Origin of the sequence: Comamonas aquatica NBRC 14918 (assembly GCF_000739875.1) — a bacterium.
GTDB classification, from domain to species: domain Bacteria; phylum Pseudomonadota; class Gammaproteobacteria; order Burkholderiales; family Burkholderiaceae_C; genus Comamonas; species Comamonas aquatica.
Genome location: NZ_BBJR01000052.1, coordinates 1 through 56,061, shown reverse-complemented (window position 1 = coordinate 56,061; position 56,061 = coordinate 1). Strand labels below are relative to the sequence as shown.

52 protein-coding genes and 1 pseudogene are annotated in these 56,061 nt (G+C 67.5%); 28 read left to right on the top strand and 25 right to left on the bottom strand.

All coding sequences use genetic code 11. The features are described 5' to 3' along the window. Both CA2_RS18295 and CA2_RS12645 read left to right on the top strand, forming a co-directional pair. A partial coding sequence (locus CA2_RS18295) for a L,D-transpeptidase Cds6 family protein (RefSeq protein ID WP_042417713.1) occupies positions 1-465 on the top strand: 465 nt, incomplete at its 5' end. Beyond that, positions 465-1,739, top strand: coding sequence for a L,D-transpeptidase family protein (locus CA2_RS12645; RefSeq protein WP_156106046.1), 1,275 nt, complete (start codon positions 465-467; stop codon positions 1,737-1,739). The genes CA2_RS18295 and CA2_RS12645, both read left to right, overlap by 1 nt. Before the next feature lie 91 nt (positions 1,740-1,830). On the opposite strand, the gene CA2_RS12640 is transcribed toward CA2_RS12645, so the two are convergent. Then, positions 1,831-3,309, bottom strand: a complete 1,479-nt coding sequence (locus CA2_RS12640) for a SulP family inorganic anion transporter (protein WP_081888991.1) — start codon at positions 3,307-3,309, stop codon at positions 1,831-1,833. A gap of 196 nt (positions 3,310-3,505) precedes the next feature. Beyond that, the gene (locus CA2_RS12635) at positions 3,506-4,327 is read right to left on the bottom strand and encodes a YecA/YgfB family protein (protein WP_042417707.1); all 822 of its coding nucleotides are present in this window, start codon (positions 4,325-4,327) and stop codon (positions 3,506-3,508) included. A gap of 240 nt (positions 4,328-4,567) precedes the next feature. On the opposite strand from CA2_RS12635, the gene CA2_RS12630 reads away from it, so the two are divergent. From CA2_RS12630 to CA2_RS12620, 3 genes are all read left to right on the top strand, one after another. Continuing rightward, positions 4,568-5,380, top strand: a complete 813-nt coding sequence (locus CA2_RS12630; RefSeq protein ID WP_042417705.1) for a BUD32 family EKC/KEOPS complex subunit — start codon at positions 4,568-4,570, stop codon at positions 5,378-5,380. Between the two features lie 247 nt (positions 5,381-5,627). After that, complete coding sequence (locus tag CA2_RS12625) at positions 5,628-6,449, top strand: hypothetical protein (protein WP_042417702.1); 822 nt, start codon at positions 5,628-5,630, stop codon at positions 6,447-6,449. Between the two features lie 27 nt (positions 6,450-6,476). Beyond that, entirely contained in the window at positions 6,477-7,421 is a 945-nt protein-coding gene (locus tag CA2_RS12620) for a GGDEF domain-containing protein (protein ID WP_439708936.1), read from the top strand. A 144-nt stretch (positions 7,422-7,565) separates the two neighbouring features. On the opposite strand, the gene CA2_RS12615 is transcribed toward CA2_RS12620, so the two are convergent. Further along, positions 7,566-8,888: a dicarboxylate/amino acid:cation symporter gene (locus tag CA2_RS12615; RefSeq protein WP_042417696.1), complete on the bottom strand. Its 1,323-nt coding sequence runs from the start codon at positions 8,886-8,888 to the stop codon at positions 7,566-7,568. Positions 8,889-9,102: 214 nt separating this feature from the next. Between CA2_RS12615 and CA2_RS12610 the strand changes: the two genes are divergently transcribed. Beyond that, complete coding sequence (locus tag CA2_RS12610) at positions 9,103-11,751, top strand: hybrid sensor histidine kinase/response regulator (RefSeq protein ID WP_042417693.1); 2,649 nt, start codon at positions 9,103-9,105, stop codon at positions 11,749-11,751. 190 nt (positions 11,752-11,941) lie between these two features. After that, entirely contained in the window at positions 11,942-12,343 is a 402-nt protein-coding gene (locus CA2_RS12605; protein ID WP_042417691.1) for a YkvA family protein, read from the top strand. Positions 12,344-12,347: 4 nt separating this feature from the next. Here CA2_RS12605 and CA2_RS12600 read toward each other — a convergent pair whose 3' ends face one another. Then, complete coding sequence (locus CA2_RS12600; RefSeq protein ID WP_042417688.1) at positions 12,348-12,623, bottom strand: metal/formaldehyde-sensitive transcriptional repressor; 276 nt, start codon at positions 12,621-12,623, stop codon at positions 12,348-12,350. 45 nt (positions 12,624-12,668) lie between these two features. Between CA2_RS12600 and dmeF the strand changes: the two genes are divergently transcribed. Then, entirely contained in the window at positions 12,669-13,715 is a 1,047-nt protein-coding gene (gene dmeF, locus CA2_RS12595; RefSeq protein ID WP_042417686.1) for a CDF family Co(II)/Ni(II) efflux transporter DmeF, read from the top strand. A 78-nt stretch (positions 13,716-13,793) separates the two neighbouring features. Here the strand turns inward: dmeF and CA2_RS12590 are convergent, their stop codons facing one another. Further along, a complete protein-coding gene (locus CA2_RS12590; protein WP_042417683.1) occupies positions 13,794-14,222 on the bottom strand; it encodes a VOC family protein in 429 nt (142 codons plus the stop codon). A gap of 186 nt (positions 14,223-14,408) precedes the next feature. Between CA2_RS12590 and CA2_RS12585 the strand changes: the two genes are divergently transcribed. Then, entirely contained in the window at positions 14,409-15,500 is a 1,092-nt protein-coding gene (locus CA2_RS12585) for an acyltransferase family protein (protein ID WP_245620955.1), read from the top strand. Between the two features lie 19 nt (positions 15,501-15,519). Here CA2_RS12585 and CA2_RS12580 read toward each other — a convergent pair whose 3' ends face one another. Further along, positions 15,520-16,458, bottom strand: coding sequence for a LysR family transcriptional regulator (locus CA2_RS12580; protein ID WP_042417736.1), 939 nt, complete (start codon positions 16,456-16,458; stop codon positions 15,520-15,522). Between the two features lie 133 nt (positions 16,459-16,591). Here CA2_RS12580 and CA2_RS12575 point away from each other — a divergent pair, with 133 nt between their 5' ends. Then, positions 16,592-17,011: a RidA family protein gene (locus CA2_RS12575; RefSeq protein ID WP_042417676.1), complete on the top strand. Its 420-nt coding sequence runs from the start codon at positions 16,592-16,594 to the stop codon at positions 17,009-17,011. A 70-nt stretch (positions 17,012-17,081) separates the two neighbouring features. On the opposite strand, the gene CA2_RS12570 is transcribed toward CA2_RS12575, so the two are convergent. Next, on the bottom strand, positions 17,082-17,720 hold the full coding sequence (locus tag CA2_RS12570; RefSeq protein ID WP_042417672.1) for a response regulator: 639 nt from the start codon (positions 17,718-17,720) through the stop codon (positions 17,082-17,084). Positions 17,721-18,250: 530 nt separating this feature from the next. Here CA2_RS12570 and CA2_RS12565 point away from each other — a divergent pair. Then, a pseudogene (locus tag CA2_RS12565) lies at positions 18,251-18,558 on the top strand (heavy metal-binding domain-containing protein). A gap of 105 nt (positions 18,559-18,663) precedes the next feature. On the opposite strand, the gene CA2_RS12560 reads toward CA2_RS12565, so the two are convergent. The 3 genes from CA2_RS12560 to CA2_RS12550 form a co-directional block, all read right to left on the bottom strand. Beyond that, complete coding sequence (locus tag CA2_RS12560) at positions 18,664-18,984, bottom strand: DMT family transporter (RefSeq protein ID WP_042417669.1); 321 nt, start codon at positions 18,982-18,984, stop codon at positions 18,664-18,666. Between the two features lie 216 nt (positions 18,985-19,200). Beyond that, a complete protein-coding gene (locus CA2_RS12555) occupies positions 19,201-19,725 on the bottom strand; it encodes a nucleoside deaminase (RefSeq protein WP_042417665.1) in 525 nt (174 codons plus the stop codon). Further along, positions 19,722-20,756 carry an ABC transporter substrate-binding protein gene (locus CA2_RS12550; protein WP_042417662.1) on the bottom strand — a complete coding sequence of 345 codons (1,035 nt, stop codon included), beginning with the start codon at positions 20,754-20,756 and terminating at the stop codon, positions 19,722-19,724. The genes CA2_RS12555 and CA2_RS12550 overlap by 4 nt, the downstream gene beginning before the upstream one ends. 428 nt (positions 20,757-21,184) lie before the next feature. On the opposite strand from CA2_RS12550, the gene CA2_RS12545 reads away from it, so the two are divergent. After that, positions 21,185-22,189 carry an isopenicillin N synthase family dioxygenase gene (locus CA2_RS12545; RefSeq protein ID WP_042417658.1) on the top strand — a complete coding sequence of 335 codons (1,005 nt, stop codon included), beginning with the start codon at positions 21,185-21,187 and terminating at the stop codon, positions 22,187-22,189. 161 nt (positions 22,190-22,350) lie between these two features. Here the strand turns inward: CA2_RS12545 and CA2_RS12540 are convergent, their stop codons facing one another. Together CA2_RS12540 and CA2_RS12535 are read right to left on the bottom strand one after the other, a co-directional pair. Then, the gene (locus tag CA2_RS12540; protein WP_042417655.1) at positions 22,351-23,457 is read right to left on the bottom strand and encodes a 3-deoxy-7-phosphoheptulonate synthase; all 1,107 of its coding nucleotides are present in this window, start codon (positions 23,455-23,457) and stop codon (positions 22,351-22,353) included. A 132-nt stretch (positions 23,458-23,589) separates the two neighbouring features. After that, positions 23,590-24,291: a Crp/Fnr family transcriptional regulator gene (locus CA2_RS12535; protein WP_042417652.1), complete on the bottom strand. Its 702-nt coding sequence runs from the start codon at positions 24,289-24,291 to the stop codon at positions 23,590-23,592. On the opposite strand from CA2_RS12535, the gene CA2_RS12530 reads away from it, so the two are divergent. The 3 genes from CA2_RS12530 to CA2_RS17245 all read left to right on the top strand — a co-directional run bounded on the left by CA2_RS12530 (position 24,290) and on the right by CA2_RS17245 (position 28,921). Next, positions 24,290-26,617 carry a TonB-dependent receptor gene (locus tag CA2_RS12530; RefSeq protein WP_081888990.1) on the top strand — a complete coding sequence of 776 codons (2,328 nt, stop codon included), beginning with the start codon at positions 24,290-24,292 and terminating at the stop codon, positions 26,615-26,617. The genes CA2_RS12535 and CA2_RS12530 overlap by 2 nt on opposite strands. A gap of 17 nt (positions 26,618-26,634) precedes the next feature. Beyond that, a complete protein-coding gene (locus CA2_RS12525; RefSeq protein ID WP_042417649.1) occupies positions 26,635-27,870 on the top strand; it encodes an MFS transporter in 1,236 nt (411 codons plus the stop codon). Positions 27,871-28,078: 208 nt separating this feature from the next. Then, the gene (locus tag CA2_RS17245; protein ID WP_169741476.1) at positions 28,079-28,921 is read left to right on the top strand and encodes a siderophore-interacting protein; all 843 of its coding nucleotides are present in this window, start codon (positions 28,079-28,081) and stop codon (positions 28,919-28,921) included. Between the two features lie 83 nt (positions 28,922-29,004). Here the strand turns inward: CA2_RS17245 and CA2_RS12515 are convergent, their stop codons facing one another. Both CA2_RS12515 and CA2_RS12510 read right to left on the bottom strand, forming a co-directional pair. Beyond that, positions 29,005-29,508 carry a putative toxin-antitoxin system toxin component, PIN family gene (locus tag CA2_RS12515; protein WP_042417646.1) on the bottom strand — a complete coding sequence of 168 codons (504 nt, stop codon included), beginning with the start codon at positions 29,506-29,508 and terminating at the stop codon, positions 29,005-29,007. Between the two features lie 3 nt (positions 29,509-29,511). Beyond that, positions 29,512-30,795, bottom strand: a complete 1,284-nt coding sequence (locus CA2_RS12510; RefSeq protein ID WP_042417643.1) for a THUMP domain-containing class I SAM-dependent RNA methyltransferase — start codon at positions 30,793-30,795, stop codon at positions 29,512-29,514. Positions 30,796-30,947: 152 nt separating this feature from the next. Between CA2_RS12510 and CA2_RS12505 the strand changes: the two genes are divergently transcribed. Beyond that, on the top strand, positions 30,948-32,774 hold the full coding sequence (locus CA2_RS12505; protein WP_042417641.1) for a methyl-accepting chemotaxis protein: 1,827 nt from the start codon (positions 30,948-30,950) through the stop codon (positions 32,772-32,774). A 191-nt stretch (positions 32,775-32,965) separates the two neighbouring features. On the opposite strand, the gene CA2_RS12500 is transcribed toward CA2_RS12505, so the two are convergent. The 8 genes from CA2_RS12500 to CA2_RS12465 form a co-directional block, all read right to left on the bottom strand. Then, the gene (locus CA2_RS12500) at positions 32,966-34,546 is read right to left on the bottom strand and encodes an RNA polymerase factor sigma-54 (RefSeq protein ID WP_042417640.1); all 1,581 of its coding nucleotides are present in this window, start codon (positions 34,544-34,546) and stop codon (positions 32,966-32,968) included. A gap of 50 nt (positions 34,547-34,596) precedes the next feature. Beyond that, entirely contained in the window at positions 34,597-35,367 is a 771-nt protein-coding gene (lptB, locus tag CA2_RS12495) for an LPS export ABC transporter ATP-binding protein (protein WP_042417637.1), read from the bottom strand. Next, on the bottom strand, positions 35,367-36,005 hold the full coding sequence (gene lptA, locus CA2_RS12490; protein ID WP_042417727.1) for a lipopolysaccharide transport periplasmic protein LptA: 639 nt from the start codon (positions 36,003-36,005) through the stop codon (positions 35,367-35,369). Before lptA ends, lptB begins: the two co-directional genes overlap by 1 nt. A gap of 103 nt (positions 36,006-36,108) precedes the next feature. Next, entirely contained in the window at positions 36,109-36,756 is a 648-nt protein-coding gene (locus CA2_RS12485) for a thiol:disulfide interchange protein DsbA/DsbL (RefSeq protein WP_042417634.1), read from the bottom strand. Between the two features lie 55 nt (positions 36,757-36,811). After that, the gene (locus CA2_RS12480) at positions 36,812-37,462 is read right to left on the bottom strand and encodes an SPOR domain-containing protein (RefSeq protein ID WP_042417631.1); all 651 of its coding nucleotides are present in this window, start codon (positions 37,460-37,462) and stop codon (positions 36,812-36,814) included. 30 nt (positions 37,463-37,492) lie between these two features. Beyond that, positions 37,493-39,202, bottom strand: a complete 1,710-nt coding sequence (gene argS, locus CA2_RS12475) for an arginine--tRNA ligase (RefSeq protein ID WP_042417627.1) — start codon at positions 39,200-39,202, stop codon at positions 37,493-37,495. 65 nt (positions 39,203-39,267) lie between these two features. Further along, the gene (locus CA2_RS12470) at positions 39,268-39,714 is read right to left on the bottom strand and encodes a DUF2214 family protein (RefSeq protein ID WP_042417625.1); all 447 of its coding nucleotides are present in this window, start codon (positions 39,712-39,714) and stop codon (positions 39,268-39,270) included. Continuing rightward, positions 39,711-40,640 (bottom strand): LysR family transcriptional regulator, encoded by a 930-nt coding sequence (locus tag CA2_RS12465; protein WP_042417623.1) that lies wholly within the window; start codon positions 40,638-40,640, stop codon positions 39,711-39,713. The genes CA2_RS12470 and CA2_RS12465 overlap by 4 nt, the downstream gene beginning before the upstream one ends. A gap of 247 nt (positions 40,641-40,887) precedes the next feature. Between CA2_RS12465 and CA2_RS12460 the strand changes: the two genes are divergently transcribed. From CA2_RS12460 to CA2_RS12440, 5 genes are all read left to right on the top strand, one after another. Continuing rightward, positions 40,888-43,083, top strand: a complete 2,196-nt coding sequence (locus CA2_RS12460) for a malate synthase G (protein WP_042417621.1) — start codon at positions 40,888-40,890, stop codon at positions 43,081-43,083. A 138-nt stretch (positions 43,084-43,221) separates the two neighbouring features. Continuing rightward, a complete protein-coding gene (locus CA2_RS12455; RefSeq protein ID WP_245620954.1) occupies positions 43,222-44,856 on the top strand; it encodes a methyl-accepting chemotaxis protein in 1,635 nt (544 codons plus the stop codon). 175 nt (positions 44,857-45,031) lie between these two features. Then, positions 45,032-45,721: a CsgG/HfaB family protein gene (locus CA2_RS12450; RefSeq protein ID WP_042417618.1), complete on the top strand. Its 690-nt coding sequence runs from the start codon at positions 45,032-45,034 to the stop codon at positions 45,719-45,721. A gap of 11 nt (positions 45,722-45,732) precedes the next feature. Continuing rightward, positions 45,733-46,098 carry a DUF4810 domain-containing protein gene (locus CA2_RS12445; protein ID WP_042417718.1) on the top strand — a complete coding sequence of 122 codons (366 nt, stop codon included), beginning with the start codon at positions 45,733-45,735 and terminating at the stop codon, positions 46,096-46,098. A gap of 1 nt (position 46,099) precedes the next feature. Then, positions 46,100-46,771 (top strand): DUF799 domain-containing protein, encoded by a 672-nt coding sequence (locus tag CA2_RS12440; protein ID WP_052369931.1) that lies wholly within the window; start codon positions 46,100-46,102, stop codon positions 46,769-46,771. A 140-nt stretch (positions 46,772-46,911) separates the two neighbouring features. On the opposite strand, the gene CA2_RS12435 is transcribed toward CA2_RS12440, so the two are convergent. Then, on the bottom strand, positions 46,912-47,808 hold the full coding sequence (locus tag CA2_RS12435; RefSeq protein WP_042417616.1) for a LysR family transcriptional regulator: 897 nt from the start codon (positions 47,806-47,808) through the stop codon (positions 46,912-46,914). 80 nt (positions 47,809-47,888) lie between these two features. Here CA2_RS12435 and CA2_RS12430 point away from each other — a divergent pair, with 80 nt between their 5' ends. From CA2_RS12430 to CA2_RS12415, 4 genes are all read left to right on the top strand, one after another. Next, positions 47,889-49,289 (top strand): acyclic terpene utilization AtuA family protein, encoded by a 1,401-nt coding sequence (locus CA2_RS12430; RefSeq protein ID WP_042417613.1) that lies wholly within the window; start codon positions 47,889-47,891, stop codon positions 49,287-49,289. Continuing rightward, complete coding sequence (locus CA2_RS12425) at positions 49,282-49,653, top strand: AtuA-related protein (RefSeq protein WP_042417610.1); 372 nt, start codon at positions 49,282-49,284, stop codon at positions 49,651-49,653. Before CA2_RS12430 ends, CA2_RS12425 begins: the two co-directional genes overlap by 8 nt. 29 nt (positions 49,654-49,682) lie before the next feature. Then, the gene (locus CA2_RS12420) at positions 49,683-50,654 is read left to right on the top strand and encodes a Bug family tripartite tricarboxylate transporter substrate binding protein (protein WP_042417607.1); all 972 of its coding nucleotides are present in this window, start codon (positions 49,683-49,685) and stop codon (positions 50,652-50,654) included. 189 nt (positions 50,655-50,843) lie between these two features. Continuing rightward, a complete protein-coding gene (locus CA2_RS12415) occupies positions 50,844-51,722 on the top strand; it encodes a ChaN family lipoprotein (protein ID WP_245620953.1) in 879 nt (292 codons plus the stop codon). Between the two features lie 176 nt (positions 51,723-51,898). On the opposite strand, the gene CA2_RS12410 is transcribed toward CA2_RS12415, so the two are convergent. Then, positions 51,899-52,786, bottom strand: coding sequence for a LysR family transcriptional regulator (locus CA2_RS12410; protein ID WP_042417601.1), 888 nt, complete (start codon positions 52,784-52,786; stop codon positions 51,899-51,901). A gap of 131 nt (positions 52,787-52,917) precedes the next feature. On the opposite strand from CA2_RS12410, the gene CA2_RS18065 reads away from it, so the two are divergent. From CA2_RS18065 to CA2_RS12405, 3 genes are all read left to right on the top strand, one after another. Continuing rightward, positions 52,918-53,076 (top strand): hypothetical protein, encoded by a 159-nt coding sequence (locus CA2_RS18065; RefSeq protein ID WP_156106044.1) that lies wholly within the window; start codon positions 52,918-52,920, stop codon positions 53,074-53,076. Between the two features lie 20 nt (positions 53,077-53,096). Then, a complete protein-coding gene (locus CA2_RS17610; protein WP_081888988.1) occupies positions 53,097-53,309 on the top strand; it encodes a cysteine-rich CWC family protein in 213 nt (70 codons plus the stop codon). A 331-nt stretch (positions 53,310-53,640) separates the two neighbouring features. Next, positions 53,641-54,426 (top strand): class II glutamine amidotransferase, encoded by a 786-nt coding sequence (locus tag CA2_RS12405; protein ID WP_042417598.1) that lies wholly within the window; start codon positions 53,641-53,643, stop codon positions 54,424-54,426. 657 nt (positions 54,427-55,083) lie between these two features. On the opposite strand, the gene CA2_RS12400 is transcribed toward CA2_RS12405, so the two are convergent. After that, a complete protein-coding gene (locus CA2_RS12400) occupies positions 55,084-55,677 on the bottom strand; it encodes a DUF2059 domain-containing protein (RefSeq protein WP_169741475.1) in 594 nt (197 codons plus the stop codon). Positions 55,678-56,061: the final 384 nt, after the last annotated feature.

The window sequence follows — 56,061 nt, the reverse complement described above, 5'->3', positions numbered from 1 at the left end:
GCCCAGGCCACCCCCGCGAGCCCGGCGCCCGCGGCCACCCCGCCTGCGCCTGCCGCCCCGGCCGCCGCCGTGGTCGAGAAGGCCGACAAGACCGAGAAGGCCAAGGAAGGCCCCTCGGCCCACCAGCAGGCCGTCGACGCGGTGGAAAAGGCCGTGCTGGCCTGGGCCAAGGCCTGGGAGCAGCAGAACATCAACGCCTACTACGCGGCCTACAGCCCCCGCTTCGATCCCCAGGGCGGCACCCTGGCGGCCTGGAAGCAGGAGCGCAAGGACCGCATCGTGGGCCGCGACGCCATCACCGTGGCGGTGCGCAACCTGAAGGTCACGCTGGACGGCGACAAGGCGGCCGCCAGCTTCCAGCAGTACTACGCCTCTGGCAGCTACAAGGCCACCACCCGCAAGACGCTGCGCATGCAGCGCGAGGGCAACCAGTGGCGCATCGTCCGAGAAGAAACAGGCCGCTAATGCTCCGCGATCCGATCCGTAGCCCCTCCTCCACCCTCCGCCCACGCTGGCTGGCCACCTGCTTGGCCGGCACCGCGCTGGCTGCCAGCCTGGGCTGGTCTTCCACCGTCTGGGCCTCCTCGCAGGCCCAGGAGCTGGCGCGTGCCGAGCAGCGCCTGGTCGCCATCCTGACGCAGATCGAGCGCCGCGAAATCAACGCCGCCCTGCGCGCCGTGGCCGAGCTGACCGAGGAGGTGCCCAACTTCCGCGCCGCCCAGTTGCTCTACGCCGACCTGCTGCGCATGCGCACCGGCAGCGGCCCCATGGGCGCCCAGTTGGCCCAGACACAGACCACGCCCAGCACCAGCAACCGCAGCGTGGCCGACCAGAGCATTGCCCCGCCCGAGTTCTTCCAGGGCCTGCAAAGCGAGCTGCAGCGCCGCCGCCAGGCCGCGGTCGACCTGCCGCCACCGGGCATGATCCCCAGCAACTTCCTGCACCTGAGCCCCTCGGTGCGGCATGCGATCGCCGTGGATGCCAGCCGCTCGCGGCTGTACGTGTTCGCCAACGGCCCGCAGGGCATGGAGCTGATCTCCAACTTCTACGTCACCGTGGGCCGCAACGGCGTGCACAAGCGCGCCGAAGGCGACCAGCGCACACCGCTGGGCGTGTACTTCGTCGGCCGCCAGATCCCTGGCGAGAAGCTGCCCGAGCTGTATGGCAAGGGCGCGCTGACGGTCAACTACCCCAACGACTGGGACCGCCTGCAGGGCCGCACCGGCAGCGGCATCTGGCTGCATGGCGTGCCCTCCGACCAGTTCGCGCGCGTGCCCCAGGCCAGCGATGGCTGCGTGGTGCTGTCCAACCCGGACATCAGCTTCCTGATGGAGTCCATCGACCGCCGCACGCCGGTGCTGATCGCGGAAAAGCTGGACTGGGTCACCCCGCAGTGGACCACCCAGCAGCACAAGCAGGACAGCTTCATGCAAGGCCTGGAGCAGTGGCAAACGGCCTGGCGCCAGGGCGATACGCAGCGCCTGTCAGCGCTGTACAGCGCCGAGCTGGCCGGGGCCGAGCCGCTGAGCAAGCGCCGCAGCCGCCTATCCTCGTACGGCCCGCTGGCCAACCTGGCGATCGATGACATGTCGGTCTACAACTGGCGCGAGGCCGCTGGCGAGATCCGCATCGTCAACCTGCATGTGGCCACCAAGGGCGGCAACAGCCCCACCGTGCGCCAGTACTGGCGCAAGCAGGACGGGCGCTGGCAGATCTTTTCGGAAGACGTGCTGAGCTGAGAACCACGCGCCGCGCGACACCACACGCCAAAAAGCCCGCTCGCATCGCGCCAGCGGGCTTTTTGGTGTCTGACCCAGGGCCAGGGGCTGCTCAGGTCCTCATGCGCTGCACCAGGCGCTGGCTCTGGGCGTCCAGGCCCACCAGTTCCACCGTGCAGCCATGCTGCTGCAGGCGCTGCACCACCTTGTCCAGGGCGCCGACGGCGGTGATGTCCCAGAACTGCGCGCCGCTGACGTCGATGCGCACCGGCAGCCCGGCCACGGCGCGCACGTCGAAGCTTTCCACCAGCGCATCGGCCGAGGCAAAAAACACCTGGCCGCTGACCCACCAGGTGCGCGCACCGGTGGCCGGATCATCCGCATGGCGCACCTGCAGCATGTGCGCCACCTTGAAGGTGAAGAACACCCCCGACAGCAGCACCCCGGTGATCACACCCGCCGCCAGGTTGTGCGTGGCGATGGTGATGACCACCGTGGCCAGCATCACGCCGCTGGACAGGCGCGGGTGGCGCACCAGGTTGCCCAGCGACTTCCAGTCGAAGGTGGAGGCTGAGACCATGACCATGATGGCCACCAGGGCCACCACCGGCACCTGCGACACCCAGTCCTTGAGCGCCACCATCAGCACCAGCAGGAACACCCCGGCAAACAGCGTGGACAGGCGCCCGCGCCCGCCGTATTTCACATTGCCCACGGCCTGGCCGATCATGCCGCAGCCGGCAATGCCGCCAAAGACGCTGGAAGCCATGTTGGCCAGGCCCAGGCCCGTGCATTCGCGGTTCTTGTCGCTGGGGGTGTTGGTCATCTCGTCGACCACGGCGGCGGTCAGCACCGACTCCAGCAGGCCGACCATGGCGATGGCCAGCGCCGGCAGCAAGATGATGCGCAGCGTCTCCAGGCTGGCAGGCACCGCGGGCAGGCCGAACTGCGGCAGCGCCTCGGGCAGCCGGCCCAGGTCGGCCACCGTGGCCACGGGCAGGCCCAGCAGCGCCGCCAGCACGGTCAGCACCACCACGCAGATCAGCGGCGAGGGGATCAGGCCGAACAGCGTCAGCCCCAGGCGCTGGCCCAGCCACGGCAAGCCGTAGATCAGCAGCAGGCCCAGCGCCAGCAGGGCCCAGGTGGGCGCATTCGCCCCGTCCAGGTGCGGCAGCTGGGCGGCAAAGATCAGGATGGCCAGCGCATTCACAAAGCCGGTGCGCACCGAGCTGGAGACAAAGCGCATCAGCACGCCCAGCTTGCACAGGCCGAAGACGATCTGCAGGGCACCGGCCAGCAGGCCGGCGGCAAACAGGTAGGGCAGGCCGTGCGCCGCCACCAGCGGTGCCGCCACCAGGGCCACCGAGCCTGCCGCCGCCGACACCATGGCCGGGCGCCCGCCGAAGATGGCGATGACGATGCTGATGACAAACGAGGCGAACAGCCCCACGGACGGATCGACCCCGGCGACGAAGGAGAAGGCGATCACCTCCGGAATCAGGGCGAAGGTGGCGACGGCGCCGGCCAGCAGTTCACGCGGAATGCTGGGCGCCCATTCCGCACGCAGGCGGGCAAGCAGGGGCAAGGACATGGACAGGTGCAACGAGCGGGGGCGGTGGGCGGGGTGAGACCTGGCAGTCACCCACAAAAAAGGAGCTGCCAGCGCTGGATATGTCTGAGTTTCAGAGATAAAACCATCTGAAACCCTTTGCATACCAGCGCCAGCAGCTCCTTTTCAAGAAGCGTGCCGGGACGGATTCCGCCCCGGCGTTCAGGCATTCAGGCGATCAGGCGCCGCAGCACTTCTTGAACTTCTTGCCGCTGCCGCAGCTGCAGGCATCGTTGCGGCCGGGCTGGTCGCCCTTGACCACGGCCTCCACGCGGGGGCCGATGCTGCGCCACAGCTGGCGCAGGTCGTACACGGCCCAGATGGCTTCGCCGAACGCGTCCAGGCGCTCCTGGCTGGTGGAGGCGGGGCCTTCCTCGGCGTACAGGTTCAGCGCAGGCTCGCCGTCGTCGTCCTCGGTCAGGTCGACCACGAACTCCATCGCCGCATCCAGCATCTGCGCGGCTTCCTTGTCGCGCGGGGCGGCCCATTCCTCGGCCCAGTTTTCCACCACGAACATGAAACCCAGGGCCCAGACCTGGGCGAAGGACGGGATCTCCTCATCGGCCAGCTCGGCACGCTCGGCCTCGGGCAGCATCAGCACAGCGCCGCGGGTGTCCATGACTTCGGGCTGGAAGGCGGCCTCGTCCTGCAGGGACTTGATTTCGGTGTCCAGCTGGGTGCGCAGCTCGGCCATGCGCAGCGCGGCCAGTTCCAGGAAACGGGCCTGCTGGGCCGCATCCAGGAAGGCTTCCAGCTTGGGCAGGGGCTGGCCTTCGGCCACGCTCAGCGCCTCGCCGTCACCCAGCAGCATGGGCAGCCATTCGGTCGCGGGGATCTCGCGGCGGGTGCAGACGATGGCCGCCAGGAAGCCGTCGCAGAACTCCCACTGGGGGATTTCCTCGGCGCGCTCGCGCATGGCTTCCAGCATCGCGTCCAGCTCCTCCAGCATCTCGGTGCTCAGGGCGGATTGGGGTTCCAGGGTGTCAGGGGTATCGGTCATGGGACGGTGTCGGTGTGCGGGGGGAGGGGCCGGGGCGATGGCAGGGCCGTCGCGGGGGCCGGAAGGTGGCGGCATGCGCAGGCATGCAGCGCCGTTGCCGCGCAGTGTAGCCCGCAGGCCAAGTCCGCGTCGCGCACCCTGGCGTTGTCGACCCGCGCGCAGCCCCCGGCGAACAAGGCACAATCGTCGCACCGACCACCGGCCTGCCTGCAGGCCCCTGTTTTTCTGGACCGACTGCCTGTGCCTGCTTCCGCGACCGCCCCCGACTACGACGCCTTCCTCCACGCCCATGTGCACAGCCAGCCGCACAGCGTCATGCGCTACGACGTGGACGGGGAGAGCCTGTGGGTCAAGCGGGCCGGCGCCACCGTGCCGGGCTGGCGCCTGCGGGTGCTGGGCGCGGCCGCCAAGGCCTTGCGCATGCCCGTGCTCACCCCCGTGCCCAACCCCGGCGGGCGCGCGGCCATGGCCATCGAGGTGGCGCGCCTGCAGGACCTGCAGCGCCGCGGCCTGCGCGTGCCCACCGTGCTGGCGCACTGCGCCGACGGCTTTGTCATGCGCCACCTGGGCGCCCCCGGCCAGGCAACGCCCAACCTGGGCAATGCGATGGAAGAAGCCATGCCTCGCGGCGCCCACGCCGTGCTGGCACTGTGGAAGCAGGGCCTGCAGGCGATTGCCAAGGTGCACAAGGCCGGCACCTGCCTGAGCCAGGCCTTTGCGCGCAACCTGGTGCGCTGCCCCGATGGCGTGATCGGCTACATCGACTTCGAGGACGACCCCGCCGCCCACCTGCCCCTGGCCGTGTGCCAGGTCCGCGACGCCCTGTGCTATGCACACTCCACGGCCTGGATCCTGGCGCAGGCCGGTGCGCTGGAGCCGGCGCGCGCGCAGTGGAAAGCCTGGGTCAGCACCCTGTCGCCCGACGCGCGCGAGTTGCTGCACGCCTCCATCGCGCGCATGGCCTGGGCCGGCCGCCTGCCCGACAGCCGCCGGCTGGGCCGCGACGCACAGCGCCTGCGCAGCGCGTTCGAGCTGGTGCGCGCCGACCGCTGAGCCCCCGCCGGTCACCGGCCACAGACCGGCCCATGCCGCACGGCACCAGGCGGCGCCAGCATGGCGGAGGCGGCCACGCCACACCGGCGAGCAACTGAACGACCGCTGGTCGGAAAAATAACATAGCACTCAACACAATAGCAATAAGCTATTTTGTGCTTTTTGACCGTTGATCGCCCCCCGTGCGCGATAGCGGCCGTCACCGGGAATCCCTAGGATCGAGCGCTTTGCCGCCCTGCTGGGACCCATGACGCAAGACCACTTCGATCCCCCGCTGCTGATCCGCGAGCTGCAATCGCGCACCGTGAGCCTGGAACTCACCCCGTTCTTCTACAACGCCGGGGGCGAGCCCTGCTACCTGGACCGGCTGCCCCCCGAGGCCACGCTGATCCAGCCCGCGCCCTGCAACCCCCAGGCCCGGGCCGGCCGCCCCTACACCGTGCGCGGTCTGCGCAACACCAAGCTGTCGCCCGGCTTTGGCGTGGAGTACGAGCTGGACCTGGCCGCCGAGGAGGTGGTGTTCGAGCCGCTGTGGGCCACTGCGGAGCATGCCGCCGCCTTCGGCATCACCGTCATCCAGCCCGGCCAGGGGCTGCGCATCGACAGCCGCTTCCCCGAGCTGCAGCACATGCACTTCGAGTACGGCGTGTTTGCCGGCCACTGGTCGCCCTACCAGGGCACGCAAAACCGCCTGTGCACCACCATCTGCACCGACCTGGAACACCACGACTTCCCCCACCTCTTCATCTCCTGCGACCCGGTCAAGCCCCTGGTGCTGAGCGTGGCGCGCTACTGGCCCGCCGAAGGCCGCATCTGCATGGCCGACATGTGGATCCCGCAGGGCTGGAGCGTGTTCCTGCCAGCGCAGCCCGACAACGCCACGGCCCCCTGCGTGGACCTGCACAACAACCGGAACTCGGCACGCGCCTGCTGGGGCGACCTGTTCCAGGACCGCGTGCACACCCAGACCCTGCTGCGCGCGAAGGACGACTCCTTCCGCTGGTACTGGAACCCGCTGCCCACGGTGCACAGCCGCCCGCCCGCGCCGGCGCCGCAGCACAGCGCCTGAGCCCGGAGGTCGCGCCCCATGCCCCAGCTGCCCCCACCCCAGCCCCTCGACCAGGACGATATCTACCGCACGCTGCTGGAGTCCACCCAGGCCATCCCCTGGAAGATCGACTGGGCCAGCCAGCGCTACGTCTACGTCGGCCCCCAGATCGAGGCCTTGCTGGGCTGGCGCACCGAGGACTGGGACACGGTGCAGGACTGGATCGACCGCATCCACCCCGATGAACGCGACCAGGTGGTCCGCCGCTGTGTGGAACTGTCGCAGGCCGGCGTCGACCACGAGGCCGACTACCGCGCGCTGACGGCCGACCAGCGCTACGTCTGGGTGCGCGAGACGGTGCACGTGCTGCGCAATGCACAGGGCGGCACCGAGGCCCTGGTCGGCTTCATCTTCGACATCCACGAACGCAAGCAAACCGAGCAAAGGCTGCTGGCGCTGCAGCGCGAACTGCAGGCCCTGTCCTACCAGGACAGCCTGACCCGCGTGGCCAACCGCCGCCGTTTCGACGAGGCGCTGGAGCAGGCCTGGGCCCAGGCCCAGGCCGCGCAGACGCCGCTGTCGCTGCTGGTTCTGGACATCGACTTCTTCAAACAGCTCAACGACTGCTACGGCCACCAGACCGGCGACCAGGCCCTGGTCCAGGTGGCGCAGGCGCTGGCCCAGGTCTGCGACAAGTGCAACGACCTAGTAGCGCGCTATGGCGGCGAGGAGTTCGTGGTGCTGCTGCCCAAGGTGGGCCTGGACATCGCCCGGCAGGTGGCCGAGCGCTTTCGCCGCCTGCTGCAGGAGCAGGCCATTCCCCATGCCCGCTCGCCCTTCGGCCAGCAGGTCACGGTCAGCATCGGCGCGGGCAGCCTGGTGCCGCAGCCCGGCCAGGATTGCGCCGGCTTCGTGCACGCAGTGGACCAACTGCTGTATGCAGCCAAGAACGCCGGACGCAACCGCGTGGTCGCGCAGGCGGTGCTGCTGTAGGCCGTTAATTCATCGCAAAAGATAGCACTCCGCGCTCACTAGACATGGGCTAGCGGCCGATTAGGTACAGCATCACCCAGCGCCTGGGGGGCATGAAAAAAGCCCCGCTGAGCGGGGCTTCGGGGTCGGGCAGCGCGCTCCGCCTCAGGCCTTGGCGGGCACGGCATCCAGCGCCGGCAGGGGCTTGCCATCCAGCGCAGCGTGCAGGCGTTCCATGTCCACGCCCTTTTCCCAGCGCGACACGACCACGGTGGCCACGGCGTTGCCGATGAAGTTGGTCAGCGAACGGCACTCGGACATGAAGCGGTCCACGCCCAGGATCAGAGCCATGCCGGCCACGGGCACTTCGGGCACCACGGCCAGGGTGGCGGCCAGGGTGATGAAGCCCGCGCCGGTCACGCCGGCCGCGCCCTTGGACGACAGCATGGCGACCAGCAGCAGCGCGATCTGGTGGCCCAGCGTCAGCTCGGTGTTGGTGGCCTGGGCGATGAACAGCGCCGCCAGCGTCATGTAGATGTTGGTGCCGTCCAGGTTGAACGAGTAGCCGGTGGGCACCACCAGGCCAACCACGGACTTCTTGCAGCCGGCCTTTTCCATCTTTTCCATCAGCGAAGGCAGGGCCGATTCGGACGACGAAGTGCCCAGCACCAGCAGCAGCTCTTCCTTCAGGTAGCGGATCAGCTTGATCACCGAGAAGCCGCAGGCACGCGCCACGGCGCCCAGGACCACCAGCACGAAGATGGCCGAGGTGATGTAGAAGGTCAGCACCAGCTCGGCCAGGTTCAGCAGCGAACCCAGGCCGAACTTGCCGATGGTGAAGGCCATGGCACCGAAGGCACCGATGGGGGCGGCCTTCATCACGATGTTCACCAGCTTGAACACGGGCTTGGTCAGGGCTTCGAAGAAGTTCAGCACGGGCTTGCCGGCATCGCCCACCATGGCCAGCGACACGCCGAACAGCACGGCCACCAGCAGCACCTGCAGGATGTTGTCACCCACGAACGGGCTGATCAGGGTCTTGGGGATGATGTCCATCACGAAGCCGACCAGCGTCATGTCGTGCGACTTGGCCACGAAGCCCTGCACGGCCTTCTGGTCCAGGTCGGCGGGGTTGATGTTCATGCCCGCACCGGGCTGGAACACGTTGGCCACCACCAGGCCCACCACCAGCGCCAGCGTGGAGAAGGTCAGGAAGTACGCCATGGCCTTGCCGAACACGCGGCCCACGGTGGACAGCTGGGTCATGCCGGCGATGCCGGTGACGATGGTCAGGAAGATCACCGGCGCGATGATCATCTTGATCAGCTTGATGAAGGCATCGCCCAGCGGCTTCATGGCCTCGCCATAGGCGGGCTCGAAATAGCCCAGCAGCACGCCGATGATGATGGCGGCAACCACTTGGAAATACAGCTGGCGGTAGAACGGCAGCTTCAGGGTGTTCATTGCTTCAGCGGGGACGGCATGCATGCGAGGTGTTCCGGAAGTCCAAAAAAACGCACCCGGGGGTGCAACTGCCGGGGTTGTACTGCTGCGCCGCGCCCACGCCGATAACCTATTGGTATTAGAGGCCCCCTTTTTGCTGCAAGAAAGCCGCTTTTCTACGTAGAAATACGAACGATTTCACCCCCTACCCAGCACCCGCCACGCACGCCCAGACGCCCGAACGGGCACACTGGAGGCCATGTTGTTCCCCCTTCGCCGCCGCACCGTCTGGACCGTCGCCACCTTGCTGCTGGGCATGCTGCTGAGCATGCTGACCGCGGGCTGGCTGACCTGGGAGCGCACCCTGCTGGCCGAGAGTGAGAACTACCTGCGCCAGCTCGCGGTGCGCGCCCAGGGGCTGACCCAGCGCGTGGACCGCTACCGCACCCTGCCCGAGGTGCTGTCCCTGGACAACGAGCTGCGCGCCGCGCTGCAGCACCCGCTGTCGGCCGGGGATGTGAACTACCTGAACCGCAAGCTAGAGCGGGCCAACGGCGCCAGCCAGGCCTCGACCCTGACCCTGATCGACCGCCATGGCATTGCCGTGGCCGCCAGCAACTGGCGCTCGCCGCGCAACAACGTGGGCGAGGACTACAACTTCCGCCCCTACGTGCAGCAGGCCCTGACCACGGGCAGCGGGCACTTCTACGGCATCGGCACCACCACCGGCGAGCCCGGTTACTTTCTGTCGCAGGCCATCTACGACGAGGGGGGCCAGGTGATCGGCCTGGTGGCCATCAAGATCGCCCTGCATGAGCTGGAGCGCCAGTGGCTGCGCACCACCGACGTGGTGGTGGTGGCCGATGAGCACGGCGTGATCTTCCTGACCAGCCGCGAATCCTGGCGCTACCGGCTGCTGCAGCCGCTCTCGCCCGAGGACCTGGCCATGCTGGCCGCCACGCGCCAGTACGAGGGCCAGACCCTGACGCCACTGCACTTCGACGTGCGCAAGCAGCTGGACAACGGCGGCCGGCTGGTGCGCCTGCGCGACAGCGACCTGCCGGGCCGCATGCTGCTGCAGACGCTGGAGCTGCCGCACAGCGGCTGGAAGATGCACCTGCTGCACGACATCCGCACCAGCCTGCAGACCAGCATCTGGGCGGCCGCCGCGGCCGGCGGCCTGTGGCTGGCCAGCGGGCTACTGGTGCTGTTCGTGCGCCAGCGCCAGCGCCTGGCCCGCGTGCGCCAGCGCAGCCGCCAGGAGCTGGAGACCGTGCTGCGCCAGCACGCGCAGGAGCTGCGCACCGCCCAGGACGGCATCGTCCAGGCCGCCAAGCAGGCCGACACCGGCCTGTCGCGCAGCTTGGAGCACCTGCCCCAGGGCGTGGTCATCATCGACGCCGAACTGAACCTGGTGGCGTGGAATTCGCGCTACCTGCAGCTGTTCCGCTACCCGTCCGAGCTGCTGCAGGTGGGCCGACCGATCGAGGACCTGCTGCGCTACAACGCCCGCCGCGGCCTGCTGGGCCCGGCGCCGATGGAAGAGGCCATCCAGCGCCGCCTGCAGCACCTGCGCAGCGGCAAGCCCCACCTGCATGAAAGCGCCAAGGACGACGGCACGGTGCTGGAGATCCGCGGCAACCCGCTGCCGGACGGCGGCTTCGTCACCAGCTACGCCGACATCACCAGCTACAAGAACGCCGCGCGCGAGCTGCGGTCGCTGGCCGATGCGCTGGAGCAGCGCATCGTGGAGCGCACCCGCGACCTGGCCGCCGCCAAGCGCGAGGCCGAAGAGGCCAACCGCTACAAGACCCGCTTCGTCAACGCCGCCGTGCACGACCTGCTGCAGCCGCTGAACGCCGCGCGCATGTTCACCAGCCTGCTGCCGGCCCATGTGCGCGACGAGGCCGGGCGCCACGTGGTCGACAGCATCGAGGCGGCCCTGGCCTCGCAGGACGCCATCCTGACCAGCCTGCTGGACATCGCCCGCATGGAATCGGGCCAGCTGGAGGTGCACGTGCGCGACTTCACGCTGGATGCCCTGCTGCACGTGGTGCACAACAACTTCGCCATGCTGGCGCAAAGCGAAGGCCTGCAACTGCGCACGCGGGCCGGCCACTACGTGGTGCGCAGCGACGAAGCCCTGCTGCGCCGCATCGTGCAGAACTTCGTCTCCAACGCCATCCGCTACTCGCGCCGCGGCCGCATCCTGGTGGGCTGCCGCCGCGAGGGCCAGTTCCTGCGCATCGAGGTGCACGACCAGGGCCCGGGCATACCACTGAGCCTGCAAAAAGAAATCTTCGAGGAGTTCCGCCGGCTGGACGAAGGCCACGCCGACGACCGCGGCACCGGCCTGGGACTGGCCATCGTGGAGCGCCTGGGCCGGCTGCTGGGCCACGAGATCGGCCTGCGCTCCGAGGTCGGCCAGGGCAGCGTGTTCTGGGTCAAGGTGCCGCTGGGCGACCGCGCCGCACTGCAGCCCACGGCCCGCCCCCAGGTCACCGTCCACACCGACGATGCGCCGCTGCAGGGCGGCGTCGCCTGGTACGTGGACGACGACCCAGGCACCTGCAGCGCCACCGGCGCCCTGCTGGAGCGCTGGGGCTGCCATGTGCCGTTCGCCGGCGGCCCGCACGAAGCGCTGGCCCTGGCCAGCCCCGACAGCGTGCCCCAGTTGCTGCTGCTGGACGTGCACCTGGGCGGCGACCTGTACGGCCCCGAGGTCTATGCCCAGCTGTGCGAACGCTGGGGCCAGACCCCACCGGTGATCCTGGTCACGGCCGAGCGCGATGCCTCGCTGCGCCGCCAAGCAGCGGAAAAGGGCTGGGGCTTTCTGGCCAAGCCGGTGCGCCCCCCGGCCCTGCGCGCCCTGATGAGCCAGATGCTGCTGCGCATCCGCGAAGGCTGAGGCCCGGCGCCACGGCGCCGCAGTTGATGCACAGGCTTTCAGGCCTCCAGTGCTGATGCAGCCTGCGCCGGCAGCTCTGTTTTTTGCATGCAAACGCAACAGGGTCCGTGCGACGGACAGGCGCGCGGACCGCAGGACTGTCCCTACAATCCGCGGCATACCGGCCCCCGGCCTTTTCCCCACCTTGCGGATGCAGCTGCTCGACACCCTGAAAGCCTGGGCCCGACGCCTCAAGCGCGATGCCATGAACCTGTGGTTCGCCGCCCGGCACCCGGACACGCCCTGGCATGCCAAGGCCCTGGGCGTGCTGGTCGTGGCCTATGCCCTGAGCCCGATCGACCTGATCCCGGACTTCATCCCGGTGCTGGGCTTTGTCGACGACGTCCTGCTGCTGCCGGGGCTGATCTGGCTGGCCCTGCGGCTGCTGCCGCCGCCCGTGCTGGTGGCCTGCCGCGCCCAGGCCGAGGCCTGGATGCACACCACGGGCCGCAAGCCCCGCAGCACCGCCGGTGCCGTGGCCATCGTGCTGCTGTGGCTGGCCGCCGCCGTGGCGGCCTGGCTGTGGTGGCACGCGCGCGCCAGCGGCGCCTAGCCCCTCACTTCACGTACGAGCGCAGCACCTTCACCACCAGGTCCAGGTCCTGGGCGCGCTGGGCCTCGGGCACGTCCGGCGCGCCCAGGTGTTCGCGCACATGGCCCTCCAGCACCTCCAGCATCAGGCCGTTGACGGCCCCACGGACCGCCGCCAGCTGCTGCAGGATGACCGCGCACTCCTCGGCGTTCTCCAGCGCGCGCTCTAGCGCCTCGGTCTGGCCTTTGATGCGCCGGATACGGGCCAGCAAGGGTTTTCGGTTCTGCAGGGTGTGTGACATGGCCCCTATTCTAGGGGTGACAATATACTGGGGTACAGTATAAAAATGCACACCGAATCCCTGCCCCATAACCCCTTGTCACCCAGCACCCGGGCCCACAGCCACCGCTTCGACACGGGCAACCCTTTGGCGGAAAAGAACACCACGCTGGCGGTCTGGTTGACCCTGAGCATGATGGTGCTGGAGATCGCAGGCGGTTACTACTTCCACTCCATGGCACTGCTGGCCGACGGCTGGCACATGAGTTCGCACGCCCTGGCGCTGGGCCTGTCAGTGGGGGCCTATGTGGCGGCGCGGCGCCTGGCGGGCGACCGCCGTTTCGCCTTCGGCACCTGGAAGCTGGAAGTGCTGGCGGGCTACACCAGCGCCATCCTGCTGCTGTTCGTCGCCGGCTGGATGGCGGTGCAGTCCCTGGACCGGCTGCGCGCGCCCCTGGCCATCGATTACGCCCAGGCCATCGCCCTGGCCGGCCTGGGCCTGGCGGTGAATCTGGCCTGCGCCTGGCTGCTGCGCGGCGGCCACCGCCACCATCATCATCATGGTCACGATCACGGTCATGACCACGGGCACCACCCCGTCGGCCACGCCGATGACCACGCGCCCGAAGACCTGAACCTGCGCGCGGCCTACCTGCACGTGGTCGCAGACGCGGCCACCTCGGTGCTGGCCATCCTGGCCCTGCTGGGCGGCATGCTCTGGGGCGCGGCCTGGCTGGACCCGGCCATGGGCCTGGTCGGTGCGGTGCTGGTGGCCGTCTGGGCCCTGGGCCTGCTGCGCGACAGCAGCCGGGTGCTGCTGGACGCCGAGATGGACGCGCCCGTGGTGCAGGAAATCCGCGACGTCCTGGCGGCCGCGCCGCAGCCGGTGGTGCTGACCGACCTGCATGTCTGGCGCGTGGGCAAGGGCCTGTACGCCTGCATCGTGGCCCTGGAGGCGCGCGACGGCGTGACGCCCGATGCCATCCGCCAGCAGCTCGCCATCCACGAGGAGCTGGTGCACATCACGGTGGAGATCAACCCGGCGCCGCCGGCACCGAGGCCGGTGGAAGCGGAGCGGCCTGCGCAGCCACGGCCCCGCCCCGCAGCGCCCTAAAAAGTAGAGCTGCCCGCGCTGATACCACCTGGGTCCACGGCCTATTTCCTACCGATCTGCGCTGACCCGGCCCGCCGGCTAGAAGCGGATGTGCACCGAGGGTGCGCTGCGTTGGGCCTCGCCGTGGAACACGGCCTCGATGTTGTTGCCATCGGGGTCCAGCACAAAGGCCGCGTAGTAGCCCGGGTGGTAGGCGCGCTCCCCGGGGGCGCCGTGGTCGCGGCCACCGTGGGCCAGCGCGGCCTGGTAGAAGGCATCGACCATGGCCCGGTCCCGGGCCTGGAAGGCCAGGTGGTGGCGCCCGGTCAGCTGGCCCAGCGCGGCCTCGCTGTCGGCACTGGTCACAAACAGCTCGTCCGCCCAGAAGTAGCCCTCCCCCGTGCCGCCCAGGGGCACCTCCAGCGCCGCCAGCACGGCGGTGTAGAAGGCCTGGGTGCGCGGCAGATCGCGCACCACCAGCTGCACATGGTCGATCAGGCGACCCCGGTGGATCTCGTTGATTTGCATACCGTACTCCGGTGAAACAGGGATGGCCCACTGTAGCGCCAGGGCCGCCACGCCTCAAGCCAGCCTGCCCGGCCCATCAGCGCCCCCCGTGCGCCTGCCACCGGGTGCCGCGGGCTGCGCGTGTCAGCCATTCGCCCCCCTGGCGCGTTGAGGGGGGAGAACAACACCTAACAGACCCTCTGGATCGTGACTTCCCGCAATACCGCCCTGGACCACGTCAAGGCCGTGGCCTGCCTGGTCATCGTCTGCCACCACCTGGCTTTCTACGGCCCCATGTCCGACGTGCTGCGCCCGCTGTGGCCCGGCCTGCTGGGCTGGCTGGACGAGTATGGGCGCATGGCCGTGCAGCTGTTCCTGGTGCTGGGGGGCTATTGGGCCGCCGCCGCGCTGGCGCCCCAGGGCCAGGCCCGGCATGCCGACATCGGCCCAGTGCTGGGCAAGCGCTTCGTGCGCCTGTGCCTGCCCTACAGCGCCGCTCTGGCCTGCGCCATCGTGGTCAACGAGGTGGTGCGCAGCTGGGGCTTTGACCACGATTCGGTCTCCGCCACGCCGACCTGGGATGCGGTGCTGGCCCACCTGCTGCTGGTGCAAAGCCTGGGCGATTGGGAAGCCCTGTCGGCCGGCGTCTGGTACGTGGCCATTGACTTCCAGCTCTACGCCCTGTGCCTGGTCTGGCTGTGGTGCAGCCGCCGCCTGCCACGCTGGCCCGCGCTGGGCCAGACCGGCTTGGTGCTGGCCACGGCCGCCTCGCTGTGGGTCTGGAACCTGGACAGCAGCCTGGATGTGTGGGCGCTGTACTTCCTCGGCGCTTACGGCCTGGGCATGATGGCCTGGTGGGCCACGCACACGCCCCACCCCTGGCAGCGCTGGGGCTGGGTGGCACTGATGCTGCTGCTGACCGGCAGCGCCCTGCTGCTGGAGTGGCGCACCCGCATCGCCATCGCCGGCGTCACGGCACTGGCCCTGGTGCTGCAGGGCCTGTGGTTGCCCGCCGGCCGCTGGCCGCAATGGCCGGTGCTGACCTGGATGGGCCAGCGCTCCTACGCCATCTTCCTGATCCACTTCCCCACCAGCCTGCTGGTGAACGCCCTGGTCACCCTGCACTGGCCCCAGAGCGTGACCGCCAATGCCCTGGGCATGCTGGCGGCCGTGCTGCTGTCGGTGGTGGCCGGCGCCCAGCTGTTCCGCTGGACCGAACAGGCCACGCCCACCTGGCAGCTGTGGCGCAACTGGCAGCTCGGCGTGCTGGCCACCGGCTGGGTGGCCGCCACGCTCTGAGCGGCGCTACACCCGCGCCTCAATCCAGCGCGGCGGGCGGTGCATCCTCCGGCCGTGGCACATGCACGGCCATCAGGGCCACCACCCAGTCGATGAAGGCCCGCAAGGCCGCACTCACGTGGCGCTGCGGCGGATAGGCGATCGACAGCGGCATGGCGGGCAGTTGCCAGTCGGCAAACAGCGGCTGCAAGGCCCCGCAGGCCACATGCGGCTGGGCCATGTAGTCGGGCACGCACACCACCCCCAAGCCGGCCAGCCCGGCCGCCAGATAGGCGTTGCCGTCGTCCACCGCGCAGACGTAGCGCGCGGGCAGGGCCACCGACTCCGTGCCCCGCCGCAGCGTGGCCACCCGGGGCTTGCCGGTGCGCGACTGCAGTAGGCCGACCATGTGGTGCCCGTCGCCGGCCAGCTGCTGCGGGTGCGCCGGGGTGCCGTGGCGCTGCAGGTAGGCCGGGGCGGCATACACCCCCAGGCGCAGGCTGCCGACCTGGCGCGCCACCAGGCCGGGGCTGTCGATGCTGCCGCCGCGCAGCACGCAATCCACCCGCTCACGCAGCAGGTCCACATTGCGGTCGCTGACGCCCAGCTCCAGCTGGATCTCCGGATAGCGCGCAAAGAAGTCCGGCAGCGCCGGGATCAGCACCCGCTGCGCCAGCGGACTGGGCACGTCCACACGCAGGCGGCCACGGGTCTGGTGGGCCGCGCTGGAGAGCTGGGACTCGGCCTCCTCCAGCTCGGCCAGCACCCGGCACACCCGGTCGTAGTAGAGGGCGCCCTGCTCCGTCAGGCGCAGCCTGCGCGTGGTGCGGTGCAAGAGCTTGACGCGCAGCCGCGCTTCAAGCTGCTGCACCAGCTGGGTCACGGTGGCGCGGCCCATGTGCAGCGTCTGCGCGGCCTGGGTGAAACTGCCGGCCTCCACCACACGGGCGAAGGCCTGCATGGCATCAAAACGGTCCATGGGCATTCCAGGGGCAAAGAGATTGTTGGGATTTCACGAACAGTGTTGGCACGGGTTGGCCCTCGATCCGCGGGCTCCAGATTCTTACAGTGGCTGCATTGTCCCTGCGGGACGCTATCACCTTGGATCCCCCATGCACTCCCCCCTGCGCGATGCTGTTTTTCCACCCGGGCGCCACGCCCTGTACGAGCGCCACCGCTACTCCCCGGCGGTGCGCAGCGGTGGCTGGCTGTTTGTCTCCGGCCAGGTCGGCAGCCGCGAAGACGGCTCGCCCGAACCCGACCTGGACACCCAGGTGCACCGCGCCTTCCAGAACCTGCAGGCGGTGCTGCAGGCCGCTGGCTGCAGCTTTGACGATGTGGTCGATGTCACGGTCTTCCTCGTCGATCCGCCGCAGCAGCTCGAACGCATCTGGCGCATCCTGCCCAGCTACTGGGGCGAGGCGCCCTACCCCGCGCTGACCGGCGTCGGCGTCACCTGGCTGTCCGGTTTCATCTTGGAAATCAAGGTCATCGCCAAGCTGCCATCGGAGACTCAAAAACCAGAGCTGTAGGCGCTTGACTGCATTGGGCAAAAACCCCAAAATACCAATCATCAACTGCCCCACCTAGGGCATGCGCCACTCAGGCCTCGCGGTCATTTTCCAGGCTTTTGACCAGCACCGCGGCCTGGGTGCGGGAGTAGCAGGCCAGCTTCTTCAGGATGGCCGTGACATGCACCTTGACGGTGTTCTCGGCCAGCCCCAGCTCGTGCGCGATCTGCTTGTTCAGCAGGCCATCGGCAATGCACAGCAGCACGCGGAACTGCTGCGGCGTGAGCTGGGCCAGGCGCGCCGCCAGCTCGGCGTCGGCCTCGGAGCGCTCCGCCGCCATCGGCGGAAACCAGCTGCCACCGTCCAGCACCGCCGCCACGGCGGCCGCGATGTCTTCGGCCGGGGCCGATTTGGGGATGAAGCCCGCCGCCCCGAACTGCTGGGCCCGACGGATGATGCGCGGGTGGTCGTTGGAGGAGATGATGACCACCGGGATCTCGGGGTACTCGCCGCGCACATGCAACAGCGTGGAAAAGCCCCGCGCACCCGGCATGGTCAGGTCCAGCAGCACCAGCTCCACCTCGGGGTGGGCCTGCAGCGTGCTGCTCACGGTCATGGCGCTGGCGGCTTCCAGCGTCTGGTACTGCGCAAAGCGTTCGCGCAGCACGTGCAGCACCGCGGCACGGAACAGGGGATGGTCGTCGGCGACCAGCAAGGTGGGGTGGGGCATGGCGCGAGTCTGCCATGCGGGTCATATCCACACCCCCTGTCGGCGCAAACCCCCAACAAAAATGCCCCGCAGCCTGCGGCTGAAGGGCATTTGTCACTGCATTTGTCAGGCAGCCGCAGCGGCTGCCGCCAGGGCCGGATTACTGGCTGGCGATTTCCAGGTGGGCAGCGCGGGCTGCTTGGATCAACTCGATCACGGTGTTGAGGGCTTGGCGCATGACAGTCTTCTTTCTGTAAATACGAGATGCCTTGCTTGGGGGCTGTGGGCGGGCATCTCAACCACCGCACAACCTCGGGATAACCTCTAAGTGATAACCCGTAGACGTAAGTATAAACCACATGCGATTTTTTTGCACTGCAGCATGCAACCTGCGCCAGGTGTGGGCATCGCGCCACAGCCCGCCGGCCTGGGCCGGGCACGCTGGTCCGGGTCTGGTCGGGGTTGCGCGGTGCTTTCGGCCTGCGTCCTACACCGCGCACGCCCTGCGCCCTTGGAGCATGCCGTCATGCGCAGCCGCGCCTGGAGGCCCCATGATCACCACCACCCCGAACGTGGAAGGCAAGCACATCAGCAAGTACTGCGGCGTGGTCGCGGGGAAGGTCATCCTCAGCACCGATATGTTCAAGGACATGTTTGCCGGCATCCGCTCCTGACAGGCGGGCGCGCGGGCTCCAACGAATGCGAGCTGCAAAAGGCGCGCGAACTGGCGCTGCAGGCCCACGCCATCCAGCTGGGGGCGGACGCCGTGGTGGGTGTGGACCTGGACTACGCCATCCTGGGCACGGGGCACAGCATGCTGATGGTGTCCGCCAGCGGCACGGCCGTAGTGCTGGCCTGACCGGCCCCAGCCCAGGGAAGGCACCCGGCGGCAAGGCCGCCGCCGCGGTGCGCCCCAAAGGGACACCATGGCCACGCGCCGCACGGACCTGCGGGCACCCCGTGCTCACTCGGTGGCAGACAGCTTCATCAGCACCAGGCCGCAGACGATCAGCACGGCCGCCAGCACGCGCGTGGCGCTGACCTGCTCACCCAGCACCGTGATGCCCACCACGAAAGCGCCCACGGCGCCGATGCCGGTCCAGATGGTGTAGGCCGTGCCCAAGGGCAGCGTGCGCATGGCCAGTGACAGCAGGCCAAAGCTGGCGACCATGGTGGCGCCGGTGATCACGCTGGGCAGCAGCCGTGTGAAGCCCTGCGACTGCTTCATGGTGTAGGCCCACACCACCTCCAACACCCCTGCCACCAACAGATACCACCATGCCATGACCCTGCTCCTTGGCGGTGCCAGGCACCGCACAGGGGCCGTCCCCGGATGTGGATTCCGCCAGGGCCGTCCCTGGTGGCACAGCGCGCGGCTGTGAAGCTGCAGCCAGTGTAGGCAGCCCCTGCGTCCGTGGCCCGCGCGCCGCCCCAAGCCCGGGCGGCGCCTGGGTGGTTGCCACGCCACAGTGGCGCCCGGGCCGCGGCGCGCGCTCGCGCCCTACTTCCAGGCGCCGACGTGGGGCTGGCTGGCCTCGTCCACCAGGGACGGGCCCGTGCACTCGACCGTGAACGGCGCGGCACGGAACACGTCGCGGCAGGACAGCTCCACATCGCGCTGGTCCAGGCGCTCGCCGCGGAACACGCGCAGGCGCTGGTCGTCAATGCCATACACCACGCGGCGGATGTTGGCCCAGAAGATGGCGCCCGCGCACATCACACAGGGCTCGCCAGAGGCATACAGCGTGGCCTGCTCCAGGGCCGTGCGGTCGTGGCGCTGGCAGGCCTCGCGAATGGCCTGCACCTCGGCATGCGCGGTGCAGTCGCCGGACTCGCCATTGCTGTTCCAGCCCGCGCCCAGCACCGTGCCGTCCGGCGCCACGATGACCGAGCCAAAGGGCCGGTTGCCGCGCTGGCGCGCAGTGCGCGACAGGGCAATCGCCTGGCGCAGGTAGGTCGCATCGCGCTCGGCCACGGGTTGCTCGGCCGGGAAGGTGGCCACGGAAGGTGCTGTCACTGCGGTCATGCGCCCACCCCTTGCTGCACGGCGGTGGGCAGAAAGCCGGTGTTCCACACCGCCTGCACCGTGGGCAGCTGGGGCAGGCCGAAGGTCTTGCCGATCTGCGCGATCTGCTGCTGCAGCACGGCCGGCTGGATGCGGCCCAGGCCTACCTGGGCGGTTTCGGCATTCGCCAGGTAGGTGCGCGTGATGGCCCAGCGCGCGCGCTCCTGGTCATCGCGCAGCATGGGCTCGCGGGTGCGCACCGCCGCCAGGGCTTCGGCCGGGTTGGCCAGGGCGTCCAGCAGGGCACGCTGGGTGGCGCGCAGGAAGCCGCGCACCAGCTCGGGCTTGTCCTTCATCAGTACGGTGCTGGCCACGATGGCATTGCCGTACAGGTGCACGCCGGCCTCGGCATAGGACAGCACGCTCAGCTGCTCGGGCGGCATGCGCTGGAACAGCGACACGGCCGAGTCGTGGAAGTAGGTGGCGGCGTCCACGTCCCCGCGCACCATGACGTTGTCGCGCGCGCTGAAGTCGGTCGTCACCCATTCGAAGAAGTCGCTGCCCAGCTGCTGCTGCTCGGCCACCATGGGCCAGCTGCGGCGCGTGGATTCCACGGCCGCGGCGGCCACCTTCTTGCCCTTGAGGCTGGCCATCTGGGTGGTGATGCCGCGGTCCTTGCGGCCGATGATGACGAAGGGCGCGCGGTTGTAGTACTGGTAGACGGCCTGCACGGGCAGGCTGCCCTTGGCGTGCGCCTCGATCAGCGCGCTGATGTCGCCCAGGCCCAGGTCGTAGGCCCCGGAGGCCACACGCGTGAGCGACGCCACCGAGCCCGCGCCCACGTCGATCTGCACGTCCAGCCCCTCCTGGGCGTAGTAGCCCTTGGCCGCGGCCAGGAAGAACGGTGCGGTTTGGCTGGTGACCTTGAAGTCCAGGGTGAACTTCACGGGGGTCAGGGCGGGCTTGGCCCCCTGCGCCCAGGTGTGGGCGGGCACCAGGGCTGCAGCGGCGGACAGGGAAGACACAGAGCGCAGAAAGTGGCGGCGTTGCATGGCAAAACTCCTTCATCGGGGGATGTGCTGCAAGCAGGGGCAGACGGGGTGCGCGCGCCAGGCTGGCCCACCCCGTCCACGGCCGTCCTGCAGCCGTGGGGGTGAGCAATTTCCGGCGGCACGGCCAGGGCCGTGGTGTGCTGAACGCTTCTACTCAGCACCCTGCAAAGCACATCGCATGCCAGCGCGCCTTGCGACAGCGCAAAGGTGACGCAGCGCGGCCTGGCACGGTTTTGGCTTGAATCAAGGTGCACGAGTAGAAGCGTTCAGCAGTGCCCCCAGCCTGACCGGCGGGCACGGCCGGAAATTGCTCAGCGTGCGGTGCCTGCGTGCACCGCAACAGGCCTGACCGCCCCGCTGAGCGCACCTTGACAGTGCAAGACCGGGCGATCGGGAGTTTCCACCTCTTGCCCCTGAAAGCCCTTGCCATGCCAGCCATCTATTCCACCTCCGCTGCCGCGCCCGACTACGCCCTCGAAGAGTTGCGCAAAGAGTCCACCATGGGCAGCGAAGGCACGACCGTGCAGCGCGACATCCGCCGCATCGACCTGTCGAACTTTGCCGCGCGCAAGGCCGAGATCACCGAGCAGCTGTGGAGCGCGGCCACCGAAATCGGCTTCTTCCAGATCGACCACCACGGCATCAGCAACGCCGAGATCGACGACGCCTTCGCCCTGTCCGAATCCTTCTTCGCCCTCCCCACGGCGACCAAGGCGCAGTGGCCGCTGTCGCGCAACGCGGGCTGGGAAAGCCTGTCGCAGATCCGCCCGTCCACCGGCACGGCCGACCAGAAGGAGTCCTACCAGATCACCCGCCCGCGCATGGCCGGGCTGTGGCCGTCGGAGCAGGAACTGCCCGGCTTCCAGCAGGCCGCACTGGCCTTCGAGGCCAAGTGCTGGCAGGTCGGCATGCAGGTGCTGTCCTGCTTTGCCGACAAGCTGGGCTTTGACAGCGATTTCTTCGCCCGGGCGCATGCGCCCGACAGCCCGCACTACCAGAGCACGCTGCGCATGCTGCACTACTTTGCCCAGGACGGCGCCCACACACCCGGCACCTGGCGCGCCGGCGCGCACACCGACTTCGACTGCCTGACCCTGCTGTTCCAGCGCCCCGGCCAGGGCGGTCTGCAGGTGCTGCCCGGCAAGGAGATGCAGGACCGCGCATGGACGCCGGTGGAGCCCGCGCAGGGCGTGATCACCTGCAACATCGGCGACATGCTGATGCGCTGGAGCGATGACCAGCTGCCCTCCAACTTCCACCGCGTGAAGCACCCCGCCGCGCACGAGTACCAGGGCGCGCGCTACAGCCTGGCCTTCTTCTGCCAGGCGAATGAGGACGTGGTGATCCGCAGCCCCGGCGGCAAGTACCCGGACATCACCGCCGCCGAGTACCTGAAGCAGCGCATCAGCGCCAACTTCTCCAACAAGTACTGAGCGACTGAGCGCAGCCCGCCGTGCCCGGGCACCCCACCCGGCCCGGGGTGCGCCGCCGCACAGGCTTATCAAAAAGATAGCTGCCTGTGCAAGCAAAAAGCCACTCTCAGCACGCTAAAGGGCTGAAAGTGGCTGGGGACGAGCGTAGTGCGCTCCGTTCTTTACGACTGGCTGCGGCGGGCGCGCACGGCGGCGGCCAGCTGCTCCAGCACCGGCACGGTCTGCGCCATGCTGATGCAGGCGTCGGTCAGCGACACGCCATAGGCCAGGTCCTGGCCTTCGACGATGTCCTGGCGGCCTTCTTCCAGGTGGCTTTCGATCATCACGCCGGTGATGCGCGCGTCACCGCCCGCGATCTGCTGCGCCACATCGGCGGCCACGTCGATCTGGCGGCGGTGCTGCTTGCTGCTGTTGGCGTGCGACAGGTCCACCATCACCTGCGGGCGCAGGCCGGCCTTGACCAGCATCTCGCAGGCCGCCTGCACATCGGCGGCGCTGTAGTTGGGCTGCTTGCCGCCGCGCAGGATGACGTGGCAGTCCTGGTTGCCGCGGGTCTCGAAAATCGCGCTCTGCCCCATCTTGGTCATGCCCATGAAGGCGTGCGACGACTGCGCCGCCTGGATGGCGTCGCTGGCCACCTTGACGCCGCCGTCCGTGCCGTTCTTGAAGCCCACGGGGCAGGACAGGCCGCTGGCCAGCTGGCGGTGGCTCTGGCTCTCCGTGGTGCGGGCGCCGATGGCGCCCCAGCTGACCAGGTCGCTGATGAACTGCGGCGACAGCAGGTCCAGGAACTCGGTGCCGGCCGGCAGGCCCAGCTCCACCACCTCCAGCAGCAGCTTGCGCGCCAGCTCCAGCCCCTCGTTGATGGCAAAGCTGTCGTCGCGGTGCGGGTCGTTGATGTAGCCCTTCCAGCCCACGGTGGTGCGTGGCTTCTCGAAGTACACGCGCATGACGATCAGCAGATCGTCCTGCAGCGCGTCGGCCTGCGCCTTGAGCTGGCGCGCGTATTCCATGGCCTGCGCATGATCGTGGATGGAGCAAGGCCCCACCACCACAACCAGACGGTCATCTTCCCCATGCAGCACGCGCGAGATGGCGCGGCGACTGCTTTCCACCAGCGCCAGGGCCTGCTGTGTCGCAGGCAACCACTCCTCCAGCAAAGCGGGGGTCAGCAGCGGGCGTACGGTCTTGATGCGGGTGTCGTCAATGCGGGTCTTGTCCAGCGTGGACAAGGCCGCAGGCTTGGTCAGAGAAGGCGAAGAAGTCATTGCACCATTGTCGCTGTCTGGCTGCAAAGCTGCCAGCCCAAGGCTTGTGCACCACGCCGGCCTGTCTCCAAATCACAAAACCGTAGCTAGCAGCGCTTGACAGGCAAGCGTTAGCAGCCAATTTCATTCAAATCACACCAAGCCACGCATGGCATTCCAGTCCAGCACCTTGATACGGCGATAACCCACGTGAATCAGTCCCTGAGCCTCCAGCGTCGATAGTGCCTCACTCAGGCGCGACCGCGAGACTTGGCACAGCTCGCTGAGCTCTCCTTGCGAGACCTGAATCTCTCGGCTTTGTGGCGTCGGAAAGTTGCGCGGTGTCAGCAGTGCTGCCAGACACTTCGCCACTTTGACGGGGGTATTGCCTTCTTGCTGGGCCGCCACCAAATCCATGAGCTGTTGGTTGCGCTCGGCCATCAGCTCTTGCAAAAAGAGCCCAAACGCCAAGTAGTTGCAACGTAAATGGTCAAAGCAGGAGCGCGGCATGCTCACGGCGGTGAGTGTGTGCAATGCCACCGCATCACAGCTGTGCCGCGCTGCACCCAAAATCAATGGTGCCTCGCCAATCCAGCCACCCGCCGTGCAGCCCACCGTCACCGCACGTCCTTCCGCCGTCGTCAAACACAGCTTGGCTGCGCCGCCCATGACACCCACCCATGCTGTGGGCGCATCGCCACGCAGCCACAACGCTTGCCCCGGTTGATAGCAGTGCACACGCAGTTGCGGCAGCACGTCCGCCTGCATCACATCCGCAGGGATGCAGTCAGCCCAAATGCACTCACGCCAATGTGCGTAAAGGTCATGCTGCGTCCAACTCTTGGGCTGATTCATGCAATTGTTCCGTAAAGAAAAAATTATTGAGAACCATTCTCATACATTCGCATGCAATCCGCTATTTCCCTCTACAACAGACCACATGGCTATGACGCCCTCTTTCTCTGCACCACGCAGTGCTATGCACGCTTTGCGCCTGACCCCGCTCGCCTCCGCCACGGGGTTGATGCTGATGCTCTGCACCCCGGCACACGCACAATCCAGCGCCCCAGAGCCCCAGGTGATGGGTGTACAGACGGTGTCTGTCTCACGTCTGGGGCAAACCCGCGCGGAATTGGCTGCAACCGTACAAGTCATCGACAGCGAAGCCTTGAATGCGCAGATCCAGACAGGATTGAACCTTAAAGAAGCGCTGGGCCACCTCGTGCCGGGCATTGACCTCGGTAACCAAGGGCGCAGCGGTTTTGGGCAAAACCTGCGTGGCCGCCCCATGCTGGTGATGGTGGATGGGGTGTCTCTGAACTCCTCACGGGGTACTGCACGCCAACTCGACGCCATTGACCCCTTCCATATTGAACGTATCGAAGTACTCTCCGGTGCATCTGCGCTATACGGGGGCGGTGCCACCGGCGGCATGGTCAATATCATCACCAAAAAAGCGGCAGATGCCCCGTCCCGCTTCACCAGCGAAGTCGGGATGGTCAGTGGCTTGAACGCCAGTGATGACCGCCAATTGCGCGTTGCGCAGTCCGTCAGCGGCGGCAACGAGACCGTGCAAGGTCGCCTGGGCATTGCCGTGCAAGACAACGGCAGATTTTTTGACCCCAAAGGGCAGGCCGTCCGCTCTGACATCACGCAAACCGATTTGCAAGATACCCGCAGCATGGATGTGATGGGCAATCTGCAATTCAACCTTGGCGCAGGGCAAAGCCTGGATCTCAGCGCACAGTACTACCGCAACAAATTCGAGGGCAGCAGCTACCTGTATGCCGGCCCCAACTTTGCCGGTATTTACGGCCAGCAACCCGGCCTTCTGGAACAGCGCGAGGGGTTCAGCAGCGATGTGGTGCCCATGACCGAACGTGCCATGTTCAATGCCAACTACCACGCAAGCGACGTACTGGGCGGACACGATTTCTACCTGCAAGGATTCTGGCGGCAGGAAGAGCTGGACTTTGCCCCCTTCCCCGATCCACGCTACGTATCCGCTTCGCACCAGAACACCGATGTGTGGGGCTTCAAAGCAGCGCTGGCCAAAAACATCGGTGACCTCTCCGTGCGCTACGGGCTGGACTGGGATCGCGAGAACTTCGACTCCAGCATGACGCTGTTTGACCGCGCTCAATCCATGGCCAGCGGTGGCTTGATCAATCGCAAAATCGGCACCACCGGCCGCTACCCCGACTACCGCGTGGACAGCAAGGCCCTCTTCGGCCAACTGGATTGGAAGCTCTCCCCACGCACGACGTTGTCTGCAGGCCTGCGCCACCAGCGCATGGGCTTGGATGTCAACGATTTTGTGGCCGCCACCCAGCAGGTCTATATGGCGCTGGGCATGGGTCAAACAGCCGATGCAGTGCCCGGCGGCAGTGCAGACTACAACGTCACCTTGTTCAACCTTGGCGCACACTTCAAACCGATGGAAGGCCACAGCACGTGGCTGAACTACGCCGAAGGCTTTGAGCTGCCCGACCCCGGCAAGTACTTTGGTGACGGCAGGTATAACTTGGTGGGTACACACTGGCAGCTGGTGCAAGGCATTGACCCCAGCTCTGCACCCCTCAAAGGCATCAAAACACGCCAAGTGGAATGGGGCTGGAAGGGACAGCAAGGCCCGCTGAATTTCCAAACAGCACTGTTCTATGCCTGGTCCGACAACTCCATTGAGTTAAACCGCACCACCTTGCTGATCGACGTGCTGGAGAAAAAGCGCCGTAACTTTGGCTGGGAAGGCAGTGTGAACTACGCCTTGAGCCGCGAATGGGGCATTGGCGGCTCTTGGCTGCTGATTCAGTCACAAGAACGCAAAGATGGAGACTGGAAGCGCCAAGGCATTGACATGGCCAGTCCGTCGAAATTGACACTGCACACGGACTACCAGCAAGGCAGCTGGCAGGCACGCGTACAGGCCACGCACCAGCGCACACTCCGCGATGACAACCAGCAAGCCATCAAGGGGTTCACCACTGTGGATCTGCTGGCAAGCACACAACTTGGCAAAGGTCGGTTGAGCGTCGGCATCCAGAACCTGCTGGACCGCAAATACCTGACCACTTGGTCGCAACGCGCCGCCTATATTTACGGCGCATCCGCCACACCAGAAACCTTTGCCTACTATGGCCGTGGCCGCACCTTCTCGGTGAACTACACCGTGAATTATTGATAGCACCGTGCGCTGAAATGTCCTCGACCCTCCGCCTTGCCCCTTCGTCACCCACACGCACTTGGGCCACGATTGCTGCGCTGTATCTGGCGCAAAGCGTGCCGTCCTACCTGCTCATCATGGCCGTGCCCGCAGCGCTGCGCGCCAGCGGCATGAGCCTGACCCAGGTAGGCCTGCTGTCGGTGCTAATGCTGCCGCTGATGCTCAAGTTTCTGTGGGCACCGTGGGTGGATCGCAAAAGCTGGGGAAGGCTGGGGCACCGCCGCGGCTGGATTGTGATCACACAGTTGAGCTGCTGCGCAGCCATTGCGGCGCTGGCTTGGGTGCCGCCCAGCAGCATCACCGCCCTGCTGGTGGTGGGCATGGTGATTGCGCTGTGCATTGCCACGCAAGACATTGCCACCGATGGCTATGCCACCAGCATCTTGCACAACCAAACCCAGCGCGCCACGGGCAACGGCATTCAAGCTGCCGCAGTGGCTGCAGGGGTGCTGGTGGGCGGGATGTTGTCCATGCAACTGTTTGAGCATTGGGGCTGGCAGGCCACGCTGCTGCTGATGGCAGGCCTGTGTCTGCTGCCGCTGCTGGCCTTGCCCTGGATGCAAGAGACCCATGCCGCCGCACCACCCTGCATCCGCGCAGAACGACCCAGCATCTTGCGACTGCTACGGCGCCCAGGTATCTGGGCTATTTTGCTTTTGGCCATGAGCTATCGCCTGAGCGAAGGCATGGTGCGTTCCATGGAAAGCAGCTACATGCTGGCCAAAGGCATCAGCCTGAGCCAGGTAGGCACACTCAGCGGTACCGCCGCCGTCACCGCCGGTTTGCTCGGCAGTGTGGTGGCCGCTTGGTGGTTGCGCCGCAGCAGCCAGTTGACCGTGTTACTGGGGCTTTGCGTGATCCGTGTGGGCTGCTATGTGCTGTTTGGGATGCATGCCAGCGGCCACCTGGGCGGCAGCGAAGTGCTGGTCGTCCTGGCACTGACGCTGAGCATGTTGCGCTATATGGAAATGGTAGCGCTCTACGCTTTATTCATGGGCGCTTCCTCGCAAAAACAACCTGGTACTGATTTCAGCGTGTTTGTCTGCGCCGAACTGTTCACTTACATGGTCAGCTCTATGGCGGGCGGAGCGATTGCGCAGCAGCTGTCTTTCACCGGCTTGTTCGCTGTCGCCACGGGTTTGGGCGTGATGTCGTTGGTGCTCACCCCCACCTTGTTGCGCAAAGCCCAGCACGGGTTGATGGAGCACTGATATGACCCTACATTTCCACGTGCAAGCACGTATGCCCCATGCCCCAGCGTTTTTGGCATGGCTGCAAAGTCATCTGGAGGCCGAGGGGGTGCTACTGCACCCCTCCCCCCAAGGCCTGACGCTGCACATGCCCCAAGTGGGCACCTTGGCATTTCACAGCCGCCATGCAGAAGGGTTTCACTGCGACATTGACGCCGTGGATGACCGCATGGCCGAACTGATTCAGCTCTCGCTGGACGAACATGCCCAAGAGTTTCTGACCGATCACGGCGCTTCGGCTTCTGCCTTGCAGCTGGAGTGGCACGGTCTGCCCACAGCAGATCTGCGCTACCGTTTTCAGGTTGTGCAAATCATCGCAGTAACCGACATCACCCCCCATATGCGCCGCGTGCGGCTGGCAGTACCTGTCATGACCGCGTTGGCAGATGATGGCCTGCATGTGCGTTTGCTACTGCCGCCGCCCAACGCCACCGTACAGTGGCCGCAGCTCAACGCGCAGGGCCGCCTGCAGTGGGCTGCAGGCCAAACCCCGTTGCCGCAGCGCATCTACACCATTCGCCAGTACGACACGCGGACGCAATGGGTGGACATCGACATCGTGCGCCACGACCATGATGCTCCCGGTGCGCAGTGGCTGGCACAGGCCAAGCCGGGCGACCACGTGGGGTTGCTGGGGCCCTCTGGCGGCCACCTTCCCCAAGCCCCCCACCTGCTGTTGGTGGCGGACATGACTGCCCTGCCTGCCGCCTTGCGCATCGCACAGCAGCAAGGCACACGTGGCAGTTGCTGGCAACTACTGGCGCTAGCCACCCACGCGGGTGACACGGCCTACATCCCCGCTGCTGCACATGTGCAGTGGCATGTGGGCGATATCGCCAGCCAACCCGCTGCCGTACAGCATTGGCTGCGCGCGCAAGCGGCCTCTGCGACCGCCGATACCCAGCTGTGGTTAGCGGGCGGGAAAGCACTGGTTCAAGCCACCAAAACCGCGCTCAAAACGCATCCGCTGGCAACAGGGATCGAGCACAAACTCGCGGTGTACTGGCAATAAAAAAAAGGATGTGACTTTCATCACACCCTTCACATACTTTTGATAGCTGCTAGCGCTTGCTGGAAAAGCGCTAGCAATTTAACTCAAACCTCAGTCACCGCCTCTACGGCCTCTGCCGTTTCCAGCAGCAAGATATTGCCCACGGTCGCACCGTAGTGCTGAACCACGCGCTTGCGCTGCTTGAGCACGGCCTTGTCCTTGCTGACCAGCAGGGCCTGGTGCTGGCTGGCCAGGTCCAGGAAATGCTGGTCGTCGGGATCGGTGCAGGTGAAGCGGATTTTGGGCGCCGCGGCCACATAGCTCACCGCCGCGTCGAAGGCCGCCAGCACGCCCTCGGCGGTCTTGCCGTAGAAGGCCACGCGCGGCGCGATCTGGCTGTAGTGCAGCACGCGCTCCAGCTCGATGCGCTGGGCCTGGTCGGCAATCCAGCGCACGGCGCCCTGCGCCACCAGTTCGCGGATGGGCGGGATGTGCGGATCGTCAAAGATCAGCATGTCCAGCACCACGTTGGTGTCCAGCACCAGCGGACGCGGCCAGGGGCCGGTGTAGCCGGCGTTGCAGGCCGGCCACTTCAGCACGATTTTCATGGCTTAGCCCTCGTCGGATGGGCGTTGTGCGCTCTCATCCTTGCGGGGCTTGACCGCGCCCTTGATCAGGTCGAAGCGGAACAGCCGGCATTCGATGGGGCCGTTCCACATCGGCGTGCGGCGCGTCTCCTTGAGGCGCATCTTGCCGGGCAGCTTGAGGTCGGGCGTCAGCAGCCAGGCCTGCCAGCCGCTGTAATGCTTCTTCCAGTGGGCGGCCAGCTGGTCAAAGAAATCGACGCCGTCTTCGGTCTGCGCGGTTTCGCGGCCAGCGCGCTCGACCACGCCCATGCGCTCGGCCGCGTTGCGGCCGGCGCTGCCGGCGGCGGCAATGCGCTCGCCATACGGCGGGTTCAGCAGCATCACGCCGGGCTGCTCGCAGGGCGGCATGCGCTGCAGCGCATCGCCGCCGCGCAGCTGCAGGGTCTGGCCGACGCCCGCACGTTCGGCGTTGCGCTGGGCAAAGTCGACCATGCGGTGCGACACGTCCGAGCCGTAGATGGGCACGGGGCTCTCGTCCAGAATCTGGGCCTCGGCCTCGTCCAGCATGGCTTCCCAGACATGCTTCTGGAAGGGCACCAGCTTCTCGAAGGCAAAGCGGCGCAGGATGCCGGCCGGGATCTTGCGCGCGATCTGCGCGGCCTCAATCACCACCGTGCCGCTGCCGCAGCAGGGGTCGTACAGCGGCTGCGGGTTGGAGCCGTGCGGGTTCCAGCCGGTGGCTGCGATCATCGCGGCGGCCAACGTTTCCTTGAGCGGGGCATCGCCCTTGTCCTCGCGCCAGCCGCGCTTGAACAGCGCCTCGCCCGTGGTGTCGATGTACAGCGTGCAGCTGTCCGTGGTCAGGTGCATGTGCACGCGCACGTCGGGGTGGTGGGTTTCCACGCTGGGGCGCACGCCGTTGCGCTTGGCGCGAAAACGGTCGGCAATCGCGTCCTTGACGCGCAGCGCGGCGAAGTTCAGGCTGGTCAGCGGGCTGTGCTGGGCCGTGACCTCGATCTTGAAGGTTTCCTTGGGCGAGAACCAGATCTCCCAGGCCACCTCGCTGGCGGCGCGGTACAGGTCGTTTTCGTTGCGGTATTCGGTGAACGACAGCTCCACCAGCACGCGCTGGGCCAGGCGGCTGTGGAGGTTCAGCAACAGGGCGTCGCGCCACATGGCGCGCACCAGCACACCGCCACGGCCAGTGAGCACATCCTCCGGGCCGACGCCAGTGATGGCGCGGACCTCATCGGCCAAGAAGCCCTCGACGCCGGCGGCGCAGGGCAGAAAAATTTGCAGGGCATTCATAAGTAGTGCTGCGGAGGATACGCGTTGCCGCCAGGAATTGCTTGACGCAATTTTTTACACCTGTAACTTTGCAGATCGCGCTTGATCCCGTTCAATTTCCGTCGAAATAGCAGCCAGAATCACTTTGTTACATCTCCTTTCGGGATTCCTCGATGTTCCAGAGTCTGCGCGCCCGCCTCATCGGCATTTGTGTTGCCATCACTGCGCTGTCCCTGTTGGCGCTGGCAGTGCCCACCTTCCTGCTGGTGCGCAGCAACACCCTGGAGAGCCTGGACCAGCGCATCCACCAGCTCACCCAGGTCTATGCCGGCGAGCTGACCGAATGGGTCAAGGAAAAGCAGCGCATCACCAGCTCCATCAAGGCCGCCGTGCCCCAGGCCGAGCCCGTGCCCGCGCTGCTGGCGGCCAAACAGGCCGGCGCCTTCGACGATACCTACTTTGTGTTTGCCGACAAGCGCCACGTCTTCAGCCACCCGATGCCCGAGAACTACGACGGCACGGCGCGCCCCTGGTACCAGCAGGCGGTGCGCGAAGGCAAGGCGGCGCTGACGCCGGCCTACGTTGACGCCAGCACCAGCAAGCTGACCATCAGCTTCGTGGAGCCCGTGGTGACCAACGGGCAGACCGTGGCCGTCGTCGGCTCGGACATGCACCTGGACACGGTCTCCCGCAAGGTGACCAGCATCCAGCCCACCCCCAAGAGCTTTGCCTTCCTGCTGGACGGCCAGGGCAACATCCTGGCGCATGCCCAGGCGGACCTGGTGCTCAAGCCCATGAGCGCCCTCGCGCCGGCGCTGACGCCGGCCCTGATCGAGCAGCTGACCCAACAGGGCCAGAGCGCGAACGTCACCATTGGTGATGCCGAGCAGATGCTGTATGCCGCCAAAGTCGAGGGCACGCCCTGGGTGCTGGCCATCGGCATCGACCGCGCCGAGGCCACCGCGCCGCTGCGCCACCTGCTGCAGGTGGCGGCGGCCATCACCGCGCTGTGCCTGGTGGCGGCCGTGGCCCTGGTGTCGGTGGTCGTCAGCCGCCAGCTGCGCCGTCTGGCCATGGTGCGCGATGCGCTGGAAGACATCGCCTCGGGCGAGGGGGATCTGACCGTGCGCCTGGACAACAGCGGCAAGGACGAGCTGGCACAGATCGCCACCGCCTTCAACCACTTCGTGAACAAGATCGCCGCCGTGCTGCTGCGCATCCGCACCGCCTCGGAATCCGTGCGCCTGGCCAGCCAGGAAATCGCCATAGGCAACCAGGACCTGTCCTCGCGCACCGAGCAGCAGGCCAGCTCGCTGGAGGAGACCGCCGCGGCGATGGAACAGCTCACCGCCACCGTGCAGCAGAACGCCGAGAACGCCCGCCAGGCCAACCAGCTGGCCAGCAGCGCCTCCTCCGTCGCCTCGCACGGCGGCAGCGTGGTCGGCCAGGTGGTGCAGACCATGGGCGGCATCGACGCCGCGTCGCGCAAGATCGTCGACATCATCGGCGTGATCGACAGCATCGCCTTCCAGACCAACATCCTGGCGCTGAACGCCGCCGTGGAAGCGGCGCGGGCCGGCGAGCAGGGCCGCGGCTTTGCCGTGGTGGCCGGGGAGGTGCGCACCCTGGCCCAGCGCAGCGCCGCCGCGGCCAAGGAGATCAAGCAGCTGATCGACGACTCGGTCAACCAGGTCAACACCGGCAGCCGCCTGGTGCAGGAGGCCGGCGCCACCATGCAGGAAGTGGTGGACAGCGTGCGCCGCGTCACCGCCATCGTGGCGGAGATCAGCCACGCCAGCCAGGAGCAGAGCAACGGCATCGGAGAGATCAACGGCGCCGTCAGCCAGATGGACCAGGGCACGCAGCAGAACGCCGCCCTGGTGGAACAGGCCACCGCCGCCGCGCAGTCGCTGCAGCAACAGGCGCACCAGCTGGCCGAGGTGGTCGGCGGCTTCAAGCTGGACCACGCGCCCGCCACGCAGGCCCTGGCCCTGCGCTGACGCACCGCCGGGTACGCACTACGCGTGCCCGCAGGGTTCTAAAAAAGAGCTGCTTGCGCGCTTGCCAAAAAGGGTTCAGATGGTTTTCCATCTGAACCCTTTGTCTATGGAGCGCCAGCAGCTCTCTTTTTGATGATTGACCGCTGTGTCGGGCCTGCCCCACCGGCTGCCCCCACCGGACCGTCACGCGTCTACAGCGCCTTGCGCAGGTTGGCCGGAGCGATCTTCAAGGCCTCGCGGTACTTGGCCACGGTGCGGCGCGCGCACTCGATGCCCTGCTCCTTGAGCATGTCCGCGATCTGGCTGTCGGACAGCGGTTTCTTCGGGCTCTCGGCCGCGACGAACTGCTTGATCAGCGCGCGCACCGCCGTGCTGGAGGCATTGCCCCCGGTCTCCGTGCCCAGGCCCGATCCGAAGAAGAACTTCAGCTCGTAGGTGCCGTGCGGCGTGGCCATGTACTTGGCCGTGGTCACGCGGCTGATGGTCGATTCGTGCAGGCCCAGCTCGTCGGCAATGTCGCGCAGCACCAGCGGGCGCATGGCCAGCTCGCCGTGCACGAAAAAGTTCTTCTGCCGGTCGACGATGGCCTTGGACACACGCAGGATGGTGTCGAAGCGCTGCTGCACGTTCTTGATGAACCAGCGCGCCTCCTGCAGCCGCTGCTGCAGTCCGGCGTGCCCGTCACTGCCCTTGTGGCTACGCAGGGCGTTGGCGTAGACGTCGTGCACGCGCAGGCGCGGCATCACGTCCGGGTTCAGCTGCACGCTGAACTGCGCCAGGCCATCGCCCCCCTTGCGAGCTGTTTTCTTGACGATCACGTCGGGCACGATGATGTGGCGCTCGACATCGGTGAAGCGCCGCCCCGGCTTGGGCTCCAGCCGGGCGATGACGCCCAGCGCGGCGCGCACCTTGGCCTCGGGCAGGCCGCAGGCCTGCATCAGCTTGCGCACATCGCGCCGCGCCAGCATTTCCAGCGGCTGGGCGCAGACCTGCAGCGCCACCCCCAGCATCTCGTCCTGCGGGTCCTCGCGGTGCAGGTGCAGCAGTTGCAGGCGCAGGCATTCGGCCAGGTCGCGGGCGCCCACGCCCACGGGCTCCAGCGACTGCAGCAGACGCAGGGCCACGGTGAAGCGGTGGACCAGCTCGTCCAGCTGCTCCAGGTCGTCGGTGCCGGCCAGGCCCTCGGCCAACTCCTGCAGCGGGTCCTCGAGGTAGCCATCGTCGTTGAGGTTTTCGATCAGGAAACGCAGCGCATAGCGGTCGATCTCGGACAGGCGCAGCGACAGCGCCTGCTGGTGCAGAAAATCGGTCAGCGACTCGTGCGCGCCCGCCAGATCCAGGGCCGTGGGGGCATCCTCGTCGTCATTGCGGTTGCCGCGCGCCGGGGCGTCGCCGCCCCATTCGCTGTCGTCGTGCGCGATGTCGACGCTGCCGTCGCCCTCCCAGTCGCTGGGCACGTCGCTGTCGGGCGCCGAGGATTCCTGGTCTTTTTGGCCTTCAGCGCTGGCTGTGCCTGCGCTGTCTGCTATGGAATATGGTGTTTCGTCGGCCGAGGCGCCCTCGTGCTGGGCGGGCTCGTCCGCGGCCTGCAGGCCGAACTCCTCGCGCGGGGCGTCGTCCGAGGCCAGCTCCAGAAACGGGTTGTCGTCGAGCATCTGCTCGACTTCCTGGGATAACTCCAGGGTGGACAGCTGCAACAGCCGGATGGATTGCTGCAACTGCGGCGTGAGCGCCAGATGCTGTGAGACCCGCAGTGACAAACCTGGCTTCAACGCTGTACCCCCTCGAACTTTCTTGTGATTGCCGACGCTGCCGGGCCAGACTACATGCGGAAGTGCTCGCCCAGGTAGACCCGGCGCACATCCGGGTTCTCGACGATCTCCTCGGGTGTGCCCTGGGCGAGTACTGTGCCATCGCTGATGATGAAGGCGTGGTCACAGATACCCAGTGTTTCGCGCACGTTGTGATCGGTAATCAGCACACCGATGCCGCGTTCCTTGAGGAAGCCGATGATGCGCTGGATCTCGATCACGGCGATCGGATCGATGCCGGCGAAGGGCTCGTCCAGCAGGATGAAGCGCGGGTTGGAGGCCAGGGCGCGCGCGATCTCCACACGGCGGCGCTCGCCGCCGGACAGCGCCAGCGACGGCGACTTGCGCAGGTGCTCGACGCGCAACTCCTGCAGCAGGCTGGTCAGCTGCTGCTCGATGGCAGCAGCACCCAGGGGCTGGCCGGCCGCATCCGTCTGCAGCTCCAGCACGGCGCGCACGTTGTCCTCGACATTCAGCTTGCGAAAGATCGAGGCTTCCTGCGGCAGGTAGGACAGCCCCAGGCGCGAGCGCTGGTGGATGGGCATGTTGCCCACCGACTGGCCGTCGATCAGGATGTCGCCGCCATCGCAGCGCACCAGGCCCACGATCATGTAGAACGAGGTGGTCTTGCCCGCGCCGTTGGGGCCGAGCAAGCCCACCACCTCGCCCTTTTGCACCGTCATGGACACGTCCTTGACCACCTTGCGGCTGCCATAGGTCTTGGCCAGGTGGCGCGCCTCCAGCTTGCTGGTGGCACGCGTGTCACGAGAATCTTCTGCCATCACTGTCCTTGGGAGTTCAGACCACCCGACGGCTGCAAGGGCTGGGCCGGTGCCGGCGCGGGGCTGCTGCCCGGCGTGGCCTTGGGCGCCAGGATGGCGCGCACGCGGCCGCCGGAGCCTGCGGGTGCCGACGAAGGCAGGTTGCTGCGCTTTTCGCCGTCGACCGTGAACACATCGGTCAGGTTGTTGTAGGTAATGACGCTGCCCATGATGTCGTCGCTGAGCTTGCCGCCGGTGTAGCGGCGCAGCTGGCCGCGGCGGATCAGCTTCACATCGTCGGTGCGGCCGTTGTACTCGATGACCTCGGCCTCGCCCTCGACAAACTCTTCGGGGGCGCCGGGCGCTGTGTCGCGTTTCTGGCGGAAGAAGGCGCGCTTGCCGGCTTCGGCCTTGACCACGCCGTGCTGGTAGCCTTCGCCGTCCTGGCGCACGTCCAGCTGCGCGCCGCGCAGCACGATGGAGCCTTTGGTCATCACCACATTGCCGGTGAACACGCTGGTCTGCTTGAGCTCGTCGTGGCGCAAGGCATCGGCTTCGATGTTCATGGGCTTGTCGCGGTCGGCACGCTCGGCATGCGCCACGCCAGAAGCCCCCGCAAGGGCAGTCAACAACAGGCAGGTGAGGAGTTTGGGTGTCATGGGCAGGGCACGTTTCTTGCTGGACATTGTAGTCATCCTGCCTCCCAAGCCCACAAAAAAGCCCGCGCAAGGCGGGCTCGGGGATGGGGGCAGCAGCACCGGATCAGGCCTTGCGGCTTTGCTCCACCAGGTATTCGACCACACGCAGCACATTCGGCATGCTGCCGGCACGGGGGCCGTCGGTGTAGTAGCGGCCGGCAACGCCCATGGAGGGCACGCCTTCCACGTCATACGCCTGCTGCACCTGGGTGGCCTTGCGCACCTGGCTGGCGACGTTGAAGGAGTTGTAGATCTCCTTGAACTTGTTCACGTCCACGCCCTGCTTGGCGACCCAGTTGAAGATGTCCTCGTCCTTGGCCAGCTTGTTGCGCTCCACATGGATGGCGTGGAACACCTTGACGTGCATGGCGTCGAAGTTGTCCATGGCCTGCAGCGCGAAATACAGCTTTTGCTGGGGCACGAAGCTGGCGTTGAAGGCCACGGGCACGCGGCGCACGGACACGTTGGCCGGGGCCTTCTGCTTCCAAGCGGCAAAGGTGGGCTCGAACGCGTTGCAGTGGGGGCAGCTGTACCAGAAGAACTCCACCACCTCGATCTGGCCAGCGGCCGCTTCCGTGGGGGCGGGGGTCGACAGGCGCAGGTATTCCTTGCCTTCCTTGGGGGCGGCAGCCTGTGCCCAAGCCGTGTTGGCACCGAAGGCCATGGAGGTCGCAGCGGTGGCTGCGGCCAAAGAGAACTGGCGGCGTTGCATCAAAAGGACTCCTTCTTGAGATATGGGCATTGAGAGGGGGAAAGCCTCAGAAAGTTCACTGCTGCACGCGCACCAGGGCGGCGTCCACGCCCGCACCGTCCAGCTTCTGCTTCAGCTGCTCGGCATCGCCGCGTTTGTCGAAGGGCCCCACGCGCACGCGGAACACGGGCCGACCGTTCTGCTCGCGCTCGCTGATGCGGGCCTCCCAGCCCAGCATCGCCAGCTTGGCGCGCTGGGCGTCGGCATCGGCCTGGGTGCGGAAAGCACCCGCCTGCACGAAGTAGCTGAACCCGTCGGAGCCACCCGCACTGGCGGTCGCGGCCTTCGCGGCCGCGGCCGCCTTGGCATCGGCGGCCTTGAGCTGGGCCTTGGCCAGGTCCCCCAGCGGGTCCGCGGCGACCGCGGGCGGCTGCGTGGTCGGGCTGGCCGCCGGCGGCGTGGCCGTCGCGGTCGCTGGGGCGGCCGGGGCCTCCGGGGTGGCCGCCGGCGCCGAACGGGCCGGGGTGCTGCCATACAGCGGCGAGTTGGGGTCCCAGTTGCGGTTGCGTTCGCTCTCGGCGGCCGGGGTGTTGCGCGCCTCGCCCTTGTTCAGGAAGGGCACGGGGACCTTGGTGACATACACCGCCACCCCCAGCGCCACCCCCAGACCCACGATCAAACCCAGGATGAAGCCGAGGATCGTGCCCCCGCGCTGCTGCTTGTCCATAAAAACGCCTGTCACTTTCTGTTGCGCCACTTACATGCGCTCGGGGGCATCCACCCCCAGCACCGCCAGACCATTGTGCAGCACCTGGGCCGTGGCGGCGACCAGGGCCAGACGCGCCAGCTTCACGGCCTCGTCGTCCACCAAGATACGCTCGGCGTCGTAGTAGCTGTGGTAGGCGGAAGCCAAGTCACGCAGGTAGAAAGTGACGTCATGCGGGGCATTGCCCGCGGCCGCGGCCGTCAGCATGTCGGGGTACTTGGCCAGCAGCAGCATCAGCGCCTGGGCCTGCGGGCCTTGCAGCGCGGACAGGTCCACGCTCTGCAGCGCCGCCACGCCGGCACCGCCGGCCTCTTGCCAGGCACGCAGCACCGACTGGATGCGGGCGTGCGCGTACTGCACGTAGTACACGGGGTTGTCGTTGTTCTGCGCCACGGCCAGGTCCACGTCGAAGGTGTACTCGGTGTCGGGCTTGCGGCTCAGCAGGAAGAAGCGCACGGCGTCCTTGCTGGTCCACTCGATCAGGTCGCGCAGGGTCACGTAGGAGCCGGCGCGCTTGCTGATCTTGACCTCTTCGCCATTGCGCACCACGCGCACCATGGTGTGCAGCACGTAGTCGGGGTAGCCCTGGGGGATGCCCACATTGGCGGCCTGCAGGCCGGCGCGCACGCGGGCGATGGTGCCGTGGTGGTCCGTGCCCTGGATGTTGACGACCTTGCCATAGCCGCGCTGGAACTTCTGGATGTGGTAGGCCACATCGGGCAGGAAGTAGGTGTAGGTGCCATCGGACTTGCGCATCACGCGGTCCTTGTCGTCCCCGAACTCGGTGGACTTGAGCCACAGCGCACCGTCCTGCTCGTAGGTGTAGCCGCTGGCGATCAGGCGCTCCACCGTGGCCGCCACGTGGCCGTTCTGGTAGAGGCTAGATTCCAGGTAGTACTCGTCGAACTTCAGGTTGAAGGCCAGCAGGTCCTTGTCCTGTTCGTTGCGCAGGTAGGCCACGGCGAAGTTGCGGATGTTCTCGTAATCCTCGACATCGCCGTTGGCGGTGAACTCGCGGTCATCGGCCTTGACGGTTTCCTTGGCCAGGAAGGCCTGGGCAATTTCGGCGATGTAGTCACCGTTGTAGAAATTCTTGGCCAGCGGGTTCTCGCTGTCCGTGGGCCAGCAGTCGTCGCCGGGCTTGAAGCCCTTGGCGCGCAGCTGCGTGGACTTGGTCAGGGTGTCAATCTGCACGCCCGCGTCGTTGTAATAGAACTCGCGGTGCACCTTCCAGCCCTGGGTGGCGTAGAGGTTGCTGATGGCATCGCCGATGGCCGCCTGGCGGCCATGGCCCACGTGCAGCGGGCCGGTGGGGTTGGCTGAGACGAACTCGACCAGCACCTGCTCACCCCGCGCCGGCTGGTAGCCGAACTGGGCGCCCTGCTCCAGCACTTCGCGCACGATCTGCTGCTTGGCGGCGGGCTTGAGGCGGATGTTCAGAAAGCCGGGGCCGGCGATCTCGATCGCATCCACCCACTGCTGGAACGCGGGCGTGGCTTCCAGCGCGGCCTTGAGCTGCTCGCCCAGGGCACGCGGGTTGGCCTTCAGGGGCTTGGCCAGCTGCATGGCCGCCGTGCAGGCGAAGTCGCCATGGGCTGCCACCTTGGGGTTTTCAAATGCGGCGCGAGCGCCGGCGCCGGGCGAGAGTGTTTCGAGCTCGGCAGCCAGGGCCGCGAGCAAATCCTGTTTGACGGAAAGCATCGGCGGATTTTACGTGCCCGGGCGCCGCTATGCCCGCAGCCAGGATTCCCGCGCCCTGCCGCCGGCTACATGCCCCGGGCCCAGTACGCGGCCACGACGGCGATCACCGGGATGATGTGGGCCTGCACCATGATCCAGACGCGGACCTTGCGCACCGCCTCCTCGCCGGGCAGCGCGCCGTCCGTATTCAAGGCCTTAAGCCAGCGGCGGATGGCCAGGGTCGGGCGCAGCGACATCAGCGCCGCCACGAAGAACAGCAGCATCTTCAGGTGGAACAGCGGCTGCGACACGTACCAGGTCAGGCCCTTGACGCCCCACGCCAGGCGGGCGATCCCGGTCAGCAGCAGCACCAGGGCGGTGATGCCGTAAATCATGTCCAGCCGCGCCAGACGCCGCACCACGGCGGCGTTCATCCACTCGCTGCGGCACAGCGCCGCCTCACTCGACAAGAAGACCACCAGGGTCAGGATGGCCAGCAGGTGCAGGCTGGCTAACAAGGCTTCCAAGGTCATTGCGTTCCTCCTTTGCTCCAGAATTCCGGGCGCTCATAGTGCGCCTTGAGGTAGTCCATCCACAGCCGCAGGCGCAAGGTCATGTGCTTGCGCTGCGGAAAGACCAGGTAAATCCCATTGGGCGGCGCGGCAAAGTCGGCCAGCACCTCCACCAGCCGGCCGGCGGCGATTTCCGCCTCGACCTCCCAGGTGCTGCGCCAGGCAATGCCCCAGCCACCCAGGCACCAGTCGTGCAGCACCTGCCCGTCGGAGCAGTCCAGCGGACCGCCGGGCTTGATGTGCACGCTCTCGCGCCCGCCGTCCCGGGGCACGCTGAAGGCCCAGCCGCGGGTCTGCGAGGCATCGCTGGACAGCGTCAGGCAGCGGTGCTGCGCCAGCTCGCCCGGGTGCCGGGGCGTGCCATAGGCCGCCAGGTAGGCCGGCGTGGCCACGCACAGGCGCCGGTTGTCGGCCATGCGCACGCTGATCAGCGACGAATCCGGCAGGTCGCCCACGCGCACCGCACAGTCATAGCCCTCGCCCGCCAGGTCGACCACGCGGTCGCTGAGGTTCAGCGAGATGGTCACCTCGGGGTGCAGGTCGTGGAACAGCGGCACCAGCGGCGCCACATGGCGGCGGCCAAAGCCGGCCGGCGCGGTGATGCGCAGGTGCCCGGTGGCCTTGATGCCGCCGGCCGAGACGCTGGCCTCGGCATTCGCCACATCGGACAGCAGGCGCTGGCAGTCCTCCAGGAAAGCGCTGCCCTCGTGCGTGAGCGTGATGCGCCGCGTGGTGCGCACCATGAGCTTGACGCCCAGGTGCTCCTCCAGCGCGTCCAGCCGGCGCCCCATGATGGCCGGGGCCACGCCCTCGGCCTTGGCGGCGGCCGTCAGGCTGCCCTTGGTAGCGACGGAGACAAAGGACTCGAAAGCTTTGAGTTTGTCCATGGCGAGACGGATCAGGTGCCCAATAGGCCTGCAGCGCTGATGCAGCAAGCGCTGAAAGCTATGTTTTCTTTGATTATCGACGCTGCATGCACGCTCGGGAGTGTTGCCCACTTTTGCGTAAAAGTCATCAGTTTTGAGATTTTTCAGCAATTTATTGCTGCATACATTTGGAATACAGTGGGATGCAACGCTGGCCCGTCCCGGCGACACTGGTTTTCCGACTTCCCACGATCCAAGGAGCCTTCCCATGACCGCTCGCACCCAGGTCCACGGCCTGCAAGTTGCCCAAGAACTGCACACTTTCATCAATGAACAGGTGCTGCCCGGCACCGGCGTCGATGCCGCCGCGTTCTGGCAGGGCTTTGACACCCTGGTGGCCGACCTGGCCCCCAAGAACGCCGCCCTGCTGGCCGAACGCGACCGCCTGCAGACCGAGCTGGACACCTGGCACCAGGCCCACCCCGGCCCCATCGCCGACATGGCCGCCTACCAGCAGTTCCTGACGCAGATCGGCTACCTGGTCGAGCCCCCCAAGGACGCCAAGGCCACCACCGAGAACGTGGATGCCGAGCTGGCCACCATGGCTGGCCCCCAGCTGGTGGTGCCCATCCTGAACGCGCGCTACGCCCTGAACGCCGCCAACGCGCGCTGGGGCAGCCTGTATGACGCGCTGTACGGCACCGACGCCATCCCCGAGGATGGCGGTGCCGAAAAGGGCAAGGGCTACAACCCCGTGCGCGGCGCCAAGGTCATTGAATTTGCACGCAACTTCCTGGACCAGGCTGTGCCACTGGCTGCGGGCTCGCACAAAGATGCGGCGGCTTACAAGGTCGAAGGCGGCAAGCTGGTCGTGACTTTGAAGAACGGCAACACCACCGGCTTGAAGGATGCGGACAAGTTCGTCGGCTACCAAGGCGATGCGGCTGCGCCCACTTCGGTGCTGCTGAAGAACCACGGCCTGCACATCGACATCATCATCAACAAGTCCACCCCCATCGGCAGCAGCGACGCCGCCGGCGTGGCCGATGTGGTGGTGGAAGCTGCCCTCTCCACCATCCTGGACCTGGAAGACTCCGTGGCAGCCGTGGATGCCGAGGACAAGGTGCTGGGCTACAGCAACTGGCTGGGCATCCTGAAGGGCACGCTGACCGAATCCTTCGACAAGGGCGGCAAGACCATCACCCGGGGCCTGAACGGCGACCGCGTCTACACCGGCGCCAACGGCCAGCCCGTGGTGCTGCACGGCCGCTCGCTGATGTTCGTGCGCAACGTCGGCCACCTGATGACCAACCCCGCCATCCTGTGGGGTGCGCAGGCCAAGGAAATCCCCGAAGGCATCCTGGACGCCGTGGTCACCACCGCCATCGCCATCCATGACCTGCAGGGCCATGGCGCCAACGGCATCCGCAACAGCCGCACCGGCAGCGTCTACATCGTCAAGCCCAAGATGCACGGCCCTGCCGAAGTCGCTTTTGCCAACGAGCTGTTCGGCCGTGTCGAGCAACTGCTGGGCCTGCCCGCCAACACCGTGAAGCTGGGCATCATGGACGAGGAGCGCCGCACCTCGGTGAACCTGAAGGCATCGATCGCCGCGGCCCCCGCCCGCGTCGCCTTCATCAACACCGGCTTCCTGGACCGCACCGGCGACGAAATGCACACCGCCATGCGCGCCGGCCCCATGGTACGCAAGGGCGACATGAAGACCAGTGCCTGGCTGCAGGCCTATGAGCGCAACAACGTGCTGGTCGGCCTGACCATGGGCCTGCGCGGCCGCGCCCAGATCGGCAAGGGCATGTGGGCCATGCCCGACCTGATGAAGGCCATGCTGGAGCAAAAGATCGGCCACCCCAAGTCGGGCGCCAACACCGCCTGGGTGCCCTCGCCCACCGGTGCCACGCTGCACGCCCTGCACTACCACCAGATCAATGTGGCCGATGTGCAAAAAGAGCTGGAAAAGACCAGCGCCGACACCGAACGCGCCAACATCCTGGCCGACCTGCTGCAAATCCCCGTGGCCAAGGACCCCAAGTGGACCGATGCCGAAAAGCAACAGGAGCTGGACAACAACGTGCAAGGCATCCTGGGCTATGTGGTGCGCTGGGTGGACGCCGGCGTGGGTTGCTCCAAGGTGCCGGACATCCACAACGTGGGCCTGATGGAAGACCGCGCCACGCTGCGCATCTCCAGCCAGCACATCGCCAACTGGCTGCTGCACGGCGTGGTGACCGAGCAGCAGGTGCGCGACACCTTTGCCCGCATGGCCCAGGTGGTGGACAGCCAGAACGCCGGCGACGCCAGCTACAAGAGCCTGGTCGCCAACCCGCAGGGGGCAGCCTTCCAGGCGGCCCTGGACCTGGTGTTCAAGGGCGTGCAACAGCCGTCCGGCTACACCGAGCCCCTGCTGCACGCCTGGCGCCTGAAGGTCAAGGCCGGCGCCCGCTGAAGCCGCGGGGCCCCAGGCCCCGGCAGGCCCGACCAAGCGCCCTGCGGGGCGCTTTTTGCATGGCGTCGCCAGCCCTGCAGATATTGCTACAGGATGTAAGGTTGTCATCAGCGTGTAGACGGAGTGGACGAGGATTGCTTGGACAATCGCCCGCCAATCAGGGTTTTTACTTACTCCATCTCCATACCACTTCAACACATCTCCATCGGCAAGCGCCTGGGCCTGGCCTTTGCCGTGCTGACGCTGTTCATCGCCACCATGCTGGCAGTCGGCATCTGGCGCCTGCAGGCCGTGGCCCAGTCCACGGCCGACATGATGGCGCGCCCGCTGTCCAAGGAGCGCGTCATCTCCGACTGGTACCGCACCGTCTACAGCAACGTGAACCGCCACGCCCTGGTGGCCCGCAGCAGTGACGCCGACCTGGCGCGCCAGTTCGTGGCCGACAACGTCGAGGCCTCCAAGGCCTCGTCGCGCCAGCAAGCGGAACTGCAAAAGCTGATCAGCACGCCCGAAGAACAGGCGCTGTTCGACCAGGTCAGCGTGCTGCGCACCCGCTTCGTACAGGCCCGCGACACCATCTACCAGGCCAAGGCCGAAGGCCGGGCCGACGAGGCCGAGCGCCTGCTGCGCAGCGACTTCCAGCCGGCGGCCGACGCCTACCTGCAGACCCTGCAAGCCCTGCTGGACCACCAGCGCCAGCGCATCAGCGACGCCGCCGCCGGCGTGCAGGCCGAGTTTGAACGCGGCCGTATGCAGCTGGCCGGCCTGGGAGGCCTGGCCGTGCTGATCGCCGTGGCCCTGGCCGTGGCCATCACGCGCAGCATCACCACCCCGCTGGCGCGCGCCGTGCACGCCGTGGAAACCGTGGCCGCCGGCGACCTGACGCACCGCGTGCGCAGCGATGCCCAGGACGAAACTGGCCAGTTGCTGCGCGCCCTGGACGGCATGGGCGACCAGCTGCGCAACGTGGTCGGCCAGGTGCGCCAGGGTGCGGACGGCGTGGCCTCGGCCTCCAGCCAGATCGCCAGCGGCAACCTGGACCTGTCCAGCCGCACGGAAGAACAGGCCAGCGCCCTGCAGCAGACCGCCGCCTCGATGGAGCAAATGACCTCCACCGTGCGCCAGAACGCCGACAACGCCCGCACCGCCAACCAGCTCGCGGTCTCGGCCTCGGAGCTGGCCAGCCGCGGCGGCCAGGTGGTCGATCAGGTGGTGGGCACCATGGGCGACATCCATGAGGCCTCGCGCAAGATCGTGGACATCATCGGCGTCATCGACGCGATTGCCTTCCAGACCAACATCCTGGCGTTGAATGCGGCGGTGGAAGCCGCGCGTGCCGGCGAGCAGGGCCGCGGCTTCGCCGTGGTGGCCAGCGAGGTGCGCACCCTGGCGCAGCGCAGTGCCGATGCGGCCAAGCAGATCAAGGACCTGATCACCGCCAGCGTGGAGCGTGTCGACGCCGGCCACACCCTGGTCGAGGAAGCGGGCGTGGTGATGCGCGACGTGGTGGCCGGCGTGCGCCGCGTGACCGACATCGTGGGCGAGATCAGCGCGGCCAGCCAGGAGCAGACCCAGGGCCTGGAGCAGGTGCAGCACGCCATCACGCAGATGGATGCCGTGACCCAGCAGAACGCCGCCCTGGTCGAGGAAGCCGCCGCCGCCACGCGCGCGCTGGAGGCCCAGTCCGTGCAACTGGTCCAGGCCATGGTGCACTTCCAGGTCGGCCAGGAACGCGCCGTCACCGCCGCCCCGGCCCTGCTGACCCGGGCATGACCCGCAGCCCCGGACCCGACCGGGGTCCGGGCAACGCACCGGCGTCTGACATGGCGCAAGACAAGGCACCTGCGGGTGCCTTTTTGGTGGGCGCTGGCCCCTTCTGTCAGCCAGCCACAAGCATCGTGCGGTCCGATATGGAGACAATTCACTTTTCTCTTCATTGCACTGCACCATGCGCTCTTTCCGACTGATCCCCCTGGCCGCTGTCGTGGCCGTTCCCCTCTGGCTGACCGGCTGCGCGACGGAAACGTCCCAGGCCCTGAACGCCACCCAGACCCAGAGCGCCAGCCGCAGCTACCACGGGCCGCGCAGCCCGATCGCCGTGGGCAAGTTCGACAACCGCTCCAGCTACCTGCGCGGTGCGTTCTCGGATGGCGTTGACCGTCTGGGCAGCCAGGCCAAGACCATCCTGATGTCCCACCTGCAGCAGACCAACCGCTTCAACGTGCTGGACCGTGACAACATGGCCGAAATCAAGCAGGAAGCGGCCATCCAGGGCACCACGCAGCAGCTCAAGGGCGCGGACTACGTGGTGACCGGCGACATCTCCGAGTTCGGCCGCAAGGAAGTCGGCGACAAGCAGCTGTTCGGCGTGCTGGGCCGCGGCAAGACGCAAACCGCCTATGCCAAGGTCACGCTGAACGTGGTCAACATCCGCACCTCGGAAGTGGTGCGCTCGGTGCAGGGCGTGGGCGAGTACCAGCTGTCCAACCGCGAGATCATCGGCTTCGGCGGCACCGCCAGCTACGACTCCACCCTCAACGGCAAGGTGCTGGACCTGGCCATCCGCGAGGCCGTGGACCGCCTGGGCGAAGCCGTCGATGCCGGCGCCCTGCCCGCCCTGGCCGCGACCGCACGTTGAAAGGCCGCACCATGCACCTCCACACCGCCATTCGCGCGGGCGCCAGCCTGGCGCTGGCCACCCTGCTGGTGGGCTGCGCCGCGCCCAAGTCCCTGTACAGCTGGAACGGCTACCAGAACCAGGTCTACCAGTACCTCAAAAGCGACGGCCCGGCCGCCGAAGAGCAGATCCTGGCGCTGGAAAAAGGCGTGCAGGTCAGCGCCAGCCAGGGCGCGCAGCTGCCGCCCGGCTACCAGGCCCACCTGGGCCTGCTGTACCTGAACACCGGCCGCACCAACCAGGCGCTGGCCGCCTGGGAGCAGGAGAAAAAGCAGTTCCCCGAATCGGCCCCGTACATCGACTACCTGGTCGGCAACCTGAAGAAGAACGGCATCTGACATGCGCATTCCCCTGATCCCCCGCATTCTGAAGTGGTCGACCCTGCTGGCCACCTGCGCCTGGCTGGCGGGCTGCGCCACGGCCCCCGGCAAGGACTACAGCGCCTACCGTGCGGCCAAGCCGGCCTCCATCCTGGTGCTGCCGCCCGTCAATGACGCGCCCGAAGTGCAGGCCAGCGCCAGCGTGCTGTCCCAGGCGACCCTGCCCCTGGCCGAGGCGGGCTACTACGTCCTGCCCGTGACCCTGGTGAGCGAAACCTTCCGCCAGAACGGCCTGGAAATCGCCGGCGACATCCACGAGGTGGCCCCCGCCAAACTCCAGGAGATCTTTGGCGCCGACGCCGCGCTGTACCTGCGCGTCACGCGCTATGGCACCACCTACCAGGTGATCCAGAGCGCCACCGTGGTCAGCGTGGAAGCGCGCCTGGTGGACCTGCGCACCGGCACCCAGCTCTGGGATGGCCGCGCCTCGGCCTCCAACCAGGAAGGCGGCAACAACTCGGGCGGCGGCCTGGTCGGCATGCTGGTGACGGCCCTGGTCAACCAGATCGTCAACTCCGCCACCGATGCCGCCCACCCCATGGCCGGCGTGGCGACCAACCGCCTGCTGGCTGCCGGCACGCCCAACGGCTTGCTGTACGGACCGCGCTCGCCGCTGTACGGCAAGAACTGACGCGCCCCCTGGTCCGCCGGCCCGGTGTGGCTGGCGGGCCGGCGCCTGCACGCTCCCACATCCAGAGCATGCAGCGCGCTTGCAGCATGGGCCCAAGGCGTTTTTGACTTAATTCTTCGCAACCCCGGCGGCGCGGCAGCTCAGGCCGTCACGCACGCCGGCCGCATGTCCTGCATCAGCCGGTACAAGGCCTGGGCCGCCACGGACAGGCTGCGCCCCCGGCGGCGCACCAGGTAGATCTGGCGCTCCATCGCCGGCAGCTGCAAGGCCCGGGTGCACAGGCCGGGCTTGTCGAAATGGAACAGCGACAGCGCCGGCACCACGCTGATGCCCAGCCCCGCCTGCACCAACCCCATCACCGTGGCCAGTTGCTCCACCTCGACCAGGGTGCGCAGGGTCTGGGGAAACAGCGCTGCATCCAGGTACTGGCGCACGCTGCTGTGCCGGGCCAGGTGCACAAACGGCCAGGGCTGCAGATCCGGCACGCCGATCTCGGCCTGCTGCGCCAGCGGGTGGTCGTCACGGCACACCAGATGGAAGCCATCGCGGCAAAACGGCTCCGCCTGCAGCTCGGGCGTGTCGGCACGGATCGCCGCCAGGGCAAAGTCCGCCTCCCCCTGGGCCACGGCGGTGATGCAGGGCTCTGACAGCACGTCCTGCACCGCCACCTCCACCCCGGGATGGCGCGCCAGAAACTGCGCCAGCACGCCGGGCAACCAGCCCGCCGCCAAGGAGGGCAGCAAGGCCACGGCCACATGCCCGCGCGCCAGCTGGGCGGTGTCGCGCATGGCCTTGGCGCAGTCCTCCAGTTCCTCGGCAATCCGCTGGGCCGACAGCCAGAAGCGCTCGCCCTCCTGCGTCAGCAGCACGTGGCGCGTGCTGCGATCGAACAGCTTCAGGCCCACGTGGTCCTCCAGCGCCTTGATCAGCGCGCTGAACGCCGGCTGTGACAGGTGGCAGCGCGCGGCCGCACGGGTGAAGTTCTTCACCTCGGCAAGGGCCAGGAAGGCCTGGATGTCGCGGGCCGAAATATTCATCTGACTTTCAAATCAATTCATCTCAATTATCGATTTCACAGCTTAGCCAGCCCTTCCTATAGTGGCCAACAGGAGATTCCATGACTTCACCCCACGCCACCACCCCGCCCCTACTGATCGGCTGCGCCGCGGGCTTCTCCGGGGACCGCATCGATGCCGCCGGCCCCGTCGTGCAGGAGCTGATCCGCCAGCGCCAGCCTGCGGTGCTGATCTTCGAGACCCTGGCGGAACGCACCCTGGCCCTGGCCCAGCTGGCCCGGCGCAGCAACCCCGAGGCCGGGTTCGAACCGCTGATGCCCGAGTTTCTGCGCCCAGTGCTGGCCGACTGCCTGCAGCACGGCATCCGCATCGTCAGCAACTTCGGCGCCGCCAACCCGCAGGCCGCGGCCCGCACCATCCACAGCCTGGCCCAGGCCCTGGGCACGCGCACGCCGCGGATTGCCGTGGTGCACGGCGATGACCTGAGCAGCCCCGCGCACCGCCCGCTGCTGGCCGAAGCCCTGACCGAGCGCATGCCCGCACAGGAACTGGTCAGTGCTAACGCCTACATCGGCGCACAACCGATTGCGGTGGCCCTGCAGTCCGGGGCCGACATCGTGGTCTGCGGCCGGGTGTCCGACCCCTCCCTGGTCGTCGGTCCGGTCATGGCCCACTACGGCTGGGCCTGGGACGACTGGGACCGCCTGGGCCGCGCCACCATGGTCGGCCACCTGCTGGAATGCGGCACGCAAGTGACCGGCGGCTACTTTGCCGATCCCGGCTACAAGGACGTGCCGGGCCTGGACCAACTGGGCTATCCCATCGCCGAGATCGACGCCGACGGCCACTGCACCCTCTTCAAGCCCCAGGGCACGGGCGGCTGCATCACCCCGGCCACGGTCAAGGAACAGCTGCTGTACGAGATCCACGATCCGGCGCAGTACCTCACCCCCGACGTGGTGGCCGACATCACCCAGGCCCAGGTCCGCGCCGTGGGGCCCGACCGCGTGCGCCTGGAAGGGGTGCGCGGCCACCCCCGGCCCGACACGCTGAAGGTCAACGTCTGCTACGCCACGGGCTGGTTTGCGGAGGCCGAGATTTCCTACGCCGGCCCGCGTGCGGCCGAGCGCGCGCGCCTGGCGGGCCAGACCATCCAGCAACGCCTGGGCCATCTCGCGCCGCTGCGCACCGACCTGATCGGCGTCACCAGCGTCTGGGGCAACGATGTCAGCAGCTGGCTGGACGGCGCCGACCTGCGGCATGCCCCGCACGATGTGCGCCTGCGCATGGCCTGGCAGCATGCCGACCACGCCACCGCCCAGCGCCTGCCGCGCGAGGTCAACGCCCTGTACTGCTGCGGTCCGGCGGGCGGCGGCGGGGTGCGCACGCACATGCGCCAGCGCCTGGGGCTGACCTCCTGCCTGATCCCCCACACCCACATCCCCACCGGGTTCACCTGGGCCACCGCCCCTGGCCCGGCACCGGAGCGCGCCCATGGCTGACACTGCAACCGACACCCTGACCGTCCCCCTGTACCAGCTGGCCCATGGCCGCACGGGGGACAAAGGCAACCGCTCCAACATCAGCGTGATCGCCTTCCACCCGCAGCTGTGGGTGCCGATCTGCGCCCAGGTCACCGAGGCCGCCGTGGCCCAGCTGTTTGCCGACCGCCAGCCGCGCCAGGTGCGCCGCTACCTGCTGCCCCAGTTGCAGGCCATGAACCTGGTGCTGGACGAGGTGCTGGACGGGGGCGTGAACGATGCCCTGAACCTCGACAGCCACGGCAAGACGCTGTGCTTCCGCGTGCTGCAGATGCCGATTTCCGTTCCTGGGGCACTTGCCCCCTGGATTGCCCGTCCCGCTTGACCATTCCCATAACCACACAGGAGACAACCATGACAAGCACGACCCGCCGCCACCTGCTGACCGCCAGCCTCGCGCTGGCCCTGGCACCCGCCGCCTTCGCCCAGGGCAGCTTTCCCAGCAAGCCCATCACCCTGCTGGTGCCGTTTGCGGCCGGCAGCGCGACCGACCAGCTGGCGCGCGCCCTGGGCCTGTCGATCACCGAGCAGACCCAGCAGCCCGTGATCGTCGAGAACAAGGGCGGCGCCAGCGGCATGATTGCCGCCCAGGCGGCGGCCAAGGCCCCGGCCGATGGCTACACCGTGCTGATCACCACCAACACCACGCACGCGGCCAACGAGCACCTGTACAAAAAGCTCGCCTACGATCCGGTCAAGGACTTTGCCCCGCTGACCGGCCTGGGCAAGGGCGGCCAGGTGCTGGTGGTGCCCATGAATGCGCCCTACAAGACGGTGGGTGAGCTGCTGGCCTTTGCCAAGGCCCACCCCGGCAAGCTGAGCTTTGGCAGCGGCAGCTCCTCCAGCCGCATGGCCGGCGAAATGCTCAAGCAGCTGGCCGGCGTGGACATCCTGCACGTGCCCTACAAAAGCAACCCGCTGGCCATCACCGACCTGATGGGTGGGCAGATCAACCTGATGGTCACCGACATGTCCACCGGCGTGCCGCAGATCAAGGCCGGCAAGCTGCGGGCGCTGGGCTACTCCACCCCCAAGCGCAGCCCCCAGCTGCCCGATGTGCCCACCATCGCCGAAGCGGGCGTCAAAGGCTATGACATGGGCTACTGGTTCGCGGCCTATGCCCCCGCCCACACGCCCGCCCCCGTGGTGGCCAAGCTCAATCAACTGCTGCGCACCGCCGTCGGCAGCCCGGCCGCGGCCTCGTTCTTCGACATGTCCGGCTCCGAGGCCTGGACCACCACCCCCCAGGAGCTGGCACAGTTCCAGACGGCGGAAACCACCAAGTGGGGGCAGGTGATCAAGGCCGCCGGCATCACGCCCGAATAAGCCCCCCGCCCATCCACCCCCCGGCCCTGCGGGGCCTGGGGGATGACCGGCGTGCAGACACCGGGGCGCGTGCACCGCCACAGGCACGCCGCCACGCGGGGTGAAGGCCCCCGCAGAACGGGGCGACATGCGGGCGCAACGCCCCACCGCCACTGGGGCGACCCGGCCATCCCGGTTACCATGCCGGGCATGGCATTGAAACCCATTCTCATTTCCAACGCAGTGCGCGCCGCCGTGTTCGGTGCGTGGCTGTGCCTCGGCGGCTGCGCCGCCCTGTCACCAGCGCCGGCCACCGACACCACGGGCTGGCAACGCCAGCTGCAGGCCCCGGCCCCCCTGCCGGCGGTGCTGCTGCTGGGCGAACAGCACGATGCCCCGGAACACCAGGCCTGGGAACGCGACACGGTCCAGGCCCTGGCCCGGCAGCAGCGCCTGGCGGCCGTGGTGCTGGAGATGGCCCACAGCGGGCACAGCACCCGGGCGCTGGCACCGACGGCCTCGGAAGCCGAGGTCCAGCAGGCCCTGGACTGGCAGGCGGCCGGCTGGGACTGGGCGCCCTATGCGCCCGTGGTCATGGCCGCCGTGCAGGCCGGCGTGCCCGTGCATGGCGGCAACCTGCGCCGCAGCCACATGCGGGAAGTGATGCAGCAAACGCACTGGGACCAGCACCTGCCGCCCACCGCGTGGGAGCGCCAGCGCGACGCCATCCGCAGCGGCCACTGCGATCTGCTGCCCGCCAGCCAGCTCACGCCCATGGCGCGCATCCAACTGGCCAAGGACGCCAGCATCGCCGCCGTGGCGCAGGCCCAACTGCAGCCTGGCCAGACCGTGCTGGTGATCGCCGGCCGCGGCCATGTGCTGCGCAGCGTGGGCATCCCCACCTGGCTGCCGGCCGGGTTGCGCGCCCAAGTCGCCGTGGCCCAGGCGCAGGGCGCCACGCCCACCCCACCCGTTGACTACGACTGGCTGGTGCAGACCCCGGCCGTGCCGGCCCAGGACCATTGCGCCGACCTGCGGGCCCGCTGGCAAACCGGGACACCTGCGGCACCACAGACCCAAAAACCATAGCTATCCGCGCTCACCCCGCCTGCGTATGCGCGGGATTTCATTAATATCATCGACCACACAGGGATGCCACCTGCCAAGGGCTGCGCCCCACAGGCCAGCCCATGCGCGCGGTGGGGACCGCGCACGCCCCCTTAACGCATAAACCACCGCAGACCACCAGCAGCACGGCTGCGCCCTCAGCTGCCAAATGCGGCCAGCACCTGCAGCACCGCCTCCACCGCCGGGTGGGGCACGGGCAGCCGGCGGTGGGCCACGGCCATGGGCCGCAGCAGCGGCGGGTGCAGCGGCCGGATGTCCACACCGGGCACGTGGCGCTGGTCCTCGACTTCTTCCAGCGGCAACAGCGCCGCACTCTGGCTGGCGACAGCCAGGCTTTTGAGGGCACCCGGGTAGGTCAGCGTCAGGAACGGGCGCGGATGGTAGCCCGCCCGGCCAAACCAGGCGGAGATCAGCCCATGCATCTGCGTGGCCGGTGCGAACGAGGCCCAGCGCCGCTCGGCCAGCCACTGCGGCGTGATCTGCGCCGGTGCCTGCCAGACCGCCGGCAGCAACGCCACCATGGTGTCGGTGCGCCAGGGGGTGAGCACGATGTCGGCCGCCGCCGGCTGGGGGCTGGCCACCACGGCGATGTCCAGCGTGCCGGCCTGCAAGCGCTGCATGGCATCGGTGGAACCGACGGCCTCCAGCCGCACTTCCACGCCCGGGCTGCGCCGGCCCAGGGCTTCCAGCATCAGGGGCAGCAGCCGGGTGCTGACGCCAGCTGACACACCCACGCGCACCAGGCCCTCGCGCCCGCTGGCGCGGCGCTGCACCAGGTCGATCAGATCGTCGCTGGCGGCCAGCAGCTTGCGCCCCTGCTCCACCAGGGCCTGGCCGGCCGGCGTCAGCTCGGCCTGCCGGCGCCCCCGCAGCAACAGCACCGCCTCCAGGCGCGATTCCAGCTCCTTGATGTGCAGGCTCACGGTCGGCGGCGCCAGATGCAGGGCCTGCGCCGCCGCGGCAAAGGTGCCCAGGTCGGCGATGGCGATTAGGGTCTGCAACTGGTCGAGGTTGAGGTTACGCATCAGAATTCCTGAATTGAATCTTCATTGAATTCAACTTTACAGATGTTTGGCCAGCCCGGAGCATCTTCTCCATGCTGAAACCACCTGCTCTGCCTCGCGCAGTGCCACCCGATCTGGCCCCCGCGCCCACTGTGTCCACTGCACCCACGGCGCCCACCAGGGCACAGTCCCCGGATGCCCCGCCAGCACTGATCCGACAGCCCGCGTGGCCGCAACGCCTGCAATCTGCCTTGCAACGGGCCGAGCAGCGCATCCTGGAGAACTTCCGCGTCCCGCCCGGCGGCGGCTGAACACGGCATACACTGGCGCCATGTCTGCCGCCCCCTCCCCTGCGACCTGCCCTTTGTGCGGCCAAGCCAATGCCTGTGCGGTCGCGGCCGGATTACCGCCGGAAACCTGCTGGTGCATGCAGATCCGGATCCCGGCCTCGGTGCTCGAGCGCATTCCCGCTGCCGAACGCGGCCAGCGCTGTGTCTGCCCAGCCTGCGGCCAAACGCCAGCGCCTCCCGAAGCACCCCGGTGAACCCCAGCGTCCTCCACCCACCGAGACTGCGCATCCGGCCTTTGCCAACCGCAGCCCAGGCATCACACTCCGCCCTAGGTGGACTGCGCGCCCCGCCGCGGGTTAACTGTGCTGAGGCAGTCCGTCCACCCCACCAGGCTAAGCACCCCGGGCCGGCTACAGCCCCGGCCCCCAATCCCGGCTTGGATTGTCTGAACGCCCCACACCGTCACCCAAAGAACACCTCTGCGGCACAAACCCGGCAGGCAAGCTGCACCTTTGCTGCACAAACCGCCGGCGCGCGTTAGGCTATGCCCCTTTGTTGTCTTGCCCGTTTGGAAGCCCCCTGCCCATGTGCCAGCTGTTAGGAATGAACTGCAACACGCCCACCGATGTGCGTTTTAGCTTCAGCGGCTTTGCACAGCGCGCGGGCAACACCGGCGATCACACCGATGGCTGGGGCATTGCCTTCTTCGAGGACAAGGGCCTGCGGCTGTTTGTAGACCATGAACGCGCCATCGACTCGCCGGTGGCCGAGCTGATCCGTCGCTACCCCATCAAGAGCAAGCACGTCATCGCCCACATCCGCAAGGCCACCCAGGGCGTGGTCAGCCTGCAGAACTGCCACCCCTTTGTGCGCGAGCTGTGGGGCCGCAACTGGGTGTTTGCGCACAACGGCGATCTGAAGAACTTCGCGCCCAAGCTGCACACCCATTTCCGCCCCGTCGGCAACACCGACAGCGAGCTGGCCTTCTGCTGGATCATGCAGGAGCTGTGGAAATCCCACGCCGGCGTGCCCAGCATCGCAGAGCTGACCCTGACCCTGCAGGACCTGGCCCGGCGGATTGCGCCGCATGGCACCTTCAACTTCCTGCTATCCAACGGTGAAGCCCTGTGGGCCCACGCCACCACCCAGCTGTTCTTCACCGAGCGCCGCCACCCCTTCGCCCAGGCCCACCTGGCCGACGAAGACCTGAGCGTGGACTTTGCCAGCGAAACCACGCCCGACGACCGCGTGGCCGTGGTGGTGACCGCCCCTTTGACCAAGAACGAAGCCTGGACCGCCTTTGAACCCGGGGTGGTGAATGTGTTCGTCGATGGCCGCCTGCACCTGGGGCAAGGCCGCCCCCAGAGCTGATACCGCAGCAGGGTCACGTACCGCCGGCGTGGTCGCCGCCGGGTAGGAAGGCGCCGTTCCAGTTCCTGTGGTCGTGGCAGAAGCAGAGGCTTGCGTTGATCGCGCCGTGGGGCCCTGCCGCAACCCGTATTCCCGTGACAGCCGCACGGCGACCCTGCATGGCCTCGGCAGGCCACGGTTCAATTGCAGGGACTGTGGCGCTCCCCTCCGTCCCCGCACACATTGACGTTCACGCCGGCGCTGTGCTGACATAGCGGTGCGGACCTCGGCGGGTGCTACCTGTGGCTGCGCTGAAGGCGGCACACCCGCGCTACCTGCTCCGCGGCAACAGGGGATGCCAGCCCAGCGCCGCCGGCCGGGGCACGTGCGTGCCGTCGCATGGCAGTACCGGCAGGAAAGTACCGGTAGGAAGCACATTTTGGCGTTTGACAAAAAATAGGCTGTCTGCGCTTATTCCATAAGTACTTCAAGCTATCGAAATGATGGCATGGTGTCCGCACCACCAAGAAAAAACCCCGCCAGCGTCACCGCGGCGGGGCTGCAGGCCTGCACCAGTCTCACACCCATGCGATGGGACCGGCCCGCGCCAGGGGCACTGGGCCGCATGGCAGGGGTGCAGCCGTTACTGCGCGCTGGGGACGGCCACAGTGCTAGCTTTTAGGGCTTGGCGCCGGCAGGCGGGGCGCCTGCGGCAGCGCCGGCCGCCTGGGCTTCCGCCATGTGCTTTTTGGCAATCGCCTGCAACTGGGGCATCAGCCGGGCCATGCTTTGCTGGGTGGCAGCCATGGTGGCCTGCATGACGGCCGGCATCTTCTCCACCACGGCCATGCCCACCGGCGTGCGATAGAAGGCCGTTTGCCCATCCACCTCCTCCTGGGTGAACGTGCTTTGGTAGATCTGGACCATCATGGGCCGCATGTGGCTCCAGTTCAGCTCCTGGCGGATGAGGGCAGCGCTCTCGCGGGTCATCTTGTCGATGATCTGCTGCTCGCGCTCGCTGGGCTTGCGCCCCTGCAAGCTGACCTGCACGGCATCACGCATGTTGCGCTCCAGATCGGCGCCAGTCTTGGCAATCAGGGCCTCGCTCTTGGTGGCCGCCAGCAGCGCCTCGATGGAAGCCACCGTTGGTAGTGCGCTCCAGGCCGATCCGGCCAGGCCCAGCCAGGCCATCGCGGCCAGGCTGGCAATACGGAAGCTGCCACGGCGGACGGTGGCAGGCAGGTGGGAAGAAAGTGTGTCGTTCAATCGCATGTCGGACCCAGAATGTGCAGCAGGGCCCTCCGCCATCGGACGGTCCATAGACTGCACGGTCAAGAAAAGCGGCAGCCGGGGTGTAACATGCGCCTTGGCCCGGCAGTCTTCGCAGCCTAGGGCGAGGAAACACAGGCCCAGCCGGCAAGGCGCCAACTGGGCAAGGTTGCAGTGGCCACTGCGCGGCGGGCAGCAGCTACAGCGGCTGCCATCCAGATGCCACGCGACGGATACACAGCGACGTAAGTGTCGTTCAGCGTGGGGAGCGCTCTGCGATGGAGGGACGAGGGTCGCCTTCAGCGGCACATCCCGTGCGAGTGGCAGCGCCGGCAAGCGTACCACCCAATCACCTTCAGATACCAGTCACCTTCATGCATTGAATCG

Bases quoted from the DNA above. Each gene is read 5' to 3' on its own strand.
- CA2_RS12485 (WP_042417634.1), bottom strand. From the start codon at position 36,756: ATGCAACGCCGCCAGTTCTCTTTGGCCGCAGCCACCGCTGCGACCTCC.
- CA2_RS12605 (WP_042417691.1), top strand. From the start codon at position 11,942: ATGCAGCTGCTCGACACCCTGAAAGCCTGGGCCCGACGCCTCAAGCGC.
- CA2_RS12460 (WP_042417621.1), top strand. From the start codon at position 40,888: ATGACCGCTCGCACCCAGGTCCACGGCCTGCAAGTTGCCCAAGAACTG.
- CA2_RS12440 (WP_052369931.1), top strand. From the start codon at position 46,100: ATGCGCATTCCCCTGATCCCCCGCATTCTGAAGTGGTCGACCCTGCTG.
- CA2_RS12400 (WP_169741475.1), bottom strand. From the start codon at position 55,677: ATGCGATTGAACGACACACTTTCTTCCCACCTGCCTGCCACCGTCCGC.
- CA2_RS12435 (WP_042417616.1), bottom strand. From the start codon at position 47,808: ATGAATATTTCGGCCCGCGACATCCAGGCCTTCCTGGCCCTTGCCGAG.
- CA2_RS12570 (WP_042417672.1), bottom strand. From the start codon at position 17,720: ATGCCCCACCCCACCTTGCTGGTCGCCGACGACCATCCCCTGTTCCGT.
- CA2_RS12420 (WP_042417607.1), top strand. From the start codon at position 49,683: ATGACAAGCACGACCCGCCGCCACCTGCTGACCGCCAGCCTCGCGCTG.
- CA2_RS12505 (WP_042417641.1), top strand. From the start codon at position 30,948: ATGTTCCAGAGTCTGCGCGCCCGCCTCATCGGCATTTGTGTTGCCATC.
- dmeF (WP_042417686.1), top strand. From the start codon at position 12,669: ATGCACACCGAATCCCTGCCCCATAACCCCTTGTCACCCAGCACCCGG.
- CA2_RS12645 (WP_156106046.1), top strand. From the start codon at position 465: ATGCTCCGCGATCCGATCCGTAGCCCCTCCTCCACCCTCCGCCCACGC.
- CA2_RS12550 (WP_042417662.1), bottom strand. From the start codon at position 20,756: ATGCAACGCCGCCACTTTCTGCGCTCTGTGTCTTCCCTGTCCGCCGCT.
- CA2_RS12640 (WP_081888991.1), bottom strand. From the start codon at position 3,309: ATGTCCTTGCCCCTGCTTGCCCGCCTGCGTGCGGAATGGGCGCCCAGC.
- CA2_RS12615 (WP_042417696.1), bottom strand. From the start codon at position 8,888: ATGCATGCCGTCCCCGCTGAAGCAATGAACACCCTGAAGCTGCCGTTC.
- CA2_RS12470 (WP_042417625.1), bottom strand. From the start codon at position 39,714: ATGACCTTGGAAGCCTTGTTAGCCAGCCTGCACCTGCTGGCCATCCTG.
- CA2_RS12410 (WP_042417601.1), bottom strand. From the start codon at position 52,786: ATGCGTAACCTCAACCTCGACCAGTTGCAGACCCTAATCGCCATCGCC.
- CA2_RS12515 (WP_042417646.1), bottom strand. From the start codon at position 29,508: ATGAAAATCGTGCTGAAGTGGCCGGCCTGCAACGCCGGCTACACCGGC.
- lptB (WP_042417637.1), bottom strand. From the start codon at position 35,367: ATGGCAGAAGATTCTCGTGACACGCGTGCCACCAGCAAGCTGGAGGCG.
- CA2_RS12510 (WP_042417643.1), bottom strand. From the start codon at position 30,795: ATGAATGCCCTGCAAATTTTTCTGCCCTGCGCCGCCGGCGTCGAGGGC.
- CA2_RS12610 (WP_042417693.1), top strand. From the start codon at position 9,103: ATGTTGTTCCCCCTTCGCCGCCGCACCGTCTGGACCGTCGCCACCTTG.
- CA2_RS17610 (WP_081888988.1), top strand. From the start codon at position 53,097: ATGTCTGCCGCCCCCTCCCCTGCGACCTGCCCTTTGTGCGGCCAAGCC.
- CA2_RS12560 (WP_042417669.1), bottom strand. From the start codon at position 18,984: ATGGCATGGTGGTATCTGTTGGTGGCAGGGGTGTTGGAGGTGGTGTGG.
- CA2_RS12465 (WP_042417623.1), bottom strand. From the start codon at position 40,640: ATGGACAAACTCAAAGCTTTCGAGTCCTTTGTCTCCGTCGCTACCAAG.
- CA2_RS12535 (WP_042417652.1), bottom strand. From the start codon at position 24,291: ATGAATCAGCCCAAGAGTTGGACGCAGCATGACCTTTACGCACATTGG.
- CA2_RS12450 (WP_042417618.1), top strand. From the start codon at position 45,032: ATGCGCTCTTTCCGACTGATCCCCCTGGCCGCTGTCGTGGCCGTTCCC.
- CA2_RS12600 (WP_042417688.1), bottom strand. From the start codon at position 12,623: ATGTCACACACCCTGCAGAACCGAAAACCCTTGCTGGCCCGTATCCGG.
- CA2_RS12430 (WP_042417613.1), top strand. From the start codon at position 47,889: ATGACTTCACCCCACGCCACCACCCCGCCCCTACTGATCGGCTGCGCC.
- CA2_RS12635 (WP_042417707.1), bottom strand. From the start codon at position 4,327: ATGACCGATACCCCTGACACCCTGGAACCCCAATCCGCCCTGAGCACC.
- CA2_RS12530 (WP_081888990.1), top strand. From the start codon at position 24,290: ATGCAATTGTTCCGTAAAGAAAAAATTATTGAGAACCATTCTCATACA.
- CA2_RS12525 (WP_042417649.1), top strand. From the start codon at position 26,635: ATGTCCTCGACCCTCCGCCTTGCCCCTTCGTCACCCACACGCACTTGG.
- CA2_RS17245 (WP_169741476.1), top strand. From the start codon at position 28,079: ATGGCCGAACTGATTCAGCTCTCGCTGGACGAACATGCCCAAGAGTTT.
- CA2_RS12415 (WP_245620953.1), top strand. From the start codon at position 50,844: ATGGCATTGAAACCCATTCTCATTTCCAACGCAGTGCGCGCCGCCGTG.
- CA2_RS12590 (WP_042417683.1), bottom strand. From the start codon at position 14,222: ATGCAAATCAACGAGATCCACCGGGGTCGCCTGATCGACCATGTGCAG.
- CA2_RS12480 (WP_042417631.1), bottom strand. From the start codon at position 37,462: ATGGACAAGCAGCAGCGCGGGGGCACGATCCTCGGCTTCATCCTGGGT.
- CA2_RS12575 (WP_042417676.1), top strand. From the start codon at position 16,592: ATGCACTCCCCCCTGCGCGATGCTGTTTTTCCACCCGGGCGCCACGCC.
- CA2_RS12540 (WP_042417655.1), bottom strand. From the start codon at position 23,457: ATGACTTCTTCGCCTTCTCTGACCAAGCCTGCGGCCTTGTCCACGCTG.
- lptA (WP_042417727.1), bottom strand. From the start codon at position 36,005: ATGACACCCAAACTCCTCACCTGCCTGTTGTTGACTGCCCTTGCGGGG.
- CA2_RS12625 (WP_042417702.1), top strand. From the start codon at position 5,628: ATGACGCAAGACCACTTCGATCCCCCGCTGCTGATCCGCGAGCTGCAA.
- CA2_RS12555 (WP_042417665.1), bottom strand. From the start codon at position 19,725: ATGACCGCAGTGACAGCACCTTCCGTGGCCACCTTCCCGGCCGAGCAA.
- CA2_RS12425 (WP_042417610.1), top strand. From the start codon at position 49,282: ATGGCTGACACTGCAACCGACACCCTGACCGTCCCCCTGTACCAGCTG.
- CA2_RS12545 (WP_042417658.1), top strand. From the start codon at position 21,185: ATGCCAGCCATCTATTCCACCTCCGCTGCCGCGCCCGACTACGCCCTC.
- CA2_RS12405 (WP_042417598.1), top strand. From the start codon at position 53,641: ATGTGCCAGCTGTTAGGAATGAACTGCAACACGCCCACCGATGTGCGT.
- CA2_RS12580 (WP_042417736.1), bottom strand. From the start codon at position 16,458: ATGGACCGTTTTGATGCCATGCAGGCCTTCGCCCGTGTGGTGGAGGCC.
- CA2_RS12445 (WP_042417718.1), top strand. From the start codon at position 45,733: ATGCACCTCCACACCGCCATTCGCGCGGGCGCCAGCCTGGCGCTGGCC.
- argS (WP_042417627.1), bottom strand. From the start codon at position 39,202: ATGCTTTCCGTCAAACAGGATTTGCTCGCGGCCCTGGCTGCCGAGCTC.